The 57,671-nt window shown below is 50.6% G+C and carries 42 protein-coding genes (2 of these 42 only partly in view); 18 read left to right on the forward strand and 24 right to left on the reverse strand.

What is annotated here, in order from left to right; all coding sequences use genetic code 11:
* Positions 1 to 14 carry the 5' portion of a VOC family protein gene (locus Q4E93_RS06630; RefSeq protein WP_303583621.1) on the reverse strand. It extends 394 nt beyond the left edge of the window, so the window shows 14 of its 408 coding nt (coding positions 1–14); it begins with the start codon at positions 12 to 14; the stop codon falls past the left edge of the window.
* Between the two features lie 56 nt (positions 15 to 70).
* Positions 71 to 484, reverse strand: a complete 414-nt coding sequence (locus tag Q4E93_RS06635) for a helix-turn-helix domain-containing protein (RefSeq protein WP_303583623.1) — start codon at positions 482 to 484, stop codon at positions 71 to 73.
* A gap of 150 nt (positions 485 to 634) precedes the next feature.
* Here Q4E93_RS06635 and Q4E93_RS06640 point away from each other — a divergent pair, with 150 nt between their 5' ends.
* The 5 genes from Q4E93_RS06640 (at position 635) to Q4E93_RS06660 (ending at position 5,190) form a co-directional block, all read left to right on the forward strand.
* Positions 635 to 1,357 (forward strand): helix-turn-helix transcriptional regulator, encoded by a 723-nt coding sequence (locus Q4E93_RS06640; RefSeq protein ID WP_303583625.1) that lies wholly within the window; start codon positions 635 to 637, stop codon positions 1,355 to 1,357.
* A gap of 13 nt (positions 1,358 to 1,370) precedes the next feature.
* Positions 1,371 to 2,288: an NADP-dependent oxidoreductase gene (locus Q4E93_RS06645; RefSeq protein ID WP_303583627.1), complete on the forward strand. Its 918-nt coding sequence runs from the start codon at positions 1,371 to 1,373 to the stop codon at positions 2,286 to 2,288.
* 157 nt (positions 2,289 to 2,445) lie between these two features.
* Positions 2,446 to 3,459 (forward strand): manganese catalase family protein, encoded by a 1,014-nt coding sequence (locus tag Q4E93_RS06650; RefSeq protein ID WP_303583629.1) that lies wholly within the window; start codon positions 2,446 to 2,448, stop codon positions 3,457 to 3,459.
* Positions 3,425 to 4,129, forward strand: a complete 705-nt coding sequence (locus tag Q4E93_RS06655; protein ID WP_303583631.1) for a DsbA family oxidoreductase — start codon at positions 3,425 to 3,427, stop codon at positions 4,127 to 4,129. The genes Q4E93_RS06650 and Q4E93_RS06655 overlap by 35 nt, the downstream gene beginning before the upstream one ends.
* 128 nt (positions 4,130 to 4,257) lie before the next feature.
* Positions 4,258 to 5,190 carry a hypothetical protein gene (locus Q4E93_RS06660; protein WP_303583633.1) on the forward strand — a complete coding sequence of 311 codons (933 nt, stop codon included), beginning with the start codon at positions 4,258 to 4,260 and terminating at the stop codon, positions 5,188 to 5,190.
* A 63-nt stretch (positions 5,191 to 5,253) separates the two neighbouring features.
* On the opposite strand, the gene Q4E93_RS06665 is transcribed toward Q4E93_RS06660, so the two are convergent.
* From Q4E93_RS06665 to Q4E93_RS06675, 3 genes are all read right to left on the reverse strand, one after another.
* A complete protein-coding gene (locus Q4E93_RS06665) occupies positions 5,254 to 6,381 on the reverse strand; it encodes a hypothetical protein (RefSeq protein ID WP_303583635.1) in 1,128 nt (375 codons plus the stop codon).
* Positions 6,382 to 6,456: 75 nt separating this feature from the next.
* Positions 6,457 to 7,089 carry a response regulator gene (locus Q4E93_RS06670; RefSeq protein ID WP_303583637.1) on the reverse strand — a complete coding sequence of 211 codons (633 nt, stop codon included), beginning with the start codon at positions 7,087 to 7,089 and terminating at the stop codon, positions 6,457 to 6,459.
* On the reverse strand, positions 7,086 to 9,065 hold the full coding sequence (locus tag Q4E93_RS06675; RefSeq protein ID WP_303583639.1) for a tetratricopeptide repeat-containing sensor histidine kinase: 1,980 nt from the start codon (positions 9,063 to 9,065) through the stop codon (positions 7,086 to 7,088). Before Q4E93_RS06675 ends, Q4E93_RS06670 begins: the two co-directional genes overlap by 4 nt.
* A gap of 128 nt (positions 9,066 to 9,193) precedes the next feature.
* Between Q4E93_RS06675 and Q4E93_RS06680 the strand changes: the two genes are divergently transcribed.
* Positions 9,194 to 10,624, forward strand: coding sequence for a hypothetical protein (locus tag Q4E93_RS06680; protein WP_303583641.1), 1,431 nt, complete (start codon positions 9,194 to 9,196; stop codon positions 10,622 to 10,624).
* A 24-nt stretch (positions 10,625 to 10,648) separates the two neighbouring features.
* Positions 10,649 to 12,844, forward strand: coding sequence for a tetratricopeptide repeat protein (locus Q4E93_RS06685; RefSeq protein WP_303583643.1), 2,196 nt, complete (start codon positions 10,649 to 10,651; stop codon positions 12,842 to 12,844).
* 17 nt (positions 12,845 to 12,861) lie between these two features.
* Here Q4E93_RS06685 and Q4E93_RS06690 read toward each other — a convergent pair whose 3' ends face one another.
* Together Q4E93_RS06690 and Q4E93_RS06695 are read right to left on the reverse strand one after the other, a co-directional pair.
* A complete protein-coding gene (locus Q4E93_RS06690) occupies positions 12,862 to 15,030 on the reverse strand; it encodes an alpha-galactosidase (RefSeq protein ID WP_303583645.1) in 2,169 nt (722 codons plus the stop codon).
* 38 nt (positions 15,031 to 15,068) lie between these two features.
* Positions 15,069 to 16,424, reverse strand: a complete 1,356-nt coding sequence (locus tag Q4E93_RS06695) for an alpha-L-fucosidase (RefSeq protein ID WP_303583647.1) — start codon at positions 16,422 to 16,424, stop codon at positions 15,069 to 15,071.
* Between the two features lie 201 nt (positions 16,425 to 16,625).
* On the opposite strand from Q4E93_RS06695, the gene Q4E93_RS06700 reads away from it, so the two are divergent.
* The gene (locus tag Q4E93_RS06700; RefSeq protein WP_303583649.1) at positions 16,626 to 17,483 is read left to right on the forward strand and encodes an AraC family transcriptional regulator; all 858 of its coding nucleotides are present in this window, start codon (positions 16,626 to 16,628) and stop codon (positions 17,481 to 17,483) included.
* Between the two features lie 11 nt (positions 17,484 to 17,494).
* Here Q4E93_RS06700 and Q4E93_RS06705 read toward each other — a convergent pair whose 3' ends face one another.
* Entirely contained in the window at positions 17,495 to 19,888 is a 2,394-nt protein-coding gene (locus Q4E93_RS06705; protein WP_303583650.1) for a TonB-dependent receptor, read from the reverse strand.
* Between the two features lie 148 nt (positions 19,889 to 20,036).
* Between Q4E93_RS06705 and Q4E93_RS06710 the strand changes: the two genes are divergently transcribed.
* Genes Q4E93_RS06710 through Q4E93_RS06725 form a run of 4 tightly spaced genes read left to right on the forward strand, consistent with a single transcriptional unit; the run spans position 20,037 to position 22,472 of the window.
* The gene (locus tag Q4E93_RS06710; protein WP_303583652.1) at positions 20,037 to 20,378 is read left to right on the forward strand and encodes a YciI family protein; all 342 of its coding nucleotides are present in this window, start codon (positions 20,037 to 20,039) and stop codon (positions 20,376 to 20,378) included.
* Between the two features lie 33 nt (positions 20,379 to 20,411).
* Positions 20,412 to 20,753: a YciI family protein gene (locus Q4E93_RS06715; protein WP_303583654.1), complete on the forward strand. Its 342-nt coding sequence runs from the start codon at positions 20,412 to 20,414 to the stop codon at positions 20,751 to 20,753.
* Between the two features lie 59 nt (positions 20,754 to 20,812).
* A complete protein-coding gene (locus tag Q4E93_RS06720) occupies positions 20,813 to 22,054 on the forward strand; it encodes an RNA polymerase sigma factor (protein WP_303583656.1) in 1,242 nt (413 codons plus the stop codon).
* Between the two features lie 10 nt (positions 22,055 to 22,064).
* Positions 22,065 to 22,472 (forward strand): DUF5946 family protein, encoded by a 408-nt coding sequence (locus tag Q4E93_RS06725; protein ID WP_303583658.1) that lies wholly within the window; start codon positions 22,065 to 22,067, stop codon positions 22,470 to 22,472.
* Between the two features lie 2 nt (positions 22,473 to 22,474).
* Here Q4E93_RS06725 and Q4E93_RS06730 read toward each other — a convergent pair whose 3' ends face one another.
* The 3 genes from Q4E93_RS06730 to Q4E93_RS06740 all read right to left on the reverse strand — a co-directional run bounded on the left by Q4E93_RS06730 (position 22,475) and on the right by Q4E93_RS06740 (position 24,744).
* Complete coding sequence (locus tag Q4E93_RS06730) at positions 22,475 to 23,326, reverse strand: VOC family protein (RefSeq protein WP_303583660.1); 852 nt, start codon at positions 23,324 to 23,326, stop codon at positions 22,475 to 22,477.
* Positions 23,327 to 23,394: 68 nt separating this feature from the next.
* Complete coding sequence (locus Q4E93_RS06735; RefSeq protein ID WP_303583662.1) at positions 23,395 to 24,120, reverse strand: helix-turn-helix transcriptional regulator; 726 nt, start codon at positions 24,118 to 24,120, stop codon at positions 23,395 to 23,397.
* A gap of 150 nt (positions 24,121 to 24,270) precedes the next feature.
* On the reverse strand, positions 24,271 to 24,744 hold the full coding sequence (locus Q4E93_RS06740) for a carboxymuconolactone decarboxylase family protein (protein ID WP_303583664.1): 474 nt from the start codon (positions 24,742 to 24,744) through the stop codon (positions 24,271 to 24,273).
* Between the two features lie 218 nt (positions 24,745 to 24,962).
* Between Q4E93_RS06740 and Q4E93_RS06745 the strand changes: the two genes are divergently transcribed.
* Complete coding sequence (locus tag Q4E93_RS06745; RefSeq protein ID WP_303583667.1) at positions 24,963 to 25,943, forward strand: MBL fold metallo-hydrolase; 981 nt, start codon at positions 24,963 to 24,965, stop codon at positions 25,941 to 25,943.
* A gap of 68 nt (positions 25,944 to 26,011) precedes the next feature.
* Here Q4E93_RS06745 and Q4E93_RS06750 read toward each other — a convergent pair whose 3' ends face one another.
* The 3 genes from Q4E93_RS06750 to Q4E93_RS06760 are packed head-to-tail and all read right to left on the reverse strand — an operon-like array spanning position 26,012 to position 32,510.
* Positions 26,012 to 27,733 carry an IlvD/Edd family dehydratase gene (locus Q4E93_RS06750; RefSeq protein WP_303583669.1) on the reverse strand — a complete coding sequence of 574 codons (1,722 nt, stop codon included), beginning with the start codon at positions 27,731 to 27,733 and terminating at the stop codon, positions 26,012 to 26,014.
* A gap of 5 nt (positions 27,734 to 27,738) precedes the next feature.
* Complete coding sequence (locus tag Q4E93_RS06755; protein ID WP_303583671.1) at positions 27,739 to 29,328, reverse strand: SusD/RagB family nutrient-binding outer membrane lipoprotein; 1,590 nt, start codon at positions 29,326 to 29,328, stop codon at positions 27,739 to 27,741.
* Positions 29,329 to 29,339: 11 nt separating this feature from the next.
* Positions 29,340 to 32,510 (reverse strand): SusC/RagA family TonB-linked outer membrane protein, encoded by a 3,171-nt coding sequence (locus Q4E93_RS06760; RefSeq protein WP_303583673.1) that lies wholly within the window; start codon positions 32,508 to 32,510, stop codon positions 29,340 to 29,342.
* Between the two features lie 217 nt (positions 32,511 to 32,727).
* Between Q4E93_RS06760 and Q4E93_RS06765 the strand changes: the two genes are divergently transcribed.
* Genes Q4E93_RS06765 through Q4E93_RS06780 form a run of 4 tightly spaced genes read left to right on the forward strand, consistent with a single transcriptional unit; the run spans position 32,728 to position 37,410 of the window.
* Complete coding sequence (locus Q4E93_RS06765; protein ID WP_303583675.1) at positions 32,728 to 33,549, forward strand: helix-turn-helix domain-containing protein; 822 nt, start codon at positions 32,728 to 32,730, stop codon at positions 33,547 to 33,549.
* 11 nt (positions 33,550 to 33,560) lie between these two features.
* Entirely contained in the window at positions 33,561 to 35,165 is a 1,605-nt protein-coding gene (locus Q4E93_RS06770; protein ID WP_303583677.1) for a gluconokinase, read from the forward strand.
* Positions 35,162 to 36,112, forward strand: coding sequence for an RraA family protein (locus tag Q4E93_RS06775; protein WP_303583678.1), 951 nt, complete (start codon positions 35,162 to 35,164; stop codon positions 36,110 to 36,112). The genes Q4E93_RS06770 and Q4E93_RS06775 overlap by 4 nt, the downstream gene beginning before the upstream one ends.
* A 17-nt stretch (positions 36,113 to 36,129) precedes the next feature.
* Positions 36,130 to 37,410, forward strand: a complete 1,281-nt coding sequence (locus Q4E93_RS06780; protein ID WP_303583680.1) for a mandelate racemase/muconate lactonizing enzyme family protein — start codon at positions 36,130 to 36,132, stop codon at positions 37,408 to 37,410.
* A gap of 7 nt (positions 37,411 to 37,417) precedes the next feature.
* On the opposite strand, the gene Q4E93_RS06785 is transcribed toward Q4E93_RS06780, so the two are convergent.
* The 6 genes from Q4E93_RS06785 to Q4E93_RS06810 all read right to left on the reverse strand — a co-directional run bounded on the left by Q4E93_RS06785 (position 37,418) and on the right by Q4E93_RS06810 (position 46,901).
* The gene (locus Q4E93_RS06785; protein ID WP_303583682.1) at positions 37,418 to 37,618 is read right to left on the reverse strand and encodes a helix-turn-helix transcriptional regulator; all 201 of its coding nucleotides are present in this window, start codon (positions 37,616 to 37,618) and stop codon (positions 37,418 to 37,420) included.
* Positions 37,615 to 38,094 (reverse strand): hypothetical protein, encoded by a 480-nt coding sequence (locus Q4E93_RS06790; protein WP_303583684.1) that lies wholly within the window; start codon positions 38,092 to 38,094, stop codon positions 37,615 to 37,617. The genes Q4E93_RS06785 and Q4E93_RS06790 overlap by 4 nt, the downstream gene beginning before the upstream one ends.
* A 116-nt stretch (positions 38,095 to 38,210) precedes the next feature.
* Positions 38,211 to 40,676: an ABC transporter permease gene (locus tag Q4E93_RS06795; protein WP_303583685.1), complete on the reverse strand. Its 2,466-nt coding sequence runs from the start codon at positions 40,674 to 40,676 to the stop codon at positions 38,211 to 38,213.
* 9 nt (positions 40,677 to 40,685) lie between these two features.
* Complete coding sequence (locus tag Q4E93_RS06800; RefSeq protein ID WP_303583686.1) at positions 40,686 to 42,302, reverse strand: alpha-L-fucosidase; 1,617 nt, start codon at positions 42,300 to 42,302, stop codon at positions 40,686 to 40,688.
* A gap of 2 nt (positions 42,303 to 42,304) precedes the next feature.
* Positions 42,305 to 44,923, reverse strand: a complete 2,619-nt coding sequence (locus Q4E93_RS06805; protein ID WP_303583687.1) for a glycoside hydrolase family 3 C-terminal domain-containing protein — start codon at positions 44,921 to 44,923, stop codon at positions 42,305 to 42,307.
* A 28-nt stretch (positions 44,924 to 44,951) separates the two neighbouring features.
* Complete coding sequence (locus Q4E93_RS06810; RefSeq protein ID WP_303583688.1) at positions 44,952 to 46,901, reverse strand: glycoside hydrolase family 97 protein; 1,950 nt, start codon at positions 46,899 to 46,901, stop codon at positions 44,952 to 44,954.
* Between the two features lie 128 nt (positions 46,902 to 47,029).
* Between Q4E93_RS06810 and Q4E93_RS06815 the strand changes: the two genes are divergently transcribed.
* Positions 47,030 to 47,899 carry a helix-turn-helix domain-containing protein gene (locus Q4E93_RS06815; protein WP_303583690.1) on the forward strand — a complete coding sequence of 290 codons (870 nt, stop codon included), beginning with the start codon at positions 47,030 to 47,032 and terminating at the stop codon, positions 47,897 to 47,899.
* Between the two features lie 14 nt (positions 47,900 to 47,913).
* Here Q4E93_RS06815 and Q4E93_RS06820 read toward each other — a convergent pair whose 3' ends face one another.
* The 4 genes from Q4E93_RS06820 to Q4E93_RS06835 form a co-directional block, all read right to left on the reverse strand.
* Positions 47,914 to 49,530: an alpha-L-fucosidase gene (locus tag Q4E93_RS06820; RefSeq protein WP_303583692.1), complete on the reverse strand. Its 1,617-nt coding sequence runs from the start codon at positions 49,528 to 49,530 to the stop codon at positions 47,914 to 47,916.
* Between the two features lie 117 nt (positions 49,531 to 49,647).
* Positions 49,648 to 53,670, reverse strand: a complete 4,023-nt coding sequence (locus Q4E93_RS06825; RefSeq protein ID WP_303583695.1) for a two-component regulator propeller domain-containing protein — start codon at positions 53,668 to 53,670, stop codon at positions 49,648 to 49,650.
* Positions 53,671 to 53,720: 50 nt separating this feature from the next.
* Positions 53,721 to 57,284 carry a VCBS repeat-containing protein gene (locus Q4E93_RS06830; protein WP_303583696.1) on the reverse strand — a complete coding sequence of 1,188 codons (3,564 nt, stop codon included), beginning with the start codon at positions 57,282 to 57,284 and terminating at the stop codon, positions 53,721 to 53,723.
* A 47-nt stretch (positions 57,285 to 57,331) separates the two neighbouring features.
* Positions 57,332 to 57,671, reverse strand: partial view of a beta-galactosidase gene (locus Q4E93_RS06835; RefSeq protein WP_303583697.1) — the end only. It continues 1,481 nt past the right edge of the window; the window shows 340 of its 1,821 coding nt (coding positions 1,482–1,821); the start codon falls outside the window, past its right edge; it ends in the stop codon at positions 57,332 to 57,334.

A 57,671-nucleotide genomic window follows, 5' to 3' on the forward strand; every position in this document is an offset into this window, starting at 1 on the left:
ATTTTAGTTATCATGTCCTGTGTTTTTGATTGTATAGCAAAGGACGATGAAAAACTGAAATCCCGTTTCTCTAAAATTGCGATTTTTTCAGCCAGCCGTTCTTTTCGGCAAAACAGCCTGGTATGAAGGTCAGGGGAGATTCAGCCATTTGCGCCCTTAGCCTTTGCTGCAGGGCTACATAGCTGGACGGTGTCATGCCGGCAATCCGTCGGAAAAGTACGCTGAATGAACCCAAACTTTCAAATCCTACCGCGAGGCAGACGGTTGAAACGGGAGTACCTGCATTCAGCAACTCTTTTGCTTTCTGGATCCTTACGGAGATCAGATACTGATGGGGCGTCTTGTTGTATATATTTTTGAACTGTTTGATGAAGTGAAATTTGGAAAAGCAGGCTTCGTCCGCAATATTGTCCAGATCGATAGGCTCAGCATAGTGCGTATCGATGAAAAGCTTTGCCTGGACCAGGCGTCTGTATAAATACATTTTTGGGTATTGCGGGCCTTCCATAACAGATGTTACAAATGTATGTAATTTTTTATCCCGCATTGTCCAATTTACAGGGGCCCGATTGTCATTATGTAAAATTAAGCTGAAGGGTCCTTGTATTTGGCAAACGTATATCTTTGCTGTGATATGATCTCTTTTCTCGCCCGCCATTCTGTAGTCGATGTCCATTATCATCAATGCTTCCAGGTCGTTGTCAGTCTCAGGAACGCCTTTGACAGCATCATAGATGGCATAGCACACCAGGGGCTTGCTGGTTTTATCGTGAACCAGCACATCACCCACTCCTGCCAGGCACAGGACACCGAAGCGCTGGTGTATTTTATCGATTCGGAAAGCCACCAGGGCTGGCAGTTAAAGAACCTGCTGGACGGCAAACCCTTTATCCCGATCGACACCATACCCCTGGTGACGGATACGAACATGGCCCGTTTTGCGGAGTCCCTGCTCAACCAGCTGCTGCCGGGATTCTTCTCCCAACGCCCTATCGACGACCGGATCAGGGAAACGCTGACATATATTGATTGCCGTCTGGATGATCGGCTCGAACTGGATGAGGTCGCGGGCCGGGTCTTTCTGTCGGCAGAGCGATTCCGGCACCTGTTCGCGCAAGAGACCGGGATACCTTTTTCGCAATATGTTCTCTGGAAACGCATCAAGCAGGTGATCTTCCAGGTGCTGCAGCATGGCCTGTCCATGTCCACCGCCTCTATTCAAAACGGCTTTACCGACCAGGCCCACTTTACCCGGATCTTCCGCCGGACCTTTGGGGTCTCCGCCAAACAGCTGCTTAAGAACAGCCGCTACGTACAATTCCTTACCCCCTATGTGGAAGTAGCTTTGCCTTCATAAAACAAGTGTAATTATGAAAGCAATACAAATCCCTCATTATGGTGGGGCCGACGTGCTCCAGTTCGTCGACCTTGGCCGTCCTGTTCCCCAGGATGGAGAAGTTCTCATACAAGTAAAAGCCGCCTCGCTGAATCCAGTAGACAGTAAGATTAGGAACGGTTATTTAAAAGACATCATACCCCTGCCCCTACCCCTGGTGCCCGGCTGGGAGGCCGCCGGGGTGGTAGCAGAAAGCCGGCTTAAGGGTTTCAATTCCGGAGACGAAGTCGTTACCCGCGTGCCTTTTCAGCGCGGAGGGGCTTATGCCGAATATATGATCGCGGGGGATGGAGAGGTCGTGCTCAAACCCAGGGAATTGTCCTTCGTTGAAGCTGCCACATTACCCATCGTGGCTGGCGCCGCCTATACCCTCTTGCACAAAATGGCTCAGGTCAAAGCCGGGGACCGAGTCTTTTTGTTGGGCGCGGGCGGCTCCGTTGGCTTATATGCCGTGCAAATGGCCAAAGCATTAGGCGCGACCGTTATAGGCACCGCTACGGGTGAGGACGTTGACATACTTCTCAGCCTGGGAATCGACCAGGTCGTGGATTATACCGTTCCCGGCTACCTGGATACCGTCCGTGACATCGACCTGGCGCTTGATTTTGTCGGAGGTCCGTCGCAGGAAGCATTGATGTCCGTCGTCAGGAAAAACGGACTTCTACTTTCCACCGTCAACCCACCGAATGCCGACAAGGCCGCCGCCGCTGGCATACGCGCCTCCTTTGCCATGACTAACCTGGATCGGGGCGTGATGGAAGAGGTGCTCCATTTGGCGGCCCGGGGTGAGATCAAGGGCCGGATCGGGAAAGTTCTGCCGCTGGCTCAAGCTGCGGAAGCGCAGCGATTGATGGACGAGCGCGCCGTGGGAGGCAAGATCGTACTTGCATAGCCAGGGAAATGGGATCCTTTTCCTGAGCACGAAGGCCCCTCAACGAATGTTGAGGGGTTTTTTGTCACTTCGCCTTCCTGGGGGATGTATTCGGCGGCGGCATGATTTTTTAAGTAAGATAGTCAGGTATCTTTTTTCACCTATCAATTCCTAATACATGTTTTACCACGTCAAAGACCTGCAATTCAACGCGCGCGTCTCAAAACCGGACCCAGCGTTTGCTACGCTCCTATTAGAACAATTCGGCGGAGCCAATGGAGAGTTAGCCGCGGCCCTGCGCTATTTTGGCCAGGCTTTCGGAGCCAAAAATCCTTACCCCGACAAATATGATCTGTTGATGGACATTGCCACTGAAGAATTCAGCCATCTTGAGATCGTTGGCGCCACCATCCAAATGTTGCTTACCGGCATCAATGGCGACCTGAAGAATGCGGCTGAAAGTTCTGAGATCATGAAGCTTATGAAAGGTAAGGCCGCCAAGGAAGAAGTGATTCACCAGGGCATGGTCGCTCCACAGTTCCTGATAGGCAGCGCCGGCGGTCCCTGCTATACGAATTCCCAGGGCGTACCCTGGACAGCTGCCTATATCAACGGCGACGCCACGGGCGAACTGACGGCTGACCTGCGTTCGAACATAGCCGCCGAATCACGGGCCAAAATGGTTTATGAATACCTGCTTCAGTTTACCGAGGATCCCTATGTCAAGGAAACTTTACGCTTTCTCATGACCCGTGAGGTTGCCCACTTCCAGATGTTCGAAGCAGCGTTGGAGACAATACACCCCAACTTTCCCCCTGGCGTGCTGCAAAGCGATCCCAAATTCAGCAATGCTTATTTCAATATGTCCAGCGGCAATGACTTCACCGGGCCGTGGAATGAGGGGAAATCTACCCAATTTGGAGAAACGATCCAGTATATCGACGACCCGATCAATTATGTTCTGGAAACAAATGGCTTACTTACCCATGAAGCAAAAGGCACTGACCGCACCGAAGATGCTGTTCAGAAAGTCAATCAACAATTAAGTAAGTTGAAAAGCCAGGAAGTAAATGGTTCTACGCCTTCAGGTGTCCAGCAATGGAACAACCCTTTACCAGAGACGGCAACAGGCGCGAAGGAAACCGAAATACCCGCTGATGGCAAAAGAAAAGGCAGAAAGGTTACAAAATAGCCAATCGTCAAATAATCATATCCAGCAAACGGACGGTGTAGAGATCACTTTCTATACCGATCCGCTTTGTTGCTGGAGTTGGGCGATGCGGCCTCAATTTCGCGCATTACTGGAAAATTTTGCAGACCTATCTGTCACGTATAAGATGGCGGGTCTCCTGCCATCCTGGAACAACTTCTCTGATTCCGTCAACTCTATACAAAAACCTGTCCATATGGGCCCTGAGTGGATGCACGCAAAGGAACGATCAGGCGCCAACATAGATCCGGGCATATGGATGTCAGACCCACCTGCGTCCTCTTTCCCTGCGTGTATCGCCGTAAAATGCGCGGAGCTTCAATCGAAAGAAGCATCTGCTCACTACCTTCACTTTTTGCAGGAGGCCGTAATGGTGAAAAATAAAAATATCGCCCGAACCGAAATGCTGTTGGAAGTTGCCCATTCTCTACCGGCACAGTTCCCATCTTTCAATCTTCTTACTTTCCGTGAGGACCTCCTGGGGCAAAGAGGTAAAGACGCATTCAGACTCGACTGGCAGGAAGTCAAATACAAAGCAATTACCCGCCTTCCTACACTGGTCTTCAGGTCGGATAATCGTGTTCCGATCCTTCTTAGCGGTTACCAATCCTACGACTCCCTGGAAAGAACAGTTGCTTCCTTCTCCATTTAGCGGGATTATTTCAATTAAGAGGGCATAAATCATTGATATACAGGCGAGACCCACCCTATTGCATCTCATCTCTTTTTATTATACTTTCGCGGTGATTTCACTGTAATCACACACCCCAAACAAAACCAATGAAAAAGCTCATTATTCTCATGACGGCAGCAATGCCCTTATTCTATGCATGTAAAAAATCCAATGGCGGCGATCCTGGTAAAGACCCTGATCAATCGGCTGCGGCAAAAAAGCTTCAAAAGGACGTGACCGGCAAATGGCTGATGGGCAATATCTCCCTGACAAGCCCCAACGCTTTCCATAATGGCATAGTAACGCGCACCACCTCGTTTAGCCATATTGGCCAAAAAACGCGCAGGGGACACGGTAATGTAACAGTCAACGGGTTAGACGACCCGGGGACAGGGGGAACCAACACCGGGTATATTGAATTCCTGAGCGACAGCACCTACATCATCTATGACGCCGAAGGGCATCTATTCCAGGGTAAGTTCAATGCTGTGGCGGGAGACTCTATATCCCTGGGTAAATTTGGATCCCTGGGAGGCATTAAGCTGGCCGACAATAAGCTGGATTTCAAGCTGTATTATGCAGCCGGCGCCAAAACCGTTGTCATTTCCGGCAATAAAGCGCCTGCGATAGCCGCTGATTCCCGGACTGCGCTTCTGTGTCGTTCCTGGTATCTTACGAGCGCGGATTACGGCGGCTCGATCATCGGTTCGACTGATGAATACTACGATGAGTCGACCCAACAATATGTAAGTTTTACCGTCGATAGCCTGTCGTTCGTCATTACTACCTCCGGAACCTATATTGTCCAGGAATTTGAAAAAGGGATCGTGAAGGTCGCCGATGTAGCCAACTGGAAGTGGCATTCCTCCATTGCTAACCGTTTCGTTTATTATTGGGATGATCAGCCTGTGAACGAAGATGTAGATTATATAGTGATACGGGAAAACACCACGGCGGTGTTGAAACTTTCAGAATTTTACGATGACAATGGAGACAATATCATCGATGAATTTAAATATACGCTTTTGCCAGCCAATTAATTAAGGATCTCATCCCGCGATCATGACAGGCACAAGGCCCCCTCAACTAAGCTGAGGGGGCTTTTAGTTGCCCAACAGGGGCCTTAATTTTTCTGTGAGAAGGTCGACCATTTTTATCCTTTCCAGTTCCGCGACAAAATCTTCATCGGCATATCTCTTTCCGCCCTTGTTGCCCTTTTTACTATATTGACAGTCGAAATTGATGTAGAAAATTTGCGGTGTCGACCTGGGGACGCCGGCCGTATAATAGGTAAGATCGGGAACGATGACGAAGTCATGCCGGTTGCCGGGATCGTTATTGTCCAGGAACTCGCCATTTTCCTCTCCGCTGAAAGCGGGGCGGGATAATTCTTCCGCCGTGTGTGCGGCCAACAGACGGTTGATCTTATCAATATAGCCCTGCAGTTGCACTATATGGTGTTCCTCAAACTCTACATCGGCGTTGTTGCCGGTGGTCTTCGCCAATACCTCCATTTTTTCCTTAACAACTTTGGCGCGATCGATCGAATTGCTATACTGGAGTTTCCATTTCTCGTAGTATTCCTTTTTGGGCATCAAAAGAAATGGCAACCGGCCGCCCTTTGTCAACAGGCGATGGTTATTGGTGAAATGGTCTTCAGCGTCAGGCTGGGCGCTTTGATGGTTTTTCCTGTACGTAAAATAGCCATTCTTTCGCACCGGAAGTTCACTTATAAAACCATATTTGTCCGTCTCGGGATCTTGTTGCAAAGGATTTCCATACTGGTCGACCGGGCTGATGAAGAAGGTCCTGTTAAATTCAAAAGGTATCTCATTGACGGAAACCTCCAGTCTGTCTACGTAGTCTTCCCTGTTTATTTTGCCGTTGTTGCAAAAATAATGCTGGAAAAAAATAAAGGTCTTATAGGTGTTGCCGAGTTTTCTTACGGGTGCCGGCCTGTAATCCAGTCCCCTGATGCTGTACGCATTTCCCGCAGTGATATCGCCTCCCACGGGCCGCCAGGTCAGGTGGCCGCGAATGAATTGAGCGATGCTATCCAGCAGCACTTTTTCCCTTGCCATGTCCGCCGCGCTATGGTCGCAATCCCCTTTCATGGCGGCCCGCCAGCTGCCCGGCAAACTGGCGACGTTCTCATCAGTGCATTGTTGGGCATGGCCCTTGTTGAGCATAAGCATACAGAGCTGCAGGATCAAGATATTTTTGATGTGCATAGGGGCAATTTTATACAAACGTATTCCTATACCGGCAGTCCGGCAATCCCCAAAAACGGGGAGAGATGCGGAGGTTCATTTATCCAGCGAGACGAGTTGATTCAGGAAGGCAAGCCGGATCAGATCGGCGGTGTTGCGGGCATTGAGCTTTGTCAGGAGGCTTTTGCGATAGGTGTCGACGGTATGTGCACTGATACCCAGTTGTTGAGCGATCTCCCCGCTGGTGAAGCCTTTCGTGATCAATTGGAGAACTTCTCTTTCCCGCCGGCCGATGAGAAACTGGCCCGCGGGGAGTTTTTTTGCCGAACTAAGGGTTTTGGCCGCTTCGAAGGCAAGATAGGTCTTGCCGCTGTATACGGTGTGAATGGCTTCGGTGAGCTCCTGTTGCGTTGCGTTCTTCAGGATATAGCCGGAGGCGCCGTTGTCGATCATTTTCCGGATATAGCTTTCCTGGTTGAAGGTACTGAGCCCGAGTATGAAGACGCCCGGGTATTTTTGCCGCAGCTCCAGGCAGAGGTCGATGCCATTGCCATCGGGAAGATTGATGTCCAGCAAAAGGACATCCGGCTGCTGCCGGGCGAGGAAAGCCTTGCAGGAGGCTACGGTGGAGGCAGAACCGACGAATTCGATGTCCTTCTCGTTATGAAGCAGGGAGCGAATGCCTTCCGCCACCATGTGATGATCGTCTGTGATGAATACTTTTATCATTTGGAGAGGTTGATTTCGACATTGATGGAGGCGCCTTTTCCGGCTTGGGATTGTATCTCGTATTTTCCTTTCAGGTATTCGATGCGGGAGCGGATATTCTGCCAACCCATCCCTGGCGATCTCTCGAAGGTTGGATTGTCGAACCCCTTGCCATTGTCCTCGACATTGATGACCAGCCTGCTCCCTTCGTGCAGGAGTTGTACCAGGGCCTGGGAGGCGCCGGAATGTTTTATGATGTTGTTCGTCAGCTCCTGGATGATGCGGTAAACGGCGATGGCGTCGGACTGTGGGATATCGGCATTCTCCATGCCTATGGACTGGTAAACCAGGGTCACGGCCCCGGATTTATTGATCTCGGTGCAATAGTCATTGATCGCCGTATCCAGCCCGAACCGGATGAGCGCCTCGGGCATCATGTTCTGCGCCACCCGGCGCATTTCCTTGATGGAGCTGTCCAGCATGTCCATCCCCCGCTGGAAGGCCAGGTGGTTGTCGGCGGTCATGATCAGGCTACCTTCCATGGACTGCAGAGAATATTTTGCGCCCGAGAGCATCCCGCTGAGGCCGTCGTGGAGGTCTTTTGCAAGCCGGGCCCGCTCCTGTTCCTCTCCTTTCAGCACGGCTTCGGTCGCGGTTAATTTTTTTTCTGTCTCCAGTTCATTGATACGCTGTTGCTGGAGTCGTTGTTTTTGGCGATGGTTACGGTACAGCAGCGCCCCGAGCAAGAGCAGCAGCGCACCGGCCGAGACGAGTATGGCGTTCCACACGTTCTTTTGCTGCAGTTCCAATTGCTGAACATGTTGTTCAGCCTGCAGCGTTCTTATCTCCTGCTCCTTTTTATCAGTCTCGTATTTCGTCTGCAAGTCGAGCGTGAACTTCTTTTTCTCCGTGCCGACGAGAGAATCGGTCAGCGCGTGAAAAGTTTTATAGTACTGGTAGGCATCCTTGTACCGACCGGTCTCCGAATAGAGCCGGGCAAGGCTTTCATAAGCCTCTTTTTCGAACAATACGATGCTGTCTTTCAGAGCAGCTTCGAGCGCTTTATCCAGGTATTGCTCGCCGGGCCGGTATTTCTTTTCCAGGAGGTAGACATACCCAAGTTTTACCAGGGCCTGCGTTATATTCCAGGGGGAATTACCCCGGCTGGCCCGATCGTAGCTGATCTTGAAATAGTGAATGGCGCTGTCGTATCTCCTGAGGCCCTGGTAGGTGGAGGCCTTTGTCATGAAGTAGGTTTGCCGCTCGTTGAATTCCCAATTCTCGCTGAAATATTGTCCTGCACTGTCGAGATATCTCAAGGCATCGGCATATTCCGCGGTTTCGGAATAGTAATGACCTTTGAACAGAAAGCCCTGGAAAAGATATTTCGGCTTATTCAATTCTTTCGCGAGGGACAGGGCCCGGTCGACATAGACCTTTTGATCCGGCAATTGGCCAAGATTCTGGAAGAGTGCTGAAAGATTGAGGTAAGTGGCCAACAGGCTTTTCTTGATCCCGTACTTCTCACCCAAAGCCACGGACTTGAAATAATATTCTGCCGCCTTTCGGGTGTCATTCCTGTTCTTATAAAGATTGCCGTAGTCACAATATACGCCCGCCAATTCCTTCGCGACGGCCCCTTCCGGAAGCCGGCTGAAGATCGCATAGGCCTTGTCCAGGTTGTCCTGCACCTGCTGGTATTGTCCATGGACGGAATACAGGATATTCTCGTAGCTGTAGGACAGGCCCTTGTAGAAGGGCAGCCCCTTCTTGTCCGCCAGTTGGCGGGCTTCCGCATATTTTTCGTGTGCTTTGCCGGCATCCACCTGCTCATAATACATGGCCAGCCGGATCATGTCCTTCAGCCGCATCGAATCGGGAAGCGGCGTTCGCAACAATTTTTCGATGCTGTCTGCCAGCGGCTGCTGCGCAGACACGGGCCTGTTAAGAGCCAGGGCAAAAATGAGAAGAAGGTTCAGGATGCGCAGGGGCTTCATGTAATGAAGATAATATTAATCCAACAAAAGTACCTATCCGGCAGAAACAGGCACTCCCGGATTTTAGGGATTGTCTGCTTTCGGGCATCGGGCTATGTTTGTGCAACCTTGGCAACAATAACACGCTTATGCACTATCTTCTTAAGAAGCTGCTGGCCGCCAGCAGCCTGATGTTGGGACTGGGATATGGGGTCCTCGGCCAAAAAGCCAGTTTCGATCTTGCCAGTTTCACTCCGCCCGCCGGTTGGCAGACCAACGATCTGGGTGGCGCAGTAACTTACACTACCACGGACACGTCGAAGGGCACACTGTGCATCCTTACGCTTTACAGGAGTACAGACGGCAGCGGCAATGCCGATACGGATTTCAGCCGGGAATGGAACAGTAAGATGATCACTCCGTTCGGGACTTCCGCCGGCCCCAAGATCCGAAAGGTGGCCGCAAAGAACGGCTGGGAATCCCGGATCGGGGTAGATACCTTTTCGAAGAATGGGATCCATTATCTCGGAATCCTTTCCGTGATGAGCGGCTACCACAAGGCCATGGACATGCTGGTCATCACCAACCGCAAAGAATATCTTACCACCTTAGACAACTTCTATTCGAGCATCGAGATGCAACGACCTACGGCGACGGGTCCGGCCAACGCGACGGCCGGCGCCGGTACAGTGATAACGGGATCTACTGTTGCCGGCGTTTCCGTTGCCACCGGCGATCTGAACGCCATCCGCTGTAGCCTGCCAAAAGGATGGACAGAGGGCAGGACCAGCGGCGGGCTTATTACCGCTGCCTCTCCCCTGTTGGAATGCACCGGCCAAAGCTACTACACGCTCTATGTAAACGGGGTGATCGACTATGACGGAGATCTGCAGGAGTTGGGCGGGAAGATCCATAAAAGCTATTTCTACCAGCCGGACCCTGTCTTCCAATACCCGGAGGCGGGGCGAAGGGTGGTAAAAGGCATCGATGAGCAGGGGCGGGAATTTCTTTCCTATGAGGCTCCTTCCTGTGTATTCAAGACGGATAACAGCTGGCATTACGGGTATGTATATCTGCTTCGGAGCGGCGGCCGGGTAGCCTCGTTCATGCTGGAGCTGCGGCCACAGAACAGGGACCGTTTTGGCTCGCCCAGCGCGATGACCTTGTATTTCCTGTACGGCTGCAATGCCGTGCGGAGTGCCTGGAACAAGTTTGCGGGCTCTATTGCCTTTGTCAACCCCGGTCCCAGGGCCGTGTATGATCCGGCCGATCTTACCGGCAGATGGGAATGCCGGGTCACCCTCGGCGCCTCGATCTGGGGGTATGTAAGTGATCTACCCCTCCAGAAATACCATTTTGGGGAAGACGGCCGCTGGCAATCCGAGAAGATGATCACCCAGAACAATTTTGGCAAGTACAGGGTCAGTGACGACAAACTCGTGATCACTGACGGCGCCGGAAAGACGATCAGCTACCGCTTCAAGCTGGAAAGGGTGTTTGAATACAATAACTGGAGCCGCCACATCACGCTTTATGACAGCAACGGAACGGAAACCCAACTGGTCTATGAAGGCGACTAAACTCACCATTTAAAATAAGTTGACATGAAAAAGACACCCTTGATCCTGTATTTTATCTCGCTGGGATGGGCAGTCACCGCGCAGCAGCCGTCGCAAAAAGAAATCGACAAAGCGATGGCGGAGTACACCAGGACTATGAAGGACCCCAACGCCAAAAAAACCCTGGATAGCATGGGTATCAAGATGCCCAGCTCCCAGGGAATTATGAGTCAATACGATTTTGCGGCCAAACACACGTCGCAGCAGCAGATGAATGCGATCCTGGGTGTCGAAACGATCCCCGCGCGGGATGCCGCGCGGATCGCGACCTTGCCGAAGGGGGTCCTATCGGATGCGCAGCTGAAGGTTTTTGTCCAGGGGGTTCGTACGGCCATCGGCACGCAGATCGGCGCTCCGGCCAGGCAGCTTGCGGATGAACTGGTGCAGAACGCCAGTAAGCAGCACAAGGGCGCGGAATATCTGGCCAGCATGGCCAATGGCCTATGGATGAGCGGGCACGCGGAGGTGGCGCTGGAGCTGATGGGGCGGGCGGTAGCGGCCAATCCCGCGGATGCGGATAATCTCAACAGTTATGCCGTATTCCTTTCCGCGTTGGGCGGGCAGCAGCTGGCCCTTCCTATCCTGCAGAAGCTGAACCGGGACTATCCGGGCAACAGCACCGTGCTCAACAACATCGGGCAGGCCTGGTTTGGGCTTGGGGATATGACGATGTCGAAAAAATACCTCGACAGCGCGATCCATTTCTTCGGAATGCATTCGCAGGCCAATTACACGGAGGGGGTGATCGAGGAGTCTAAAGGCAATAAGCAGGCGGCTATCGACTGTCTGACCAAGTCGCTGCAAAACGGGTATAACCCGGCAAAGGCAAACCGGCTGAGCAAACTGAAAGGTGGGTTGAGTAACGGCGATATCGGCTGGAATTTGCCCAAGCCGGCCGATGCGCTGGGGCTGGAGAAGCTGGTTAGCCAGCGGCCGCCGTTTTATTTCACAGTGGACGCCAGCCAATCCCTTTTCCCGCAATGGGCCGCCTTCCGGCAATCCTGTATCCAAAAGAACCTCGAAATGCAGACGGAAGCGACCAAACGGGCCCTTGCGGTGCAGAACAAAATGATGAAGCAGCTGTCTTCGGGAAGACCGGGGGCCGGCGGGTCGGGGTCAGCGGGGAATATCTTCATCGCCCGCAAGGCGCGGGAGATGTTGTCTATCGTAAGCAGGGAAGAAGCAGATTTCAATCAGCGTATGGAGGATAAGTCCAGGAAGCAACTGGCCGACCTGCGGGCGAAATTCCTCGAGACATCCGCTGCGATCAGGAAGATCAACGACAAGTACACGCGGAAGCGGCAGGAGCAGGACTCCGCGGACGGCAACAAATATGATAAAACGGAAGGCGATGACAGCCATTCGGTGCAATTGCTCAGGCAATATAACGAGCGGGCCTGTGGTGAGGCGAAGAAGCTGGTGGAAGAATATTACAATCATTACAATCGTATCCTCGACGATCTGGGGCATGAGTGGGTGAGCCGGGAGCTGTACTATACCAATGAGATCGTCTATTACAGCAAATATTCCATCCTGGATGACAATGAATACCAGTTGGCGAAGCTGGGCGCCGTTTCCCATTTCATCAACCTGCTGGGAATAGGAGGGGACGCGTCGCCAGTGGATTTTTACCCTGGGGCTACCGGCTATATGGGTCATGGACTTCTTTGCAAGACACCGGAAGAGCAACAAGGCTCTATGAAATTAAAGGACTTCGATGAGGTGAACTGCAACAGCCATGTCTCGATGAGCATCCCGGGCGTCGTATCGTCAAAATGGGATTGTAATACCGAGACGGACGAATGGTCGATCGGTCCGACGAGTGGGAAATACAAGGAGAACCTGAACACCGGGCAGTTCACGGTACATGGGGAACTGGGATATAATACGAAAATCGGTTCCGTGTCGGCCGGGCCGCTGAAAGCGGGGGCATCGGCGGGCGCCGGGGTTTTCGTGGAAGCCAACAATACCGGGGTGACGGATGTGGGAGCGACCGCGCATGGCGAGGTGAAGGTGGGCGCCAATGTGGATATCCCGCTGGGCCAGGGTAGCAACGGCAAGGAGGATTCGCAGTCGGTGGGTAAGTCGGTGACTGTCGCCGGCGCCGAAGTCCGCGTAGGATGGAACTCGGGACCGTCCCTGACAGGGAAAGGCGCATTGTCGGGTATTTCGATAAAATGATGACCGGGACATCGGAATTATTTAACGACAAACCAAGCATAACTTTCCGGCGCGATAGAGAAATTAAATGCGATGGTACGGTCATTTTGCAGCGCATACCGGATCATTTTGCCTTTGCTGTCGTAAATGTCAGCCCTTTGCCGGAGGCCTGTGTAATACAATGGCAATTGGATCGTCCGATCTATCTTTTCTTTTGTGGGGTTATACAGCATGATAAAGCCTTTCTCTTTAAGAGCGGGATTCACATGTATGAAGCCGTCCCAGTCCCGTCCATCCGCCCGGCGGAGATGGATCATGTCCGAATTTAAAATGGCCCTATGCGCTTTGTACCATTTTATCATATCCGACACGACCCTTTTCGTGGAGTCTGTGTCGAATAACCTCGGGCCCCGGTAGCACGCCTGAACGCCGGCGCCGTAATATTGAGCCATTAATTGCCTGTAGGTATCCAGGTGTTCATGGAGTGGCTCCAGCACGGCCTCGGGGCCTCCCCCCTGGTATTTCGTCAATGGGACAAAGCCCCAGCTCATGGCCCCCGACTTTTCCTGGGTGCCGTCATAGATATTTTGCCTGTTGAGGATCAGCTGCTGTTCCCTGGGTAAGGAAAAATTCACTTCCCTGTAACCGATGGCGATCTTGTTGGTGCCGTCGAGGAAATACCAGTCGGGGGCGTTGATATAAATTCCCCGCCCGTTGAGCCAGTGATACAGTTCCTTTTGAATTTCCATCTGGCGCCATTGGGAATCTTCCAGCCCTTTGTGTCCCGGATGGCTGGTGGAAGCGCAGACGTCGCCGGGATAGGGACCATCGTTCTCCCAAATGTCAAATCCCGTACGCCCGAAGAAGATCTTTATCTTGTCCCGGTAAGCAAGGCCCCATTTACTGCCAAAGCAAGGCGCATTGCCGAAAAAAGCGCCTCCGGGTCTTCCTGTTTTGGGATCGATGACATCGTCCTCGTCGCTGATGCGGCGGCTGCTGAACAGCGAGTATCCCCCTATCAGGATGCCTTTGCGGTGCGCGTATTCGGCGAGGGCACTCCATTTTGCCAGATTGGCGGCACTGCTGTCCTCCATGTTCAGATGGCTTCCAAAACTCAGGATCACTGCTTCATACCCGGTGGCTGCGCATTGATCGACGGCCTGTCGTACATCTGCGTCGGTGGTGCTGACCAGGTGCATGAATATGGGATTCTGGGTCGTCCAGGGGGCAACGGTCCGGTACATCCGCCGGATCATCAGTCCTCTTCGCTGTCTGTCATAACTATCCATCAGCAGCTCGTGGGTGCGCACGGAGGAAAATTTTTCGCCGGGAGCCAATGAAATGCCGGGCGCCTTCTCGGGATATACTTCCAGGAGGCAGGGTGTCTGGAAGTCATAATTCACCTGTGAAGTGTATGCTGCATCCGTCTTCCAATGCGTGGTCTGGTCGCTTATGTCATATCGCATGGCATTATTGAACGCGTAGTTGGTCTCCACGTAAATGCCATGCTGCTTTTTCATTTCTTCGGGTTTCCCGACCACGGCGCTTTCCTCCTCCACCAGACCCAGCACCTCATTCGTCACCCTGTCGATCTTAACAGGGCGCTGGCCCGCGTTCTCCAGGGAAACCCATTTTACGATGAGCGGGATGCCATCATACAATTCATAATGGACAAATACGCGAAGGCCTTTGAAGGACGGCAGGGTTGAAGCATATTCGAATGAAATGGCCTTTCCCGTCGCGGGCCGGGTATCAGGAGCCCAGGTCTTTCGCCGCCACTTCAGGAATGGCTCCAGATCACTGATGGCATACTGCACGAATTGAAAATCTTCTTTCCCTGCCGTCAGGCTGTCCACCCAGGAGAGGAGCAGGTAGGCGTTTTCCCGCTGTCCTTCCAGGCCTCCGACGTTATATGCCTTTCCATCCAGGACCAGCCTTGCTTCGGGCTTCACCGAGCGCAAGAGCTGCTGCCCGCTGGTGAGGTTGACATAGTCGATACAGGCGACATTCGGCGCGAGCCGTAAGACCCTTCGCAAAAGCCCGTTCTCCAGGACCACGTCCTTCCCTATTTGGCGGATAGCCGCCTTGTACCGGATCGTATCCACCAGCCAGTCAGCACCGGAGTGAACGCCGGAAACGTAAGACTGGCAAGGCGCCAGGGATACATGCATCAGATGAAAAAGCGCGGCTAAGATAACAGCTCTCATAAAGTAATTCAAAATGAGCTACAAAAATATTGAAAACTTTATTTAAGCAGCAGCTCGACCACCGGTATCTCAACATTGGGCTTTTTCTCCGGCAGCAGCAGCGTGACATCGTCACCGCCGTCGGATTTTGACTTAATTTCCGAAGCGTCATGCAGGAACTGTATATACTTTATTTTGTCCTTATAACCCGGCAGTACCAGTGTGCCCGTCTTCGGATACTCCATCAGGTGCACGTATAACCGCCGGGTGGTCTTATTATAGGTAAGTTGCGTGTTCTCCGGCACCTTGAACTCATCGGGAGCATAGGTACAGTGGTAAATAGCCCTGTTGTTGGCATGCATCCACCAGGAAAGGCTGTCCAGCGCGTTCTTTGCCCGGTAGTCGAACTCGCCCCGTGCCGTCGGTCCGACGTTCAGGATCAGGTTGCCTCCGTTGGCGGTGGAAGTGATCAGCAGGTCGAGCAACTGGTGGTCTTTCTTCCAGGTGTTCTCATCCCGGTAGTATCCCCACGATCCGGAGAAGGTTTGACAGGTCTCCCAGGTTTTGCCCTTGTATTTTTCCAGCTCTTTTGTACTGACCTGTTCAGGTGTGACGAAGTCTCCCCCATCCTCATATTCGTCCAATCCCAGCCGGTTGTTCACCAGGATGCCCGGCTGCAGCCGCCTTACCAGCTTCAGCAGCTCGACGGCGCCCCAGTCCTCAGCATGTTTACCGCGCTTATTGTCCTTGCCCCAGGTCCAGTCGAGCCAGAGGATGTCGATCTTGCCATAGTTCGTCAGCAGCTCGGTGATCTGGTCGCGCAGATATTGCCTGTATTTGCGCATATCCCGCCCTTTGTTCAGCCGGTCGTAGTTCGACTGGCTTTGATCCGTCTGAACCAGGGGATGAGCGTCATCCATGGTGTAATCCGGGTGGTGCCAGTCCAGCAATGAATAATAAAAGCCCACCTTCAGCCCCTGCGCCCGGAAGGCATTTACATATTCCCTCACCAGGTCGCGATGGGCTGGCGTATTGGTGGCCTTATAGTCGGTGTATTTCGAGTCGAAGAGGCAAAATCCGTCATGGTGCTTGGTAGTAAGCACGGCATATTTCATGCCCGCAGCTTTGGCCTGTTTTGCCCAGGCGGCCGGGTCGAATTGGTCGGGGTTGAAAAAGTCAAAGTATTGCCGGTACTCCTCGTTGGTCATATGTTCATTATGTTTCACCCACTCGTGCCTTGCCGCCATCGAATAGATGCCCCAGTGAATGAACATGCCAAACCTGTCGTTGGTCCACCAGGCCATGCGTTGTTCCTTTGCCGCGGCAGATTCGGAAAATATTTTGTTTGTCTGGGCCTGTAATAGGGAGACAGAAAGTAATGATGCGATCAAAAATAGCGTTCTTACCTTATTCATGTTATAGAACTTTATTTAAAATTCCGACTCGCCGCCCGATGTTCATGGTTCGGAATTACCTTTTTTTTCTTCAATTTTACCCGGGGGGTCTGGGGGCTGTCATTTCGAATGCAACCGAATGCAACTTTTTTTAGCGTCTGTTAGCAAACTCAATCGATTATTCTTTTACTTTGTAAGCAGGAGCTATCATTATACTGCTATATGAAAATCATAAGAACCGAGATCTCCTTCCTGCACAACAGCAGGCTGTCCGTCCTCGACAGAGACGAGGACACCTTCAATCCTGCCTTTCATTTTCATCCTGAGCTGGAGCTGGTCTTAATAAAGCAAGGATATGGCCGACGGATCATCGGTAACAGGATCGACCCTTTTGAAAAAGGAGATATGGTCTTCGTCGGTTCCAATCTTCCCCACATTTGGCTGAATGACGACACCAGCGGAGATCACAGAGCCCGGTCGGTGGTGGTGCATTTCCGTAAGGAGATCTTTGGCCAGGAGTTCTACGAGCTGAAAGAATCCAGGGAAGTGGCCCATTTTTTCGACCTGGCATCCAGGGGCATCCAGGTGACAGGAGCTACCCGGGACAAAGTAAGCCGGAAACTGGATATACTGGTTACGTTGCGGGGATTCCGACGGGTCCTGCTCCTGCTGGAGATCTTACATATCCTGTCAACGTCTTCCGATGTCCTTTGCATCCTGGGTGACACCTTTAACCCGGAGAATATGGAAGAGACGGTCGACCGGCTGAGTGAAGTATACAAATACGTACAAAACAATTTCCATAAGGATATCTCTTTGCGTGATATTGCCGGCATAGCAGGCCTTACTCCACAGAGTTTTTGCAGGTTCTTCAAGAAGAAGACCAGTAAGCATTTTTTTGACTATTTGAATGAGGTGAGGATCTTCAGAGCCTGCGAGATGCTGATAGAATCGGAAGCTCCGGTGTCCGAGGTCGCCTATTACTGCGGATACAACACTATTTCTAATTTCAATAAGCTCTTCAAGGAGAGTACCGGCCTGACCCCTGGGCAGTTCAGGATCCGGAGCGTGGTGAAGTAGGCTGCGTTGCATCAGAACTCCAACCTCATCCCAAATGTTGGAAAGATAGCAAGCCCCAGGTAATAGGTCCTGCCGGTGATCGGCTGAAAAATAGCCGAGTTTTGATTGAACTGGTTCAGCACATCCACCACATCGAAAAAGGCCGTATACTGAATTCTTCCGCTGTTGAATTTATAATCAGCCCGCAGATCCAGGCTTATAAAATCACGCAGCCGCCGGCCATTCTTCTTCACGATCTCTTGTGAGGATCTCAACAAGCCGGGATCATTGAAGACATTCCTGTGGACGACGTATGTGTCCGTTGGCCTGCCGGTGGCATACCTGAACTTGCCCGAGAAAATCCATTTTTTGTTATGTTCATAGCTACCCAGCAGACTGATCACATGGGGGAGGTCGAATATATAATCATATTCCCGCAGCCCGTCATGGTCGTCTCTTTTTGACCGCATAAATGAATAGCTCAGCTGGCCATGGAATTTTTTGGAAAGCCGTTTGATCAGGCTGCCGTCAAAGCCATAGGCATTGCCGGTCCCCGCATTATTTAAATAAGGTCTTCCGCTGGCCGGCTGAACTGCCAGGTCGTCCAGTTTCTTATACCAGCCTTCTGCCGTAAATTTCAGATCGGGCGTAAAATAAAATTTGTAGCCAAGAATATACTGATATGCCCGTTCGTTCCGCAGCAGGTGACCCATAGGCTGAGAGGCAATATCCGCATAAGAGGGATCCTGGTAGTAGATGCCGGCTGCAAAATTGATGTTTTGTTTTTCATCCAGGCGTATACTGCCGCTGAGACGGGGAGCTACTGTATTTTGTTTCGTAAAACCCGTATAGTCATACCGTACGCCCGGATTGAGCGTCAACCGGTCGAACAGGGTGACTGACAGGTCGAGATAGCCGGAAGCATTATAGGCATGGTCCTTTACGGATGCGTTGAAATCGACGGGATCGAGAACAAGGTAGTATGCAGCCGGATCGGGCCTGTAGTCGTTCGAGTTGAAAGTATACAAGGTATCGGTATGCTTCAGTTTCCGCGTATAATCGAGATCGACCCTTGACAGGTCCATTCCGGCAGTAGCGGTGACGTCCCTGCCTAACCTGGTAGTGAAAATGCTGCGGTAGCCCGTTTCAAACTGTTTGTTCCTGATACGCCGCAGGTCCGTCTCATACGGTATGCTACCTGTTTTTATGATATTTCCCGCAGTGTCGACGGCGGGCGTGGAATTGCCCAGGCGGTTGTTCACGTCCAGGAAGCGGTAATACAAAATATTCTTCCAATAGCTGCTGCGGCCAGTGAGCGTCCTCAGGTGAAGCCCCGCCAGGCCTTTGGTCACTACCGATCTGCCGACAAAGCTGGAATTATTGTCATCATTGAGGTTCTTACTATCCAGCACGTTGTCTACATCTCTCGTATATTTTTCCGGATTGTACATGGCGATGAACGTCAGCTTGTTCTTTGCATTGATCTCGGTACTCGTCTTGATCATATAATCGCCATAGGAAGGGAATCCTGCCCTCGTCAGACCAACCATCTTCTCCAGCAGCCTGAAATCCTGGTATCTTGCGGAGGCAAATACGCTCGTTTTCCTGTCAACTCCCGACGGCCCGTCATAAATAAGGGTAAAACCAAGCAGGTCGAACTGTCCGCTGTAAAAGGGGTTGGTGCGGTTGCCCTCTTTAATGCCCAATCCCAGGTAAGATGCGTTCTTTCTGCCGTACTGGGCGCCAAAACCCCCTCCCTGAAAGGTAGCATTATCAATAACCCGGGGCGCAAAGATGCTGAACCGACCTCCGTTGGGATCATTAAAACCTGAATTGAAACCTTCGATCTCCAGGTGTGACACCTGGAATACGGGGATGTCATCCACCATGTAGACATTATCGCTCGTCCCCTGCCCGCGGACGGCGATAGCGGAATACTGACCGCCACTGCTGACGACTCCCGGCAGGATGCCAATGGCCCTGAATATATCACCCTGTGCTCCCGGGCTCTTAAATATCTCTTCCCGCGAAAAAGAATAGGCAGAGACCGGGGTTGAAAGATTATTCTCACCTCTGAATGCCCGCACGGATACCGCACTCAATTGCCTGGCATCCTGCAATAGTTCGGCCTCCAGGTACGAGGTTTTCCCATTCACCACACCGACGTCATTCAAAATTTTCTCCTGGAAACCGATGTTTGAAATGACGAGTGAATAAGTCCCTGCAGGTATACTGGACAAAACGAACATGCCGGAGGTATCCGTGGAGCACGTGAATGGGCGGCCTTTTATCGACACCGTTGCCCCTGACAGCGGCCGCTTCGTGGACTCTTCGATGATCTTTCCTTTAAGCGTTCCCTTTTCCTGGGCAAAGATGGAAATGGGTATAAGCAATGAACAAATAAGGGCGAGTCGTCTCCTATGCATGTGTTGGTTATTATATGCACATGAGACAAAGGAAGGAGCTGGTTTGTGACACACAGATAAGGGAGCGAAAAAATAAATCCTTATCAATTTGTCCAATTCCCAAAACTCAATCGTCATTAATTTTTAACAATAAACATTTTTACATTTCATGGAAAATTATATGCTCTTATTCAGAGGCAGCGATGTCTATCAGCCGGGCCAGTCTACTGAAGCTTTTCAAGCTCTCAAACAAGAGATGATCCATTGGCTAGGCGACCTTTCCAAAAAAGGGGCGCATGTAGCCAGTGACCCCCTGCAACCCACCGGCAAACAGGTCAGCGGCGCAAAAAAAACTGTTACTGATGGCCCCTTTGGAGAAGCAAAAGAAATTATCGGGGGTTGCACAGTTATCCAGGCCAAAGATATACATGAGGCAGTTGAAATTGCCAAAAGCTGTCCTATTTTAGCATCGAATGCAAACATTGAAGTGCGCCCCATCCAAAAATTGTAAACATATTCCTTTAACCATTAAAACTCAAACAAAATGAATGATTTCCTCTTAATATTCAGAACAGATTACAATACTATGCCTAAGGCTTCGCCAGAAGAAATGCAAGCCTCCACGAAACGCTGGATGGACTGGCTAGGCGGTATTGCGGCTCAAAATAAATTGACCGATCGGGGAAACAGGCTAGTCCCGACCGGGAAAGTCCTAAAACCTGGCAATGTAATTGCAGATGGTCCTTACACGGAAATAAAAGAGTCCATTGTAGGTTATAGCATTGTAAAAGCCGATTCTATTGAAGATGCCACTGAGTTAGCAAATGGCTGTCCCATATTGAGAATCGGCGGAAATGTTGAGATCAGAGAGATCAGTATACTATAAGTCTGGTGTGACTTTGTCGATCAGAGATGTCTTTGTACTTTGCAAGGGCATTTATTTTCATGAAACAGGCAGAGCTGATACCTCATTTATTCAGAACCGAGTACAGAAAACTGGTTTCCGTACTATGCAAACTATTTGGCATTGAACATATTGAAATTGCAGAAGACATTGCAAGCGACACTTTTCTCGTGGCCTCTGAATTATGGGGTTTAAAAGGACTGCCTGAAAACCCAACAGCGTGGCTCTATACTGTTGCAAAAAACAAGACCAAAGATTATCTAAAACGAGATTCAATTTTTGCTCAGAACGTTTCAAAACATCTACAACCTAATGCAACGACTTCGGAAGAAATAGAAATCGATCTGTCTGTAAAAAATATCAACGACAGCCAACTGGCAATGATATTTGTCGTCTGCCATCCCTGCAATCCGGCGGAAGCTCAGATTGGATTAGCGTTAAACCTCCTTTGTGGTTTTGGGGTTGAAGAAATCGCCAATGCCTTTTTGACAAACAAAGACAATATCTACAAACGCCTGCAACGAGCCAAGGAAAAGCTTAGAGCGGAGAAAATAAAAATAGAGTCCCCCACCCTATCTGAAATTAATGTCCGGCTACCCACCGTACTGATGACCTTGTACCTGCTATTCAATGAAGGATATTATTCTTCCAACCAGGACATCACATTGCGCAAAGATCTTTGTTTGGAAGCGATGAGGTTGGCTTATTTGCTTATCGATAACGAACCAATGAACAAACCATCCGCAAATGCCCTGCTTTCTTTAATGTGCTTTCATTCGTCAAGATTCGACTCAAGACTCAATCAAAATGGAGAAATCATTCTATACCAGGACCAGGACACAAACCTATGGAATCAGGAGCTGATTGCCAAAGGAGAATATTTTTTAAATCAGGCGTCGCAAGGCGATAGCATATCAAAATATCATTTGGAAGCAGGTATCGCTTACTGGCACACTATTAAAGCCGACACAAAGGAAAAATGGAAAAGCATCCTACAACTTTACAATCATTTACTAGTTAATGAATATTCACCCATTGCGGCATTAAACAGAACTTATGCACTTGCCAAAGTAAACGGAAAAAAGGAAGCGATCATTGAAGCGGAAAAGATAAACCTCGCCGACCATCATTTATACCATTGTCTTTTGGGAGAACTTTATACCGGCCTGGACAACGCAAAAGCAATTTCACATTTACAGCATGCTTTTACGCTTGCCAAATCAGCGGCCGATAAAATGCTTATTTCCAACAAGATACTGGGATGCAAGCAACAGGAACCATAACAAACATCCAATGGCAATGAAATCTTATGATCTATATACTGAGCTTTCGTATTATACACTAAGTCATTCAGGCAGCAATTTTATTCACCAACATATCGTAGACGCCTATACCGTGCAGACTGCCACTTCAACAACCAAACCGATCGCTTTGTGGTTTGGCCTTGTCGGCTTGTATTTGTATGTAGAAAAGGGTTATACAGGACGGCAGGTGCAACAAATGCATGGTGACATCGCAAAACGGACAAAAGAATTCCCGGCTGTTGATCTTCCTCAGAAACGCGGCAATATAACCGTTGCTGATGTTTTGCAAAAACCACCCGGACCAGCGCGTGATCAAATGATCGAGGCCTGGTGTGCGGCTGTTTGGGAGGCATTCAAGGAGAACAGGGAAGTGGTCACAACATGGCTATTTTATTGAATTTAGTCGAGCGTCGCCTGTACGATCTTTTCAATATCAAATTTTCGCATTTGCATAAACGCCTTCGCTGCTTTGCCGGCCTTGTTGGGATCAGTCATTAATTTTCCCAGAACAGTAGGTATCACCTGCCAGGAAACACCAAATCTGTCTTTTAACCACCCGCACATGCTTTCCGCGCCGCGTTCCGTTAATTTTCCCCAGTAATGATCTATTTCTTCCTGGGTATTGCAATGTATCGTCAGGGAAACGCCTTCATTAAAGGCAAATTTGTGTGCATGTGCGCTTTCCATCAGCATAAATTTCTGGCCATCCAAGTCGATCCGGGCAAGCTTTACTTTTCCTTCTATATCGGGCAGCTCATCCTTTGAATACCGGAGTATACTGTCTGTACCCGAATCTTTAAAAATGGAGGTGTAGTGTTGTATGGCTTCTTCCACTCGACCATATTGATCACCGACGAACAGGAGAAAGGGTGTGATCTTTTGACCCCCTGTTTCTATCTTTCCCAGTGAAAGTTGCCATGAAATACCAAACCGATCGCTGATCCAACCGTACTTTTCACTCCAGGGATACTTATCCAAAGGCATCTGTAAAGAACCGTCCCTGGAAAATGCTTCCCAAATATTGTCTATCTCTTCTTCTGTTTCACAGATGTAATACAATGAAATGGATGGATTGGGCCTGTACATCGGACCTCCGTCCAGCAGGGTGATATGCTGTCCCGCCACCTCTATTTCGGTGACGATGGGCGACTGGACCACTATCCTTGCGCCGGGAAATACTTTACAATACAAGGCGGCGGCCTCCTTGGCCTGGTTATCGAACCATAGGCAGGGTGTAATCAGTTCTTTCATATGTTTTACAGTTAAATTTCGTGTAAAGTTGGGGTAGCCGCCTAACACTTCATTGTACAAAACCGACATTATTTCTTCTTCAGGCCAAATTGAAGGTAATCATTAGGTGTCGTATCTGTAAATTCTTTAAAAGAGCGTATATAATGGCTCTGATCAAAATAGCCGTTGGCATAGGCCACATCGGTCAATTTATCAAACTGCCCGGCCTTTAACTGGTAAAAGGCCATCTGGAACTGGCAGATCCTCCGGTATTCGTTGGCTGCGATGCCGACATACTTTTTAAAGATCCGCTGGAATGTTCTTTCTGTCAGGCGGAGTTCCTGCAGTATTTGAGCAAGCACATCGGTCTTGGGATCCTCCAGCATTTTATCGGTAGCATATCGTACGATCTCACATTCCCTTCGGTTGGACGTCACCTGAGTAAGCACGAAATGGTGCAGCACCTCCATTTTTTCTGCTGTTGATGGCGCGTGTATCAATTGAAGGTTCAATGCCATCGCCTTTTGCGGATTCCAGCAATTTAGTTCGATGGGCTCATTTTTGAGTTCCCGGGCCGATAGTTTAAAAGCAGGGCCTATGGCAAATGGCTTGAATAAAACAGCGATCAGGGCGGCGTCATCATTTACGGCCCACGATTCAGCATCAACTGCCTTTCCGAAGAGGGAGAGGCGATGATGATCGTTTTGCGATGTGTACAGCAGTGCCGGCACGCCGTTGGTAAATAAAGGCAGATCGTCAGCCGCAAGGGGGTTGGAATTATCCAGGACTAAAATAGTCTGGACGTAATCTTTCAATATGGGGTCTATTTTGCTATACCACTGCTGCATAAGAAAAATCTGGCACAAAGATGGCCAAATTCCCAGATTTGTCCAAACTCCGGAGGGAAATATGACAGATGTGACCGGGTAACGATCCCGCCCGGTTTCCGGGCGGGATCGTCTGCGCTATTGAACGGCATGCACCCCGGGCTTGTAGGTGCCGACAACCGCCCTATTCGGGAATGCGAGATTTACGCGATTGTAACCATTAATTGCGATGACCGCCAGCGTAAGGTCGATTAATTCTTCTTCACCGAATTCTTCCAACGCCGCCTCATATATTTCGTCCGACACCGCACGGCCTTCCAGTTTTGTCAATGCTTCGGCCCAGGCCAGTGCCGCACGTTCCCGGTCAGAGTAAAACGGGGCTTCGCGCCAGGCGGGCAAAACATACAGGCGCTGCTCACTTTCTCCGCCATCGCGAAGATCTTTGGTGTGCATGTCCAGGCAATACGCACATCCGTTGATCTGAGACACCCGGTAATAGATCAGCTCTAAAAGCGCCCGCTCCACTGACGATCTGGAAAGGTAGGCGCCCATAGCATACATTGCCTTCATAGCAGGCATTCCTTTTTCAACAACATTGAGTCTCTGTTTCATTTTAGTTTTTTTAAGTTTGACAGATACCCTAATAATGACTGAGAAGGACAGAATTGGACATATGCCGAAAATTATTTTCGGGGGGGGTGTTCCATTTTAAAGTTCTGGCAATCAGCAACAGTTTCATTTTGGTGCCCAGATTACCAATTAGTGCATACTTGTCTCAAGGTCACAAAACAAATAGTTTTGTGACCCAACATTACAAAATCGTACAATTCATGAACAGGAGAACCGTATTAAAAAGAACAGGCATTGCAGCTGTGGCGGCCGTATCGCCCTTTCCGGCATTGTTTTCAGGCGCATCAAACCTATTAACTACCAACACCGGATCCTTTCGTTTTAAAGTAGGCGATCTGCAGCTGTGGACCGTGACAGACGGTCATGCATTATTCAAGCCTGCACAACCCATCTTCGCGCCGGATGTCAGACCGGATGCCATTAATGACCTATTGAAGGAAAATTTTCTTGCGGAAGGCGCCGTCGATATTGCTTTCAACGTACTGGTCCTGCAAAAAGACAAAGAGCTGATCCTTTTTGACACGGGATGCGGCATCAACTTCGGCCCCGAGTCGGGTAAGCTACCGGACAACCTACGAAACGCCGGCATACATCCAACGGACGTCACTGCCATTTTGCTGACGCATGGACATCCGGACCATATCGGAGGATTGCTGGATAAAGACGGCAACCAGGTATTCCCTAAGGCCGCCGTTTATATTGCAGCACCCGAGTATAATTTCTGGATGAAGGGCGAACCGGATTTCTCAAAAAGCAAATTCCCCGATAAAAATGCCACAGCCGCGTGGGTAAAGCTTGCCAGGACCAACCTTGCTGCTTACCAGGATCGCCTGCACCTGTTCAATGACGGAGATGTTCTGTTCGGGTGTATAAAAACCCGGATAGTGCCCGGTCATACTCCTGGTCATACCATCACAGAAATTCATTCGGGCGATGAAGTTTTGCTGCATATGGGCGACACTGCCCATGATCATGTTATTCTTTTGGCACACCCTGAATGGGGTGTCGGGTTTGATACGGATTTTGACCAGGCGGCCAGGGCGAGAAGGAAAGTTCTGACAGAACTGGCTGAAAGACGAGTAGGAGTTTTCGCCTTTCACCTGCCATGGCCTGGGCTTGGTCATGTAAGACGCAGCGGTGCGGGTTTCGAATGGGTGGAGCGCGCGATTGCTACTCCCTGAAGCGGGTTTAAATCAGGCGACGCGTTTGGAAAGGTGATCATCACCATCTAAAGACCGCATTCCTTCTTTCAATGGAGATCTCTCCTCACCTCCCCTCCCGACCCTCCGCGTAAGATATCCATATCCGCCCCCAGGTGCGCCTGCTGTACATGGTCGATATACAACCGTACGTACCCCCTTGTAGTCGCAGGCTCGGGCGGCATCCACTGGGCCTTTCTGGCGGCAAGCTCCTCATCGGGGACATCCAGGTGCAGTCTTCTGGCGGCCACGTCCAGCTCGATCATGTCCCCGTCCCGCACCAGGGCCAGCGTGCCCCCAACCGAGGATTCGGGGGATACGTGCAGGACCACCGTGCCGCCGGCGGTGCCGCTCATGCGACCGTCGGAAATGCGCACCATATCTTTTACTCCCTTTTGCAGCAGCTGCATAGGCAGGTCTACATTACCCACCTCGGGCATACCCGGATAGCCCACCGGGCCTACGCCTTTCAATACGATGACACAGGATCCGTCTATTTCGAGCGCCGGATCATCTATACGCGCATGATAGTCTTCCATGCTTTCGAATACCACTGCCCTTCCGCGGTGCTTCAGTAAATGCGGGGATGCGGCGGAAGGCTTGATGACGGCGCCCTGTTCGCACAAATTGCCTTTCAGCACCGCCATGCCGGCCTCATGCTGCAGGGGACGCTCCAGCGGGGCGATCACGTCTGTGTTGTAGCAGGGCGACACGGCGCAATTGGCGCCGAGGCTTTTCCCATTGACGGTGAGGGCATCGTTGTGCAGGTAGGAACGCATCTCCCTTATGATCACCGGGAGGCCGCCCGCGTAGTAGAAATCCTCCATCAGGTAGCTGCCCGAAGGTTTCAGGTTCAGCAGCAAAGGTATTTTGCCGCCGAGCGCGTCGAAATCTTCCAGCGCCAGTGGCACTCCTATGCGACCGGCAATGGCCAATAAATGAATGATAAAATTAGTCGAGCCGCCGATGGCCGAGTTGACGACGATGGCATTTTCAAAAGCCTGGCGGGTGAGTATGCGGGAAAGCTTCAGGCCTTCGCGCACCATTTCCACGATGCGGCGGCCACTTAGCTGCGCCATTAGTTTCTTACGTGCATCCACCGCGGGGATAGCGGCGGCGCCGGGCAGAGTCAATCCGAGGGACTCCGCCATGCAGGCCATGGTGCTGGCGGTCCCCATCGTCATGCAATGGCCCTGGCTGCGGGCCACGCCTGTCTCCACCTCATGAATATCTTCCGGCGTATAATTTTCCACCCCCTGTTTCTCTTTGATCATCCAGTTGAAGGAGCCGCTGCCGATGCATTCTCCGCGAAAGCGCCCGTTGAGCATGGGGCCGCCGGGCACGATGATGGTAGGCAGGTCTACGCTGCAGGCGCCCATCAAGGTGCTGGGAGTGGTCTTGTCGCAGCCGGTGAGGAGCACCACTCCGTCGAGGGGATTGGCCCGAATGCTTTCCTCGGTGTCCATGCTGGCCAGGTTGCGGAACAGCATCGAAGTAGGACGCATCACCGTCTCGCCCAGCGAGGTCACGGGGAACTCCACGGGGAAGCCGCCGGCTTCCAGCACGCCGCGTTTCACCACTTCGGCAAAATCCCTCAGGTGGCCGTTGCAGGGAGTCAGCTCGCTCCAGGTATTACAGATGCCTATCACCGGTCTGTTCACGAAATAATCGTCGGGATAGCCCTGGGTACGGAACCATGACCGGTGTACAAATCCCATTTTGTCGGATTTACCGAACCAGTCGTGGCTTCTCAGTTTCTTTTCGTTGCTCATGGTTGTTATGGTTTATCCCACCACACCTGGGTGCTAAGCTTATCAGGGCCCTGATCTGTGATCGCCTCATTCACGTTGGTGGTATTTACACTCAATTCGGAAGTAGGATAGGTAAGTCTTCTGATGAAAGTGCCGTTGGGTACATCCGGATTATTGGGCTGCCCGTAAGGATTGGCTGTCAGGGCCGGGAATCCGCTCCTTCTGAAATTCGCAAAGGCTTCGGGACCATTTAGAAAAGAAGCGATCCAATACTGGGTATTGATCTGTTCCAGCTCATTGCCGGCGGTCAGCGGGTGGGCGGTGACGTAAGCTTCGCGATCAGGACCGGCGACGGCGGAATTAGGGTCGTATAGCGCCATCTGGTCCATATGCGCCCTGATACCGTCAGAGAAATATTGATCAGCCGTGCTGCTGGTGATCCATCCCCTGAAGCGGGCCTCGGCCAGCAGGAGGTTCGTCTGCGCCGCAGTGACCAGGAACACAGGCGAAGAGATCTTTACTATTCTACGGCGATCTACCTGGCTGTAATCATAAAAGCTGGCCAGTCCGTCCGCCTGGGCTTTGGCTACGATGGACCCGTTGTCATATCCTACCGGCATGCCTATCTGTTTCGTGGGATCGGTGCTGCCCACGGCAACTGTCTGGCCCGCCCCGCTGGCAGCGCCCACATACCGGATGGCTATGGATTGCAGGCGGGGATCATTGGTGCTCTTTAGCTGGTCCACGAATGGCTTGGTCAGGTAGAAATTCGCGGCCTCGCTGCCGTTGAGCGTACCTCCGATGGGCTGCGTGAAGTTGGCGTCATGGCGGATATAGGCATTGTCGGCATTGCCCGTAATGACGCCACCGGCTACGGCCGCCTGTACCGCGGTCTGCGCTTTAGCGGATTCTTTTTTGCTCAGTCGCATACCGGCTCTCAACAGCAGAGAATAAGCGAATTTCTTCCACTGACCTACATTGCCGGCATACAGCACGTCTCCCGACTCGATGGCGCCTGCAGGGTCCAGCGCTGCCGCCGCGTCCGTCAGCTCCTGTATGATCTTCGGGTAAATATCCTGCTGCTTGTCATATTTGGGAAACAGTACCCGGTCTGTGAGACCGGCGCCGCCTTCCAGGTAAGGGATGTCGCCATACTCATCTGTCAGGATCATAAAAACATAGGATTGGAATATGCGCGCCATATTGTACATGTTGCTCCTCGCCGGAAGGTCCTTCGAGCGCATCAGGGCATCATGCGTATTCTTGATCACGCTCTGGTAATACGCTGTCCACAATGGTTGCGTGGTCACGTCGCGGCTGTCCTGGTTGAAATTGGCGCCTGCCAGTACCCCACCGTTGGGTGTCACCATCTGCTGCACGATGCCTACATCGAACACCAGGGTTTTCACCGGGTAGGAGGTATTGATGATGGCCTGGTTCAGCAAAAGCGCAGGGTCCAGCGAAGTGGGGCTGGTCTTGTTCTTATTCAGGTCCGACAGCCCTTTTTCACAGGATGTCATGGCGAGCAGGAACAAAACAGATAAACTATAGCTTACAATCTTTTTATCGACGTTCATATTCGTCTTATTAAGGAGTTGAAGAATCTTGGATCTCATGATCGGGAGTTTTAGAATTTAACATTCAAATTCAATCCAAAACTGCGGGTGGTAGGCAGGCCGGGGGATTCAAGCCCTACCTGGTTGTCCGAGCCGAAACCAAAAGTTTCCGGGTCGATGTTGTCCACCCATTTCTTGATCAGCAGGACGTTGTTGGCGACCAGGTCCAGCTTCAATCCCTTGAGGGGCCATTTTGCCGGAATATATCTGGTAAGATCGTAGCCCAGACTTACCTGCCGCACCTTCCAGTAGCCGCCGTTGTAGATCACCGGCTCGACTATTTGCTGGGAGCGAAGGTGCTCCCAATAGGTCTGCACCGCAGCTACCGCCGTATTGGGATTGCCGCTGGCGTCCACGCCCACACCTTTGAAGCCTCCCGAGCGGCCTTCCAGCGTCATCTTGTGCAGCCCATGGCGCACGGCATTGAAGTTGGTGCCCGACAGCATTTTATTGCCCAGCTTGTAATCGATGAAGACAGTGAGATTGAACCCCTTGTAATTAAAGGTATTCAGGAAACCGCCTACCCATTTGGGCAGGGCGCTGCCAAACAGCATAAACTGGGAAGTACGCAGGGGCAGGCCATTCGACTGGAATATTCTCTGCCCTTTTGCATCGCGTGCATATCCGTAACCGGCGATCTGCCCGATCTCTTCGCCAACCACCTGCCGGGTCTCGCCGTTGAACACGTGCGTGCCCGTGGTAATGCGCTCGCCCTTGGTGCTGGTGATGATGCTCAGCACCTTGGTCTTGTTGTAGGATGTATTGGCCGTAAATTCCCATTTGAAATTCCTGGTTTGCACCGGCACCAGGTTAAGCATGGCTTCCAGACCGTAATTGCTGCTCTTGCCACTGTTGATAGGCGTGTTGAAATAACCCGAGGCATCGGAGATCTGCACCGAAACGATCTGGTCCCTTGTGATCTTCCGATAAGCCGCCAGGTCCACATTCACCCTGTTGTTGAACATCCGCAATTCCAGGCCCACCTCCGTTTCCGCCACCCGGCTGGGCTTCAGATTGGGATTAGGCAACGTCGTGCCCGTCGCCCCGTTGCTGATATTGCTGGTGCCCACCGGTACCGGTACGCCGTTGGGGTTGTTGATAAAATTGGCATTGACCGTATAGAACAGCTGGTCCGAATACGGCGCCACGTCGCCGTCGCTGCCTACTTCCGCATATCCCACCCTTACTTTACCGAAATCGAGCCATCCAACATTGGGCAGATGCTCCGAAAACACATAGCTGCCGGAAATGGAGGGATACAAGATGCTCCTGTTGGCCGGCGAAAGGGTAGAGAACCAGTCGTTACGCACCGTGCCGTTGAGATAGAAAGTCCGCCGCCAGTTCAGCTCCGCGGAACCGTACAGGGAATTCACACCCTGTTCCGTCAATGTATATACGGGGTCTTTTGCCCGTCCGTTCTGTACCGTGTACAAGCCCCTGATGATAAAATCCGTTACCACCACGTTGTTGATGTCCGACCGTTTGCGCATACGGTTTCCTCCGCCATTGACATTTACTTCCAGGTCGCCGAACTTCCTGTTGGCATTCACGAGGAAGTCCAGGTTCGTTTCCCGGAACCGGCGCGATTCCTGGGTGAACACGCCATTGACGAAGCCCGGAGGCGCAGCAGCCCTCGAAGCCTGGCCGGTGGGGAAATTATTCACATCTTCATCCCGCGACCAGTAATCCTGTCCAAAACGACCCTGCAGGCTTAGCCAGGGCAGGATATTGTATTTCACGGCCACATTCCCGAAGATGCGGTCGCGCTTGATATTGTGGAACTGTTCGGCCAGCACCCAGTAAGGGTTGGTGCGGTTGGTGAACCGGGACCAGGGATACTCGTTGCCCGCCGCATTGTACTTATTGGCTTTCAGCACGTCCAGCGGCATGGACGTCGACAAGGCCATCAAAGTGGTGGGAATGGAATTGTCCTGGTTGGTGATATTCGGCGGGTTCTTATTGAATTCCCTGGAATAGTTGACATTGCCGGACAGCAGCAATTGTTCGGAGAGGTTATAGCTGAAGCCCAGGTTCATGGACTTGCGGTTGAACGAATTGTTGGGCATGATGCCCTTATTGTCCGTATTGTTCAGCGACAGGCGCAGGCCGCCCTTGTCGTTGCTGGTCTCCATAGCCACCGTATTGGCCATATTCTGTCCGTGGCGGTAGAATGCGTTGATGCGTTTGCCCTGGGGTTGATAGGGCACGGTGAGGTTATTGAACAGGACCTGCGTCATGCCCGGCGCAAACTTTTCCCCGAAGGACCATTCTCCCGAAGTAGGATTGGGCGTAGTTGGCCGGACACCGCCCTCGCCCTGGCCGTATTGCTGCTGGTAATCGGTGTAATCCAGGGGTTTATCATTGGTATAGTTCAGGTTGTAGGTGACGCCGATGCCTTTTGTCTTTCCCTTCGTTTTGGTCGTGATCATGATCACCCCGTCCTTTGCGCGCGAGCCGTAGAGCGCGGACGCCGGCGCTCCTTTCAATATGGTCATGCTCTCGATATCGTCCGGGTTGATGCTGGAGAGGCCGTCGCCGCCGTCTGCAAATACGCCACCGCCTTTTACGGAGATGACGTTGTCATTGAAATTGGTATTGTCCACGGGCACCCCGTTGATAACGATCAGGGGATTGTTCTGGCCGGAAAGAGATGACTGACCGCGGATGCGGATCTTCGAGGTACCGCCCGGTCCCGAGCCCAATGAGGAGATGTTCACCCCGGCCACCTTGCCCTGCAGGGCATTCATGACATTGCTGGTCCGGTTGACCGTCAGCTCTTCCGGCTTGACATTGGTGGCGGCATAGCCCAGCCCCCGGGATTGTCGCCTGATGCCCAGGGCCGTTACGATCACCTCGTCCATGTTCCGGCGGTCAGCCGTCATCGACACGTTGACTACCGTACGGCCGGCAACACCCACTTCCGCGACCTTATACCCTACTGAGCTGAACACAAGCGTGGCATTACCCGGGGCGGGTATGCTGTACTTACCGTCGTTGTCTGTGGTAGTTCCCTTTGATGTGCCTTTTACGACGACAGAAACCCGTGAAAGCTTCGTGCCCATTTCATCCGATACGGCGCCCGTAACGATTTGAGCATGAGCGGTGGATAGTAATAAAAGAAGAACGCAAAGCAGCCATAGCCTGGTGTAGCAGGCAGGCCTGCCGTTGGTGTGCTTTTTCATATAGCCAGTTGTTTTGATGAGCAATCATTAGCGCCAGCAAATTATCGGCAATTACCGGCAAAAACTTCCAAAATAAAACAAAGTTGAATTTTGCACCTACTTGATGAATAAATTCCTTTCCTTTATATAGGCCCTCGTCAGATCAAGCCATATGAATCAATTTGCGCTACAACAAGGTATCTCGGCAGAATTGCGCCCATTCCCCTATATACTCGAAATGGGCGCGAAAAAAAATGGCGCCATCCAGCTTGACGCTTTTCCTACCGCTACCGGCGAAGGCATCAGGATATATTATATAATAGAGGGCCGGTTTGAATGGTGCATCGATCACCAGCCTTATATCTTTTACCCCGGCGATGTCGCCCTGGTGCTGCCTGGTAATGCGTTCGGCAGCGACAAGGGTATATTAGAGATCGGCGCCTTTACCTGGATCCAACTGCGTTTGCAAAAGCCGGCGAATGGCCCTATGCTGCCGGGCGCATGGAGCGGCCTGTCGGAAAGCGAGGGCGCCGCCATCGGCAAGATATTGTCGCTGAACCGGTCTCCCGCCTTATCGAGGTTCAGTGAAGCCGGCAAGATCCTCAAATGCATACATGCGGAGCTCCTGGGTCAGGAGATCGGTTACCAGGCCCGCGTCAATCACCAGGCGGCCGAGCTGCTGATACAGACCACCCGGCAAATGACCAGGCAAAGCTATTCCGGCCGCGACTTCCCGAAAACATTCATGCACCTGGAAAAGATGCTGCGCCAGAACCTGGCGCATCAATGGGCGGTGGAAGAAATGGCTGCCATGGTCGGAATGAGCACTACCCTATTCAATGAAAGAGTAAAAAGCTATTCGGGCTTTACGCCCATCAATTACCTGATCAATATCCGGATCTCCGAGGCTATCAAGCTGTTGAAGCGGCCGGAGATCAGCGTAACGGACATAGCGCTGGACACGGGCTTTTATTCGTCCCAGCATTTTTCCACCACGTTCAAAAAGCTCACCGGCTTCAGGCCCAGTGAGTACAGAAAAAATCATTTGCGTAATAAATAATTAAAATACTCATGAAACCGAGCATAGCATGCATTATCACGATTGAACTGGGCACCAACGGCGTAAGGGTATTCGCCTTCGACCTCAATGGCAAAGTCATCGGCTCGATGAAAGGTCATCATCCTACCTTTCATACGGAACCCGACTACAGCGAGCAGGACCCGGAGCAAATCTTCATTACCACCCTCTACCTGCTGAAAAACCTGTTGAACGAATGCATCCATCCTAAAAAGTACCGGGTGGCCTGCATTTGTTTCAGCGCCTCCATGCACAGCGTGGTAGCGGTGGATAAAAGCGGCAGTCCCCTGGGCTATGCTATCACCTGGGCCGACAACCGCGCCAAGAAAGAGGCGCAGGAACTGCGTCAGTCGGCGCTTGGCAAACGGTTGTATGAGGCCACCGGCACGCCCATCCATCCTATGTCGCCCCTGTTGAAAATAGCCTGGATCAGGCACCGGGATAAAGAGCGCTTCCGGCAGACCAGTAAATTCCTGTCGATCAAAAGTTATATCATTCATCAACTGACCGGGGAGTACCTGGTGGATCACAGCATTGCCTCCGCCACCGGTCTGTTGAATATTCATACCGTTGGCTGGGAAGCCGACGCATTGAAGTATGCCGGCATTACGGCTTCGCAGCTACCGGACCTGGCGCCCGTGTTTACCACCGCCGGCAAACTGAAAAAGGCTTACCAGCAATCGTTTGGCCTGCCGGCGGAAACGAAGATACTCATCGGCTCCAGTGACGGCTGTCTGGCCACGCTGGGCGACGGCGTGAAAGGCGAAGGCAAGGCTACTATCACCATTGAAGACAGCGGGGCGGTGAGGGTAATGGGTCCTACGGTATTGAAAGATGAACAAATGCGTTTCTTCAACTACCTGCTTACCGAAAATTGCTATGTGTCCGGCGGGCCTACCAATAACGCCGGAAATATTTTTGAATGGTTCACCCGGCAGTTCGGGGACTTCACCCATCCCTACGATATGGAGAACAGTATGCGACAGCTGGTGGAAGAAGCCTCTCAAGTGCCTGCGGGTTCCGACGGACTGTTGTTCCTCCCCTACCTGCTGGGCGAACGCGCCCCTATCTGGAATGCGGATGCCCGGGGCGCCTATTTCGGGCTGAACATCCGGCATGAACGAAAACATTTCGTGAGAGCTACCATCGAAGGTATCCTGTACGAAATATACAGCATCGGCAAAACTCTCGGCGAGCAGCGGACGATCAAAAGCCTTTCGGTCAACGGCACTTTCGGCACTATCCCCTTCTGGACCCAGATGATCTCCGATATGTATAACCGGCCCGTTCGTGTACGGCAGCGATCGCACAGCGTCAGTTTCGGCGCCTTCCTGCTGAGCGCCACCGAAATGGGTATTTACAGATCGCTGGATGAGGCGGCCCGGACCGTTGAGCTGCCTGATGTATACAAGCCGGACAAACAGCGTCATGCCGTGTATGCCGATTACTTCGGGATATTTGAAAAGCTCAGCTCCAAGATGTCCGATGAATTTACGGCCATCGCCAGCCTGCAGCAGAAATACAGCAGCTCGTCTGATCACACAGCGGCCGAACCCGTCAAACCTATCACCCGTAAAAAACAAAAATCAAAGCTATGACATCCTATCAAAAATACTGGCTGCCGACGCTGTTGTCATTTTTACTGTGTGGGGCAACCTATAGTCAGCAGATCACCCGCGAAGAGCTCATCGCCCTGACGCCTGAATGGCATGGTGAACGTTTCGCCGACGGAAGGCCGAAAGTGGCCGACAGCATTCTCGACCGGATGAAGCTGGTGACCCTCGAAGAAGCCTGGGCGGTACTGCGGAACGAACATTACAAGCACCAGTACGATGGAGAATGGAAGACCATCAACCCCGACAGCGTGCTGGTGGGTCGCGCAGTGACCGCCATCTTCATGCCTGGCCGGCCGGACATACACCGCGTCATCGACAAATTCGGCGTGCGGGACAAGAGAGTGAAATCCCAGAATTCGTGGCCGATCGACCTGCTGGTGAAGCGGGATGTATACGTGGTGGACCAGTTCGATGCCTATGAGGACGGCCCAACCATCGGGGATAACCTCGGCAATTCCATTTATGCGAAAACGGGCAACGGCATCGTATACGATGGCGCCATACGCGACATCAAAGGATTGAAAGAGATCGGCTCCTTCACGTCCTTCTTCCGCAGCTATCATCCTTCACACCACCTGAACAATCCCGAAGGCGAATTGAATACTACCCTCGTCGGCATCAACCGGCCTACGCGCATCGGCAAGGCCACCGTCATGCCCGGCGATGTAGTGTTGGGAAGGGACGGCGGCGTCATCTTCATCCCGCCCCACCTGGCGGAAAGCGTAGTAAAGACCTCGGAGATCGTGCGCCTGCGCGACCTGTTCGGGCACCAGCGCCTGCGCGAAGGGAAATATACCCCTGGCCAGATAGACTCGCGCTGGAGCGACGAAATAGAAAGGGATTTCTCCCGATGGCTGAATGATCACATCAATGAACTGCCTGTATCCAGGAGCCAGATACAGGAATTTTTAAAAGGCAGAACATGGTAAACCCAAAAATAAATGCAATGACCAACCAAACTTCCCGAAGATCATTCTTATCCAAAGCCACCCTGGCCGCCGCCCTGTCACCACTATTGACCTTGCCGGCGTTCGGAAAGGGATATGAACAAGCGGTAGATCGAACGCCCAAAGCGTCCTCCCCTTCCAACCTGAAGATCACCGATGTGAAATGTGGTTATATCACGGGCAGCCTGTTCGTAAAGATCTATACCAACGAGGGCATCTGGGGTTGCGGCGAAGGCGTGGATGCCATTCCCGGCACCTATTACCTGGTGAAGAATTTCGGTGAACGCCTCAAAGGGAAAAGCCCGTTGAACGTACACCGTCTTTTTGAAGACATCCGTAAATCAGGATTTTTCCAGGGGGCGCAGGCCGGTATGTATGTAGCCGTATTGTCGGCCATAGAAGCCGCCCTGTGGGATCTCGCGGGCAAGGCCTTGCAGCTGCCGGTGTACCAGCTGCTGGGCGGTAAGTTCCGGGATAAGGTCCGGGTGTATTGCGACACTGCGCTGTACCAGCGCAAACTGCCTACGGCCGAGGATTTTGCCGAGGCCGCCACGAAGGCAAAGAGCATGGGCTTCAACGCTATGAAATTCGACCTCGATCAGGCCAACGACCCTCACAAATACGACCGATATAACTGGACCGCCAGTCCCGCGGAGCTGCAACGCATGTACGACCAGCTGACTGCCGCGCGCAAAGCGGTGGGGCCGGACATCGATATCTGCGCAGATATGCATGGCCGCTATGATGCAGTGACTGCGCAGGCCATTGCCAAAAGGCTGGAGCCCCTGAACCTCATGTGGCTGGAAGAGCCCATACCTGCCGAGAACGTGGAGGCGTATAAGCTGATCACCGAATCCACCAGCACGCCTATCTGCGCCGGGGAGAACCATTACCTCGCGTACGGCTTCAGGAGAATGATGGAAACAGGCGCCGTGGATATCGTCATGCCTGACCTGCAGAAATGCGGCGGCCTGGGGGAAGGGCAACGGATCGCCAACCTGGCTCATCTATACTATGTCCCCTTCGCACCCCATATGGTGGCCTCCTTCCTGGGCGCTATGGCGTCGGCGCACGTTTGCGCATCCGTGCCTAATTTCATGATCATGGAATGGCAGTCTTACTTTCACACCGACCCCATGTTCAAAGAGATCGTGACCTATGACGGAGAATGGGTGAAAGACAGTTTTATGACCGTATCGGATAAGCCAGGCATCGGGGTAGAGATCAATGAAGCCGGGATGAAGAAATATGCGATCCCAGGGGTGCCGTTCTTCGAATAGCTCTCCATCAATCCCCCTCTTCCAACTTAAAAATTTCCTCTATTGTCACCTCAAAGAATTTTGCAAGCTTCAATGCCAGAACGGTGGACGGCACATACTTTCCCCCCTCCATGGCATTAATCGTCTGGCGACTAACACTGATTGCTTTAGCCAGCTCCTCCTGCGTAATATTCTTAATGGCCCGTTGTACTTTAATGGTATTGGTCATGATCTTGAATATTTATACAACAGATAGTGAAACCGGATGATGAAGATGATCAGGAGGGTGAATAAATTAATTTCCACTATCGACATGAATGGTTCGCCATATATAAATAAATCCGCCAAAAGCAAAAGCGCTGAATTGATCCATGCGGCCCACAGCCACGAGTTTAAACGCAGGGAACCGACAAACTCATCTTCCTGCTTTTGCCTGGAAAATGCGATGAATATCAAGCTGATCAATAATGCAGCAATGATAATGGTGAGCGTAGGCTCTGTTTCGAATAGTGTAAAGAATTGTGTATGCTTGCTGCCAAATTCCTGGCTTACGATCGCCGGCAGCTTCATGCTAAAGTCCTTATTAAAAATAGTCAGGTTGCCATCATTAAAAATCAAGATCAATAGCCAATAAATAAAGGCGGGAGCGAAAATTATCCACCCGATCTTTTTAAAACCATGGGGCAGTAGGGGTTGTTTTTTCATTGTAATGCTTGTTTTACTAAAAGTAAAGCAAACTTTACATTAAGACAAGTAAATTTGTCTAAATATTTGTTAATGGGGCAGAATTAGCGGCAGTTTTGATCTTATCGAATTCGTTTTCAGTCTGTTCGCAGAGAGCTCACCGGATTAGCCATTGCCGCCCTTACCGTTTGGAAACAGATGGTCGCCAGTGAAACGATCATTGCTGCCAGACATGCGATGCCAAATACCCACCAGCTTATATCGATCCTGTTGGCAAAGCCCTGCAGCCATTTGTCCATTATAAAATAAGCCACAGGCGTTACCAGCACAAAGGAGATAATTATCCATTTTATATATTCCCGGGAGAATAAAAACAGTATCTCTAATACCGAAGCGCCGATGACTTTCCGGATACCTATTTCCTTTTTTCGTTGTTGTATTGTCAGGTATGTAAGCCCGGTCAATCCCATAACTGCCACCAGGATGATCAGGCCGGTCAATATGCTCAGCATGCCGCTTAACACCGCTTCGGTCTTATACAACTGATCAATGGTCTCATTTAAGAAATGATATTCAAAGGGAGCGCCCGGCATGAAAGTCCTGCAGGTGCTTTTTATAAAGGAAAGCGTGCCGGCGGGATCGCCTCCTTTTATTCTTACCGAGATATAAGTACCTTGATTTCTCAGAAAGAGCGCGACAGGGTGAATAGCTTTATGAAGGGATTGAAAATTGAAATCTTTAGCTACCCCGATCACTTCATATCTCTTATTCTTTATATCCAGGGCGTTGAGGTATTTAGTGTTTATAAAGCTGTTGATGGGGTTTTGCAGGCCCAGCTCTTTTACAGCCGCCTCGTTAAGGATAACTCTTTGCACGGTGTCATTATCCATCTGCCTATTAAAATCCCTCCCCTCCAGCAATGAGATCCCAAACGTTCGCAGAAAATCATATCCCACGCTGAAATTAGTCAGGAGATGGTCCGGCGTCCCCAATTTGGAGTTAGCTGAAATCGGGAAATTATCGTTCCCACTGCCAGGGTAGTTCATGCAGATATTGGCAGATATAATTTTTGGATTGTTTTTAAGTTCATTTACAAAGGCGCTGCTCCTATCTCCGATCAGCATAGACGGATCATCGATCACAACGATATTCTCCTTGTTAAAGCCAGGGTCTTTTTCCCGCATATACTTTAATTGCTGAAAGACCAGGTCTGTACATACGGCAAGGCCTATGAACATGAAGAATTGCATAACAATCAGCGTGCTCTTAAAATTTATCAACCTTTTCCGCGGAGCAATTTTTCCTTTAATGGAACTTACCACATTCAGCGAAGACAGGTAAAAGGCGGGGTAGATACTTCCTAATAAACCGACTACGAGCAATAAGGAAATGAATATTGTCCAGTTCAATCCGTTTGTAAGGACATCTTTCGGTAGTTGGGTCCTCATTATACTTTGAAATGGCGAAAGAAATAAAGCGATCAATAAAATGGCCGTCAGCCCAGCCATTAAACTCACCATTCCTGTTTCGGTGAACACCAGCAGAACGACCTTTAACTTCGACGATCCCAAAGTCTTTCTGACCCCAAATTCCTTTGCCCGTTGTATGAACCCGGCGGTTGACAGATTTGCATGGTTAATGCATGCCATACCTATTAAAAAGATAGCCGCGGCGATCAAAATATAAACGTTGCCTATGCTTTCACCCGGCTCAAGCTCTCTTTCAAAATCAGCGTGCAGGTGGATGCCGGTCAAGGGCTGCAGCTTATATTCCCAGTAATTTCCTTTGTTTTTCAAATCATCATAGCCTGTACCAAAACTGCTCCTTAACTGAGGGTCGAGGTATGATCTGACCGCCGACGGAATCCTGGCTTCGACTATTTTCGGGTCGACGCCTTTTCTCAATAAAATATAGGTATAGTAGGTATTATCAACCCACACCTGGGATTGGTTCCAGGGGTCCGTCACATTGGATAAAATAATGCGATAGTGGAAATGGGCATTTCCCGGCATGTCGTCTGTAATTCCAGTGATTTTGCAAGGCAATCGATACCCGTCGATGGTGATCGTAAGGCTTTTGCCCGGGATCGTCCCTTTAACAAATGCTTCTTCACCAAAGAACTTTATTGCCATACTCCTGGTAATAACGATCGTGTTTGGCCTGGATAAAGATTCTTCCGCACTCCCACCCTGAAGCAATTTGAAGCCAAACACCTGAAAGAAAGTCGAGTCGGCCTGGTAAACTTCTTCGTTAAAGACTTTGAGGGGTTGTCCGTTCCCTTCATTGCTCACAGCCTGATTGTTATATTTCCACACACGTGTTGCGGCTGTTACTTCGGGGAATTCTCTTTTAAGCAAATCGGCCAGGGGTGGTGGGGCCATCGAGGAAGTGAAATTATTTCCGCTCATCGATATGTGCGAGTATATGCGGTAAATATTATCAGAATCCGGATAAGCTTTGTCAAAACTAAACTGGTAATTCACCCACATCAAGATAAGCATGCCTGCTGCTATGCTTATGGATAACCCGGAAAAGGATATAAATGAAAGCGCCTTGTGCTTTGATAAATTCCGGAGGGTAGTCTTTATGAAATTCTTGAACATAGGCTGTAATTAAATTGCTCCGTTTATTTTTAAAGTATATGCGTTGTCACAAGGGCGTTGATCCGGCAGCGTGACGGACAAACCTTCCGTGGTCTGCTTCCACTCCAGATCGCCGTGTCCCAGCATCGTCACGTTGGCGGGTTTCCCGTTGCCGGCCAGGGATTTGATGGTCACCTGCCTGCTGTCGGGCCATCCGAAAAAGATCGCATAGAGGGTATTGCCTTTTGTTGTAAAGCGGAAGTCTTCCGCGCCCAGGGGTTTGCCCTTTCCTTCGTTGAAGCCCTGTGCATGCAAAGGCGCGGCGGTGGCGATGACGGGGCCTTCACCGAAGACCTTCCAGGGCCGCGTGGCATAGATGGCCTCGCTGTTGACCTGCATCCATTTCCCGATGTCCTGCACGACGGCCAGCTCGAGCTCGTCGATGGTGCCGTCACCCCGGACGGGGATATTCAGGAGCAGGTTGCCATTTTTACTTACCACATCCGCCAGGATCCCGATGACCATGGCTGCAGACTTGTATCTTTTTTGGTCGTACACCCGCCGGTCGTAATGCCATTCACCTATGCAGGTGTCCGTCTGCCAGACAAAGGGCTCGATGCTGTTGCTGGCGCCCCGCTCGATGTCCCACACCATGCATTTCCGTTGTTGCTCGTCCAGGATCTTCCCATTGATCACGGCCTGCAGCTTGCCGTGGCGGGCGATGCTGTCATTGTACATATGTGCAGCGATGCGCAGGCCCGCGTCGTTGACGGGCCATAAGGGAAGGGCCGTGTCGTCAAAATACAGGAGATCGGGCTGGTATTTATCGATGAGCTCGATCGTCCGCCGGAAGAATTTTTCGCAGTAGGCTTTGGAAGGGGCGGCGACGCCATTGCCCCACCCCCATTGTCCATGTATGCTGCCATCGATCAAACTATCCTTGCTCAGCGGATGATGCTGGGCATACAATTCCTGCGGGTCAAACCCTTCCCACCATTTTCCCTTGCCGTCCGTCTTTGTTATGTTGCCGTCATAGGGCACGCCGGCCAGCGGTCCGTTCTTATCGCTGCGCTGTGCCGTCTCGTACCATCGCCAGGCATGGGAAGCGTGCACGCTGACACCGAAGTGCAGGCCCTGCGCTTTGGCGGCCCGGGCCCAACCGCCGACGAGGTCTTTCTTAGGCCCCATCTTCACCGAATTCCAGGATTGATATTTGCTGTCGTACAGGTCGAAATTATCGTGATGGTTTGCCAGCGCCACGAAGTATTTGGCGCCGGCTTTTTTATACAGCTCCACCAATTGATCCGGGTTCCATTTCTCCGCCTTCCATTCATTGATCACGTCTTTGAAACCGAATTTCGACGGATGGCCATATTTCGCCACATGGAATTTATAGTCATCGCTCCCCTCTTCATACATGCCGCGTGCGTACCAGTCGCCGTGCTCCGGCTGGCATTGGGGTCCCCAATGGGCCCACAGACCGAATTTGGCGTCCCTGTACCAGTCGGGCACTTTGTAACCTGCCAGCGAATGCCAGTCCGGGCGAAAAGGGGCATAGGGAGCGGGCAAAATGCCGGCGGAAGCTTTCGAAAGGTACCAGGCAGGCAATGTGGCGGCCAGACCTTTGATCAAGTCTCTTCTTTTCATATCTATCGTACGTATATATCTTTACTAATAACGTTGGACGTCGTTTTGTTCTTTACTCCTGGCTGTCCCCCGCCGACGCTAAGCACCATTTTTCCTTTAGGCTGGTGGAAGGCCCCGGTCTTTTCATCGGTGAGTGATAATTGTTCCGGCGACAGCGTAAAAGTTACCACCTGCGCGCCGCCTGCCTTGAGAAAAATTCTCTTAAACCCTTTTAAAGACCTGATCGGGGCCCTTTCCCGAACCTCCGGGTATGAAACATATAACTCTACCACTTCCTCGCCATCCATTGCTCCCATATTACGGACCGTCGCGGTGACTGTCAGGCTCTTATTTCGTGTAATTCCGGATGGGGTTTTTAATCCGCTGTAGGCAAACCTGGAGTAGCTTAACCCGTAACCGAAGGGGTATAGCGCTTCTCCTTTAAAATACCGGTACGTTCTCCCTGTCATATCATAGCTTGAGAAGGAAGGAAGGTCCGTATCGCTTTTGTAGAACGTCACCGGCAACCGTCCGGCGGGATTATAGTCGCCGAACAGCACATCAGCAATAGCGGCGCCTGCGTTTTGCCCACCATACCATGCATTAATGATGGCCGGTATGTTCTCGTCTTCCCATGGAATCGCAATCGCGCTGCCGGTCATCATCACAAACACAACGGGTTTTCCGGTGGATCTCAGCGCTTTCATCAATTCTGTCTGCACGGCGGGCAATGCAACAGATGTCCTGTCGCCACCGTTGAAGCCCGGCGCATTTACCGGCATCTCTTCCCCTTCCAGCTGCGGCGAGATGCCTCCCGCAAAAATGATCGCATCCGCATCTTTCACTTTGTTTGCAACGGCAGCGAAATCCGTCTTCTTAAAACTTCCTCCTCTTAAGGAGACATTGGCTTTGCCTTCACCCTGCCAATATTCCAATACAAGCTTGTAAACAGCATCTTTCCTGGTTTCCAGCTTATAGGTCCTGGCGCCCCACCGGTTGCGCTGCCATGCGTCAATAACCTGATTATTATTGATAAACAAGCGGTATCCGTCGTCTGCCTCCACTTCAAATGTGAAGTAACCATCTTTCGTCGTCGTGAAGTTTGAGGTATAGCGAACGGAAAAATTGTTTGCCCTGATCCCTTCAACGACATTCTGGCCTTCCTGCCAGGAATGATCGATGCCGCTTTCATTCTTTACAACGACGGGCGTGCCCCGCAATTCCCGGTTGTCAAAATATTCCGCTTTGAAACCTTTGTTACCCTCCCAGGTGTATTGATCCGTTGCGTCTTCATAGACCATCATCGTGTCATCAATGAAATTAATGGCCGGCTCGTAGACGAGCTCAACCTTCCCACCGAGCTTTTCCTTTATTCCGTCCAACAGCGAAACAACTTTTGAGGGGGTCCCGTTGTAATTTCCCAGGACGGCGATCCTGTTATCAGCATTAGGGCCAAGTACCGCAATCTTCTTCACTGACCTCTTCAAAGGTAAAGTGCCGTTCTCATTCTTCAGCAGCACAATGCTCTGCCTTGCCATCTTCAACGCATGAGCGCCATGTGCCGGCGCTTCCAAGGCAGAAAAAGGCGTTTGCGCATACCTGACCATCTCCACCGGATCGAACATACCCAAACGATAACGAATGGTGAACAACCGGCGTAAAGAGACGTCGAGCTGCTGCTCTTTTATCAAACCACTCTTTACTGCATCCAGCAATGTATAGTAAACGGAAGTGCCGCATTCAATGTCAGTACCGTGCATAACGCCGTCCACTGCGGCTGCCACAGGTTCTTTGTGGGTCTTATGGTATCTGAAGAAATCATCGATGGCCCAGCAGTCACTTGTCACATAGCCGGTGAATTTCCATTGTCTGCGCAGAATATCATTCATCAACAGATCGTTTGCACAGCAGGGCTGCGTATTCACCGCGTTATATGCGCACATTACGCCGGCGACATTCGCCTTTGTAACCAGTTCCCTGAAAGCAGGCAAATAAGTATCCCACAGATCATACACCGAGGGGTTGAAATTATCGACGTGGCGGGATGGCTCCGGACCGCTGTGGACGGCAAAATGTTTGGCACATGCCGCTGCCTTCAGGTATTTGGGATCGTCGCCCTGCAGACCGTGGACAAATGCGCGTGCAAGCATGGCGGTCAGGAAAGGGTCTTCACCATATGTTTCCTGGCCGCGGCCCCAGCGGGGGTCGCGAAAGATATTGATGTTGGGCGTCCAATATGTCAGGCCAACGTACCTTTCATTCGTCCTTCCCAGCTCAATTGCCTTGTTGTTGATGGCGCGGCCTTCCAATGCCGAATAATCGGCCATGCGATATAATGAATTGGTGTCCCATGTCGCGGCCATGCCAATTGCCTGCGGATAGGATGTTACTGCAAACGGCGTTCTCGCGACGCCATGAAGCGTTTCATTCCACCAGTCGTAAGCAGGAATGCCCAGTCGTGGCACTGCCGGCGTCGCATTCAGCATTTGCTTTACTTTCTCTTCCAGCGTCAAACGCCTTACCACATCGTTCACTCTTTCTTCGATGGAAAGTTTAGCGTTCCACATCGGGAAGTTGCGATAATCCTGGGCGTACGTAATCGCCGCAAGAAATATTGCCGAAATAGTCAAAATTGCTTTCATGAATAGTATTCCTTTTTAAGAACCATTCTTATTGCTGGTCAAGATATGCCACAAATCCGCCTCCTTTCGCCATCGTGATCCGCAGCGGGGTATTGCTTGTGATCCTTCGGGTTTTTTTAACGAGATTTTGAGGATGCGTGCCGGCGTCCGCTGCGTCTTCCCAGCTCACCAGCCGGTGATTTCCTTTGGGAAGGAAATCAAGGTTTAGGGTGATTTCCCGCTCTTCCCCGTTGGTCATTGCCCCTATGAACCACCGGCTGCCGCTGCGTCTGGCAACGACAATGTATTTACCGGGGTAGCCGGCCGGGACCTTCGTATCATCCCAGACAGTCTTTACCAGCCGGAGAAAATCGGCGCCGGGCTGTCCTATTATATGTTCGGGGGCATCGCAGTAGACGGTGAAAGGGCTTTCATAGATAACGAATTTGGCCAATTCCGCCACGCGGGTGTTTTTTACCTGGGTCGGCGACCCCTGGCGAAATTCCTCCGGGGTAACGTTGATAAAACCGCCCGGTGTGTAGTCCATGGGGCCGGCCAGCATCCGGGTAAAGGGAAGCGTGACATTATGTTCGGGCGTTATCCTGTTGGAGAACTTGCTGTATTCCTCTCCCATCACGCCCTCCCGGGTGAGCAGATTGGGGTAGGTACGGCTGATGCCATCCGGTTTGTAAGCACCATGGAGGTCAATGAGCAGGTGGTGATCGGCGGCGGCCTTGATGATCCTATGGTACCAGTCGACCATCTGCTGGTCGTCCCTGTCCATAAAATCGATCTTGACCCCGGCGATACCCCATTTTTCGTACAGGGCAAATGCTTTTTCGTAATTGTTGTTCCTGTTGACGTCGGAGCTATACAGCCAGAGCCACAACCTGACATGTTTGCTTGCGGCATAGGCCAGGAGTGCAGGCATATCCAGCTGGGGTGCGGTGCGGGTAATATCAGCGCGCGGATCGTTGAAAGCGCCATACCACTGCCAGTCGACCAGCATATAGGGCCAGCCCTGGCTGGCGGCAAGGTCGATATATTGCCGGATAGTGGGCATATCCATTTTGACCTCCCCGCTCCACCAGTGATCCCAGGCGCTGATGCCGGGCTTTATCCATGACGGGTCCTTAATGGCACAGGGAGGGTTCAGGTTTTCGATGAGGCCGGATTCTATCAATTTTCCCGGGCTTTCGGCCAGCATGATCACCCGCCAGGGCGTATACACACTGTCGTCGAAGCGGGCCTTTGCGCCGTCAACCGGCTCCCCGGGCAACGGGGCAAGCCGGGTGGTCAGCATGACGCGGCCATCCTGCAGGGAATCGCTGCCGATGTAGGACCCCGGGTAATGATCGATGGCGGCTTCCGTGACGGCTGCAAAAACGGACGTATCTACCTCGATCAGCATGGGAAGGCCCGCCACTGTCTGTCGCGTGAGATCGCGCAGCCAGACGGGCCTGAATTCGGATTCCTGGGAGGTGGCATAGCCGCCGTATTGAGCCACCCATGCCTTTGCATTGCCGGGAAATGGGAAGCCTGTAAGCTCCCGGGTAATGACCCTGTCGCCGATGCCGGCGGCGGCGGGCAGCTTGTAACGGAAAGCGATGCCGTCATCGTAGGCCCGCACTTCCAGCTCCAGGGACCGCCGCAGACCTGTGTCCTCTTTTAACCGGAGCCTCAGACTATTGTACCAGTCGTCCATCCGTGCGTGTTTGTTACGGACTGCGGGGTACCAGGAGTTCCGCACCTGGAATGTCTCCTTCTTCACTATGGAAAGCCCTGTTCCCAAAGCCGGCTCATTCATAAACTCAAACCCCATGCGTCCCCGGGAAACAATCTCTTTTTGCCGGAAATTAAGATGGTAGGCAATTCCGCCAGGATCATTTATTAAGTGAAAAAGGATATGACCGTCGGGGGAGGCAAGCGAAAGGTCCTGGCTGACGACGGTCTGGCAGATAAACGAGGCAAGGAGCACCGGCAAAGCAATGTATCTCATAAAGACGTATAATATCAAAGTTGCAATATCAGCTGCAGATTTTATTGCTATAAAAAAGGCTTTATTGTGCACAAATCCGACATTTGTTGTTTTAATCGAAAATTATGCTTTATTAATTGCACTATCAAATGCAAAACAGGCTCACTTTTTCCTTATTGAATGCCGATCATGTTCATTTGAACAAAAGCTGGAATTATCACAATGTTGTAAGCCCTTTCTACCGGCTGTACCTGATAGATAAGGGGGCTGGTATGCTATCCAACCCCGATCAATCGCTGCCCCTGAAAAAAGGCTTTCTTTACCTGATACCCAGCTTCACGATCGTCAATCAAACCTGTCCGTCCTTTCTCAGCCAATATTACATACATTTTATCGAAGAAACGGCAGACGGGAGTTCCCTGTTCGCTTATAACAGGAAGCTGATGAAGGTGAAAGCGACCGGGGCCGACCTGGCTTGTTTTAAAAGGCTGCTGGCCATCAATCCCGGTAGGGACCTCCGAAAATCAGACGATCCCAAAGTGTATGAAAAAAGTAATGTACTCAGCAGCCTTCGCAAAATAAACGCACAATTGCCGCTGGGCAACCTGATAGAAACGCAGGGAATTATACAGATACTGCTTTCCCGATTTCTCCATGACGAACAGTATCGTGCAGGAAGAAAAAGTGAGATACCTTCCCGGATCCTGGAGGCTATCAACCATATCCAGACCAACTTATCAGGAAACATTACTGTAGAGGAGCTGGCTGGAAGGGCCAACTTAAGCACTGATTATTTCTCCAGGTCTTTTTACCAGCACACCGGGCTCAGGCCGCTGCAATTCATTAATCAGAAGCGCGTAGAAAGGGCGCAGTTCCTCATACTGACCACTAATTTCACTTTTGCAGAAATAGCTGCCGAAACGGGGTTTGAAAGCCTGAGCTATTTTGCACGGATATTTAAGAGGGCCACAGGCCAAACGCCCGGATTTTACCGGGATAATCATTTGCATTACATGTAAACGGGAAGCGGAAGCTACACCAGGCCTTCGCCGCTGATCTTAAAGGCAAAGGCATGTTCACAGGGCTTTCGGCCGGGCAATTGGATCTTTAATCCAGCCTCTTCTCTTTTGAAGTCTACCTTCCCATGTCCCAGCAGCTGGATATCCGCAATGGTCCCGGTCTTGTCAGCTCCGGCCGAAGCCAGCGCCTTTATCGTCACCTGCCCCCCCTTGTCCGGCCACCCCATGACAAAGGCATACAGTGTCTTACCCTTGGTAGTAAACCGCACATCCTCATATGCCATATCCTTCCGGTGTCCTTCATTAAAAGCGGCTGCTTTCTTATTCTTGTCGGAAGCGGCATCCGCTGCGGGCCCTTCGCCAAACAGCTTCCACGGCCTCGTCGCATAGATCGCCTCGCTGTTGACGGCCATCCACCGGGTGATGCCATCCAGCACCGTCAGTTCGTCATTATCCAGCATGCCGCTGGCCGGCAAGGGAAAATTCAACATCAGGTTGCCATTGCGGCTGACGATATCCACCAGGAGGTCGACCACCGTCTTGGGAGATTTATAATTTCCTACCCGTTCTTTGTTATAATGCCAGTCGCCGATGCAGGTATCCGTCTGCCATGGCGATGGCCATATGGACTCAACGACACCGCGTTCCACATCGAAGACGCAGATGCCCGTACCTTTTGCGGAATCCTCCGGACGTTTGCTCGTGTAGACGGCCTGCGTTATCCCTCCGTTCTTCGCCGCGCTCTTGTTGTATAGGTGCGACAGGATAGCCAGCCCGTGTTCCTCAAAGGGCATGTGCCCGTCACAATATAAAAGATCGGGCTCGTATTTGTCCACGAGATCTTTGATCCTGTCAAACCAATGCTGTTTCCAGGCTTCCGGGATCCAGTTCTCCTGCCATTCCAGGTTCCGGAAGACCTCCTCGCATTTGCCGTAGTATTCAAAGTTCTTTGGGTCAGCCCCGTCATACGGGACCCCGGCCATTGGCCCGTCTTTATCGCTGCCTTTGCTCGTGGAAAACCACTTGTATGTGATCCACAGGTGATCACTGATACCGAATTTCATTCCGTGTTTTTGCGCCGCCTTTTTCCACATGCCCACGATGTCCTTGCGCGGACCCATGTTCACCGCGTTCCAGCGGTTGTACTTAGAATCCCAAAGGTCGAAATTGTCGTGGTGCACCCCCATGCTCATGAAATATCTGGCGCCCGCCTTCTTATACAAACCCATTAAATAATCGGGATCGAACTTCTCCGCCGTCCAGTTCGGAATGGTGTCCTTAAACCCGAATTTGGAAGGATGGCCATAGGTCTTTACATGATAGTCATATTGTTTCTCCCCCTGCATATACATATTGCGGGCATACCAGTCGCCGTATTCGACGGCCGACTGCGGACCCCAGTGCGCCCAGATACCGAACTTCGCATCCCGGAACCAGTCGGGGATCTGATACGCCCGTAAGGAAGCCCTCGTTGGCGCGAACGGGCCGTCCTGGAGAACCTGGAATTTATCACCGCCTGAAGGCAGCTTGCCGGGCATCCCATCTTTCAACGCCAACGCGCCGGGTCCATAATGCAATGCGGGGAGGCCCAATGCAAGGCCTTTCAGGATACTTCTTCTGGAGACTGACATAGCTGCAAGCAATTTATTTCCACAAATTTAATAGCTGCCCTGCATGTCGCCTTGCACCAAATAGACTTTCTTTTACACAAATCCGACTTTTTTGTATCAAGGAGCTCGTCTAATCTATTACGTATCCTTTATGATCTTATTTCCCAAAGGTTTTCTGTAACGTCTGATAAATTCGGATGGGGTCATCCCAAATAGCCTGGAGAATTGCTCCCTAAAATACCTAAGGTCATTAAACCCTGTGATGTAAGTGACCTCTACAATCGTTTTGCTTGTGTTGATCAAAAGTTCCGCCGCCTTCCTCAGTCGCAGGTATCTTATGAAGACATTGATGGTCAACCCGGAAATAGCCTTAATTCTTTTATATAAAGTCGGGTGGCTCATGCCTATCTCCTGGCAGAAGATCTGGACACTAAAATCCGGATTATCCATGTATTGCTCCACAATTTCAATACATCTTTCAAGAAATTTCTTCTGGTCGCCCTCAATGCTCGCGGTCGGCTGAAGCGTAATGGTGTTGAAGAAATATTGCTGAAGCCTGCTCCTCGATCTCAGGATATTCTGAACGCGGGCGACTATCAACTCCTTACTGAACGGCTTACTCACATAATCTTCCGCGCCACACTCCAATCCCATCAGTTTTGACTGTTCGGATGAGCTCCCTGTCAAAAGTATTATCGGAATGTGCGCAAGCGATGCATTCTCTTTAACCTTTCGGCACAACTCAATACCATCCATCTTACCCATTACCACATCGCTGATGACAATATCCGGCACCTCTTTCGTAATTAAATCAAAGGCAGCCTTACCATCTTCTGTTTCATATATGTTGAATTGGCTGCTGAACACTTCTTTTATGTAGCTTCTCAGCTCCGCATCGTCATCGACGATCACCATTGTCGGAAGCCCCGAAATAATCCTGTCAATGACCTTTGACTTATTTTCCACACCCTCTTCCCGATCTTCATGAACCTCTTCAACCAATTCATGAACTATACTCGCGCGATCGCACTGCCCCGGATCCTTGCTGCACCCGATGGAAGCAGTTTTATCCCTCGGAAGGCTGAGCGTGAAAGTAGTGCCCTTGCCCTCCGTACTTACGTAGGATAATTCCCCGGCGTGGGCTGCAGCAAGTTTTTTCGAAACATATAATCCAATCCCGAATCCCGTGTGCGACGCTTTGTCCGCGTTGCTTGCCTGGTAAAATGCCTCAAAAAGCCGATTGCTTATATCTTTGGCGATCCCGCACCCCGAGTCCCTGACAACAATACATAGCTGATCTTCCTCTCCAGTCACCGACAATTCCACTTTCCCGCCCGCCGGAGTATACTTCAACGCATTAGAAAGAAGGTTAAATAAAATTATCTCTATTTTCTGTTTGTCCCCGCAAAAGAACAGTCCATTTGAAGGTTTCTCAAAAGAAAAGCTGATATTTTTGGACGCCGCCCGTTGCGCAAAACTCAGGAAGACCTCGTCACATGTCCCGATCATGTCGAAATTTGAAAGAAAAAGCTGCTGTTCTATTGATTCAACTTTCCTGAATAACAACAACTGATCGACCAAACTCAATAAACGCCGGGCATTTCGGTGAACGGTCAACAATTTCTTCTGAATGTGCCCCGAAGGCGCTTCCACCATAAGGTCCTGCAACGGGTTTACGATCAATGTAAGCGGCGTCCTGAATTCATGCGATACGTCCGTAAAAAAAGCGATCTTTCTTTCCGTAAGCTCTTTTTCTTTTTGTTTTTCGACCAATGCAAGCCTGATCTCATATCGTAATCTCTCCTGGCGCCGATAGTAATAAAGAGCCCCATAGACGGCGCCCATCAGAATAGCCAGACAAAGCAAATATGCCCACCAGGTCCTGTACCATGGCGGCAATACGGTGACGGAAAGCAGCTGAACTTCATCATTCCAAACACCATCCGCATTCATCGATCTGACATAAAATTTATACGTGCCTTCCCGCAAATGGCTGTAATTAGCCGTTCTTACATTGTTTGCATTGCCCCAATCCTTATCCCAACCTTTTAAATAATAAGCGTATTTCAGGTGATCTGCATTGGAATATTGCAACGCCGTAAAATCAAATGAAAGAATCGCCTTATCGAATGGTATCCTTATGCTGGTGATAATATCCTTATCCCGTGAGGTGACATAAGTCGTTTCCGTTTCCACCGGAGCGTTATCAATTCTTAGCCCCGTGAGAAATAAACGCGGGATATTCCTCTTGTCGTAAACGCTATCCGGGTAAAAAATATTAAATCCCTTGATGCCTCCAAATAAAAACTCACCTTTCCCGGAGATCAGAGCGGCATTGAAACTGAATTGGTTGCTTTGTAATCCGTCAGCCTGCGTAAAATTCCTATAGATCCTTAAAGCCGGGTTGAAACGGCACAAACCATAATATGTGCTGAGCCAAAGATCGCCTTTACCATCTTCCAATATTCTCAGTATCGCATTGTTAGGCAAGCCTTCCTTTGTCGTCATTTGCTGGAATTTCCCCGTTTCCCGATGGAACAACAATAATCCTCCTCCTTCCGTACCGACCCAAAAATTATGATCTTTATCTTCATGAATACTTCTGACAGGGTACCCGATGAAAAATATTTCATGCTTCTTCTTTTCAGTATCCAGCTTTATCAACGAATTGTAATTACCCCCCCAAAGATCGCCGGACCTGTCTTCCGTCAAAACCTGAAAATCACTGAGCGAACTGTCAAAAAGCTCGAACTTATCCGCAAGTCTGTCATACAAATACAGATGTCCCTTATTGCTGGCACATGCCCACAATCGCTTTTTTTTGTCTTCGTACATCTGCCAAACGTTCCTCTCGTCAATTCTCTGAACAGGATTATAACAACTGTAATGGCTGAACGCGTTACCTGATCTGCTAAGTTTGTTTATTCCTCCAAACCAGGTGGAGATCCAGATATCGTTTTTATAGTCCCTGGTGATATAGGTAATAAAATTGCTGCTGATGGAACCAGGATCCTGCGAATGAACATATTTGGTGAAATTGTTCTCCTGCCTGTTCCAGTAACGTAATCCCGCGCCATCCGTGCCGATCCAAAGGTTGGCCCGGTCATCTTCGCAAAAAGACAATATAAAATCACTCTCGTCTTCCGTCCGCCCATTGTGATAAGATATTGTTTTAAACAGGCTGCTATTCCTCTCCAGAATATTCACTCCCCCTCTTAATGTTCCTATCCATTCACGACCTTCCGCATCAATGTGTAAATCGTAGATGGAATTACTGTTAATGGGATCGCCCGTTAAAAAAGGCAGCGCCTTGCTACCTCCGGACGGCAAGTACCACAATCCATTTCCGTCAGTAGCTATCCATAGCGCACCCTTCTGGTCTTCCGCAATATCTCTTACGGTCATTTCAGGCACCGGATCAAAGCGTGTAAATATGTTCTTACCGAGCCTGAAGACGCCCGAATCATTTCCAACAAACACTTCTCCGTCCGACCTGCTAAAAAGGGAAATGCACTGTGTCAATCCTGAAGCAACCTGCGATATTCTCCTGCTTTGAAGGTCATATTTATACAGGCCGAGATCACTTACAAACACCCACACCCTGTGCCGGATGGAATCATATTCAATAGCAGGGACATTATAGGTCGCACCGGCGCCTCCGGGGAGCGCAATTTGTTCACCAGGGCCCCTGCTATCACTATAAACGATGAGTCCACTGTGGGCTGTGCCGACCAGCATCGAACTGCCGGCATTTTCTATCGACAATACGGCGTCTGACAAAGGAGCACTTTCCGGGCTATGCACCTTTCTAAAACGTGGAGTGAAAAAAGCGGATCGGCACGGGTCGTAAATACTCACCCCCTTCCCCCCACCTGTCCATATCTTATTCTCTTTATCGGAGTTGATACAAAAAACATGATTATCCGACAAAGAGGATGTATCTCCTATTATATTTCTAAAAATACGAAAAGAGTAACGGTCGTACCTGTTCAATCCATCGTAGGTCCCGAACCACATAAAACCATTGTGGTCCTTGTGAATACAGGTTACGGCATTGTTCGAAAGCCCCTGGTCAATGCCTAAATATCTAACAGATAATGTGTCGGAAGCAAAACAATTTACCGCCCAGCAAAAGGAGTATAAGTAAATAGCAAATTTCATGTGTAGTAGTGAGCCTTACTTAAAAGTATGAAATTATTATCATATATATATCATTGCGTCCCTTTTAATGACCTAAATATCCCTTTCGTATTACGGATCGTTACTGACTGCACATTGCTGTCGACTACAACAAATCTGGAAGACTGGGACAAAAAGGAATTCCCGTAGTAAAATTCCTCTTTATGGCTTTTGTTATTCTTACCATTTACAATTGCGCTGACATCGTCGGGGTTGACCCTTACGGCCTTAATTTTCCTTTTCAATTGATACAGCTTCAAAACATCCTGGTGCTGGCTGGCAGCAACCAGATAATCTCCCGATGCGCCTATCAGCTTGACAAGGGCTTTACCATCGTGGGGGATGTATATACCGCTGTTCTGAATAGATTGAGCGGAAAAACCGCCCTTCCCGTCGCCTTTTAGCAACAGGCCGTTCAACGCATCGTATCGACCCGTGGCAACTTCTGTTCCATAATCATTTCCATTGATCAGGACATCCATATTGCCATCGCCGTCAAAGTCGTCGGCCACCATCGCGTTGACCATCGACATCTGCGCCTCCCGCGGCAAAGGGATACACGTGAATTTCCCGGCGCCATCGTTTCGCAGGTAGCAGGATTGAAGCATATTAGCCTGCAGGCGAACCGCCCCATCACGTTGTTCCGGCGTCAGGATATCATTCATTGTCGCCAGGGCAAAAGGCTTGTAGGTCGCATATCTTTTTTTGATGCCGGGGAACTGCCTGGCGATGTCGTCCCTTCCAAATGCCGGGAACTCCTTCTTTTGTCCCTGCTGGTCCGAAAGGTAAAGGGAGGTTATTGGAATATAGGTCTCATTGTTTTGGAAATCCTTTGCAGTAACACAGACAGGGAATTGTTCGCTGCCTTTATAAAAAGTGTTCATCCCAACGTTGCCAACGACGTAATCCATTCTTCCAGTGTGCCTGAAATCGCCTGCAACTATGCTATTCCACCAACCTGTTTTACCGGCGATGCCTGACAAAGATGTAACGTTCTTAAACTTTCCCCCCTCATTTTTTAAAAATGTTACCGGCATCCATTCTCCAACGACAACAAGGTCGATGTGCCCGTCATCGTCGAAATCGGTGAAAAGAGCATCACAAATCATTCCTATGTTGATCAAGTCAGGAGCGACCTCGCCCGTGACATCCGTAAATCTGACATGGCCATTTTCGGAATCATTACGAAAAATGAAACTACTGACAGGCCTGGGATATCGAGCGGGGGCTACGCGTCCGGAGACAAAAAGGTCCAGCTTACCATCGTTGTTGAAATCAAAAGCCCTTACGCACAATTTGCTGGTATGATTAACCGGCAAGGCGGAGCGGTCTTCCTTAAAATTGCCTTTGCCGTCGTTGATATAGATCCTGTCCTGATAGTTCATGCTGTCGGATGCGGCGGAATATCCGCCTCTCGCAATATACAGATCGGGCTTTCCATCTCCGTTGGCATCGAATAGCAATATGCCTTCATCTTTTGCCTGATCGATCCCGGCGGGCAAGCCTGGCAATAATTCTTTTTGGATGAATTTTCCATTTGGCTGTTGCAATAACAGTTTTGCGTGATCGACCGAGTTACCGCCGATGACCAAATCATCAAGACCATCGCCATTAATATCCCCCGACGCCAATGCGGGATTGTACTGCGAAAGCTTGTGCGGCAACAAGGCCTGGATATTGAAATCCATGAGGGGCACGTCGGTATGCGTATATTTGATCCCGGCATGCGCACTGACCTCCCTGAACAAAGTATGCGGGGCGATCACCGGCTGCTGATGGGAATAATCATCTTTCGCATCATTTATATTCACGACGATGGATTGATCCGTCGTCACCTTTTTTATGGTTTGCTTTCTACCGTTGTTCCATTTTACCACGACGGAATCGATCTGGCTTGTTCTTCCCAAACCAAAATGCGCCATGCATTGTACAGACGAGAGATAGCCACGGTATGGATTATTATCGTACACCTGTTGTTTGTCATGGTCGTAAAACACGTATGCCGTGGCCCCGATGCCATTGATATTATTCTTTCCGCCATTGAACCGAATATTCAGATAGTGGGACGAAGGCCCGTGATTATCCCCCGACGTATTCCTGTACAAACACACCTCATCATCAATATTATTGATAACCAGGTCCATTGCTCCGTCATTGTCAAAATCAGCATAAGCGGCACCATTGGAAAATGTGGGCAAGTTCAATCCCCAGTTATCAGACACATCATCAAATCCCGCCGCCGCATTATTTCTAAAAGCATAGTTGTGCAATTTCACCTGCGGGATCATGGCAAGCATTTGCATGTTAGTCTCGAGCCCACCGGACTTTTCCCGGTATGCGATAAAATCGTGATCAGACCAATCCCTCGGAAAGCCGTTGGTAATAACCAGGTCGCGGTAACTGTCGTTATCGAAATCAACCACCAACGGATCCCAGCTCCAGTCCGTCTGGGACATCCCGCTCATAAACCCGATCTCACTGAATGCCGGGATGCCTGTTGAGTCACCCTCCCCTACCGACGGGCCTTGATTCAACTGCAAAGTATTACGCACATATTGATACTGGTATCCGTAATTCTCGAAGTTTTGATAAATGTTGGTGTTGTTTGCATTCGACATCATTTTTTTCCGAAAGTTATCTTCCGCGCTCATATCCAGCTCCACCACATCCGGAAGGCCGTCGTTGTTGATGTCAACTACATCCTGCCCCATGCTGTTGTAAGAAGTGTGTTTGAAATACTCTTTTACCTTATTCGTGAAAGTGCCATCATGGTTATTGATGTAAAGAATATTATTGGAAATAAAATCGTCAGATACATAGATATCCTTCCATCCGTCATTATTGATATCGCAGACGCTGGCAGCATGCCCGTATCCTTCAAACAGGATCCCCGCTGCGTCCGAAACGTCATGGAAAACAGGATGGCCAAACCGGGGATCCATATCATTCCTGTAAAGTCTTCCGCGGTTGGGCCCCGCCGCCGGCCTGTCCTGGTTCATAAAAACAGATGAACCATAGCCGCCGGAAGCCTCATTTACGGTCAGATACATGTCAAGATCGCCGTCATTATCATAATCAAAAAAAGTAGCCATGGTCGATTGGACATTCATATCCAGTCCAAATTCCGCCGCCATGTCCCTGAAATGAGGAATACCCTCTTTATCTATGCCGAGATTAATGTACAGGATATTTCTTCTTTTGACAGGATCTTTATAGAGCGTATTGCAAATATAAATATCCATCAACCCGTCGTTGTTGATATCAACAACCGATACACCCCTTGCCCATCTTCCCATTCCTTCAACTCCTGCCTTTTCAGTGACATCTTCGAAATTAAAATTTGCCTTATTGATGTATAACCTGCAGGGTACCATCCCGCCTGTAAAGAATATATCCTGCAACCCATCGTTATTAAAATCACCGATGCCAACCCCGCCGCCACTGTAGATGTTGACCACGGACAGCGGATTTATGGAATCGTTCTCGACAATCTTATTATTAAAAGTAATTCCGGAGGCTGAGGATGAAATTTTTTCGAACAGATGATGCTGGCGGTTGCAGGATACCAGAACAGCAACGAACAAGGTGAAAGCCATTGACCGCATCAGAAGTTGAACTATAGAAAAACGATAATTCATCGGAACTAGTTGCTTAATGACGGTTTTTCGATGCCCCTTAAAATCGCCTGTTGCGGTTTGATCAATTCCAGCACAACAATTTCATTGTTGCCCGGCTTCAGCCATTCGCCGGGAACGTATATAGTTTGTTGCGGGCCGACATTCCAGTACCTCCCGAGATTATATCCATTCACCCAAACAACGCCCTTCCCCCACCTGCTCATGTCGAGATAGGAATCGCCTGTTTTGACTAAATTAAAATTGCCTCTGCGAAGAACGGGAGCTTCCGTATATTTTTTGGCCGCAGCACTTCTTTTGATCGCATTGATATCATCCAAAGGCAGTGAGAACATTTGCCAGTTCTCC

This window comes from Flavitalea plasmicola (assembly GCF_030546645.1).
Classification (GTDB): domain Bacteria; phylum Bacteroidota; class Bacteroidia; order Chitinophagales; family Chitinophagaceae; genus Puia.

Excerpts from the sequence above, each read along its gene's own strand:
- Q4E93_RS06650 (WP_303583629.1), top strand. The coding sequence starts at position 2,446 with ATGTTTTACCACGTCAAAGACCTGCAATTCAACGCGCGCGTCTCAAAA.
- Q4E93_RS06635 (WP_303583623.1), bottom strand. The coding sequence starts at position 484 with ATGTATTTATACAGACGCCTGGTCCAGGCAAAGCTTTTCATCGATACG.
- Q4E93_RS06755 (WP_303583671.1), bottom strand. The coding sequence starts at position 29,328 with ATGAGATCCAAGATTCTTCAACTCCTTAATAAGACGAATATGAACGTC.
- Q4E93_RS06660 (WP_303583633.1), top strand. The coding sequence starts at position 4,258 with ATGAAAAAGCTCATTATTCTCATGACGGCAGCAATGCCCTTATTCTAT.
- Q4E93_RS06770 (WP_303583677.1), top strand. The coding sequence starts at position 33,561 with ATGAAACCGAGCATAGCATGCATTATCACGATTGAACTGGGCACCAAC.
- Q4E93_RS06665 (WP_303583635.1), bottom strand. The coding sequence starts at position 6,381 with ATGCACATCAAAAATATCTTGATCCTGCAGCTCTGTATGCTTATGCTC.
- Q4E93_RS06720 (WP_303583656.1), top strand. The coding sequence starts at position 20,813 with ATGAAACAGGCAGAGCTGATACCTCATTTATTCAGAACCGAGTACAGA.
- Q4E93_RS06655 (WP_303583631.1), top strand. The coding sequence starts at position 3,425 with ATGGCAAAAGAAAAGGCAGAAAGGTTACAAAATAGCCAATCGTCAAAT.
- Q4E93_RS06705 (WP_303583650.1), bottom strand. The coding sequence starts at position 19,888 with ATGCATAGGAGACGACTCGCCCTTATTTGTTCATTGCTTATACCCATT.
- Q4E93_RS06750 (WP_303583669.1), bottom strand. The coding sequence starts at position 27,733 with ATGAGCAACGAAAAGAAACTGAGAAGCCACGACTGGTTCGGTAAATCC.
- Q4E93_RS06710 (WP_303583652.1), top strand. The coding sequence starts at position 20,037 with ATGGAAAATTATATGCTCTTATTCAGAGGCAGCGATGTCTATCAGCCG.
- Q4E93_RS06695 (WP_303583647.1), bottom strand. The coding sequence starts at position 16,424 with ATGAATAAGGTAAGAACGCTATTTTTGATCGCATCATTACTTTCTGTC.
- Q4E93_RS06790 (WP_303583684.1), bottom strand. The coding sequence starts at position 38,094 with ATGAAAAAACAACCCCTACTGCCCCATGGTTTTAAAAAGATCGGGTGG.
- Q4E93_RS06765 (WP_303583675.1), top strand. The coding sequence starts at position 32,728 with ATGGGCGCGAAAAAAAATGGCGCCATCCAGCTTGACGCTTTTCCTACC.
- Q4E93_RS06740 (WP_303583664.1), bottom strand. The coding sequence starts at position 24,744 with ATGAAACAGAGACTCAATGTTGTTGAAAAAGGAATGCCTGCTATGAAG.
- Q4E93_RS06685 (WP_303583643.1), top strand. The coding sequence starts at position 10,649 with ATGAAAAAGACACCCTTGATCCTGTATTTTATCTCGCTGGGATGGGCA.
- Q4E93_RS06780 (WP_303583680.1), top strand. The coding sequence starts at position 36,130 with ATGACCAACCAAACTTCCCGAAGATCATTCTTATCCAAAGCCACCCTG.
- Q4E93_RS06760 (WP_303583673.1), bottom strand. The coding sequence starts at position 32,510 with ATGAAAAAGCACACCAACGGCAGGCCTGCCTGCTACACCAGGCTATGG.
- Q4E93_RS06725 (WP_303583658.1), top strand. The coding sequence starts at position 22,065 with ATGGCAATGAAATCTTATGATCTATATACTGAGCTTTCGTATTATACA.
- Q4E93_RS06670 (WP_303583637.1), bottom strand. The coding sequence starts at position 7,089 with ATGATAAAAGTATTCATCACAGACGATCATCACATGGTGGCGGAAGGC.
- Q4E93_RS06680 (WP_303583641.1), top strand. The coding sequence starts at position 9,194 with ATGCACTATCTTCTTAAGAAGCTGCTGGCCGCCAGCAGCCTGATGTTG.
- Q4E93_RS06810 (WP_303583688.1), bottom strand. The coding sequence starts at position 46,901 with ATGAGATACATTGCTTTGCCGGTGCTCCTTGCCTCGTTTATCTGCCAG.
- Q4E93_RS06830 (WP_303583696.1), bottom strand. The coding sequence starts at position 57,284 with ATGGCTTTCACCTTGTTCGTTGCTGTTCTGGTATCCTGCAACCGCCAG.
- Q4E93_RS06700 (WP_303583649.1), top strand. The coding sequence starts at position 16,626 with ATGAAAATCATAAGAACCGAGATCTCCTTCCTGCACAACAGCAGGCTG.
- Q4E93_RS06645 (WP_303583627.1), top strand. The coding sequence starts at position 1,371 with ATGAAAGCAATACAAATCCCTCATTATGGTGGGGCCGACGTGCTCCAG.
- Q4E93_RS06825 (WP_303583695.1), bottom strand. The coding sequence starts at position 53,670 with ATGAAATTTGCTATTTACTTATACTCCTTTTGCTGGGCGGTAAATTGT.
- Q4E93_RS06715 (WP_303583654.1), top strand. The coding sequence starts at position 20,412 with ATGAATGATTTCCTCTTAATATTCAGAACAGATTACAATACTATGCCT.
- Q4E93_RS06675 (WP_303583639.1), bottom strand. The coding sequence starts at position 9,065 with ATGAAGCCCCTGCGCATCCTGAACCTTCTTCTCATTTTTGCCCTGGCT.
- Q4E93_RS06785 (WP_303583682.1), bottom strand. The coding sequence starts at position 37,618 with ATGACCAATACCATTAAAGTACAACGGGCCATTAAGAATATTACGCAG.
- Q4E93_RS06815 (WP_303583690.1), top strand. The coding sequence starts at position 47,030 with ATGCAAAACAGGCTCACTTTTTCCTTATTGAATGCCGATCATGTTCAT.
- Q4E93_RS06820 (WP_303583692.1), bottom strand. The coding sequence starts at position 49,530 with ATGTCAGTCTCCAGAAGAAGTATCCTGAAAGGCCTTGCATTGGGCCTC.
- Q4E93_RS06805 (WP_303583687.1), bottom strand. The coding sequence starts at position 44,923 with ATGAAAGCAATTTTGACTATTTCGGCAATATTTCTTGCGGCGATTACG.
- Q4E93_RS06800 (WP_303583686.1), bottom strand. The coding sequence starts at position 42,302 with ATGAAAAGAAGAGACTTGATCAAAGGTCTGGCCGCCACATTGCCTGCC.
- Q4E93_RS06690 (WP_303583645.1), bottom strand. The coding sequence starts at position 15,030 with ATGAGAGCTGTTATCTTAGCCGCGCTTTTTCATCTGATGCATGTATCC.
- Q4E93_RS06745 (WP_303583667.1), top strand. The coding sequence starts at position 24,963 with ATGAACAGGAGAACCGTATTAAAAAGAACAGGCATTGCAGCTGTGGCG.
- Q4E93_RS06730 (WP_303583660.1), bottom strand. The coding sequence starts at position 23,326 with ATGAAAGAACTGATTACACCCTGCCTATGGTTCGATAACCAGGCCAAG.
- Q4E93_RS06775 (WP_303583678.1), top strand. The coding sequence starts at position 35,162 with ATGACATCCTATCAAAAATACTGGCTGCCGACGCTGTTGTCATTTTTA.
- Q4E93_RS06795 (WP_303583685.1), bottom strand. The coding sequence starts at position 40,676 with ATGTTCAAGAATTTCATAAAGACTACCCTCCGGAATTTATCAAAGCAC.
- Q4E93_RS06640 (WP_303583625.1), top strand. The coding sequence starts at position 635 with ATGATCTCTTTTCTCGCCCGCCATTCTGTAGTCGATGTCCATTATCAT.